This is a genomic window from Kribbella sp. NPDC006257 (assembly GCF_040613535.1).
GTDB lineage: Bacteria > Actinomycetota > Actinomycetes > Propionibacteriales > Kribbellaceae > Kribbella.
This window is the reverse complement of record NZ_JBEXSJ010000049.1, coordinates 1-56,944: the sequence shown is the minus strand read 5'-3', so window position 1 is coordinate 56,944 and position 56,944 is coordinate 1. Positions and strand designations below refer to the sequence as shown.

Annotated in this window: 52 protein-coding genes (1 of these 52 cut by a window edge); 25 read left to right on the top strand and 27 right to left on the bottom strand. The window is 67.6% G+C overall.

Annotation, left to right across the window (positions count from 1 at the left end; all coding sequences use genetic code 11):
• The 3 genes from ABZ004_RS37125 to ABZ004_RS37115 all read left to right on the top strand — a co-directional run.
• On the top strand, positions 1-845 hold the 3' portion of the coding sequence (locus tag ABZ004_RS37125; protein WP_355686475.1) for an ATP-binding protein. The gene continues 376 nt to the left of window position 1, outside the view; the window shows 845 of its 1,221 coding nt (coding positions 377-1,221); its start codon lies off the left edge, out of view; the stop codon is at positions 843-845.
• Complete coding sequence (locus ABZ004_RS37120) at positions 842-1,519, top strand: response regulator transcription factor (RefSeq protein WP_355686473.1); 678 nt, start codon at positions 842-844, stop codon at positions 1,517-1,519. Before ABZ004_RS37125 ends, ABZ004_RS37120 begins: the two co-directional genes overlap by 4 nt.
• Before the next feature lie 69 nt (positions 1,520-1,588).
• Positions 1,589-2,743, top strand: coding sequence for a lanthionine synthetase LanC family protein (locus ABZ004_RS37115; protein ID WP_355686472.1), 1,155 nt, complete (start codon positions 1,589-1,591; stop codon positions 2,741-2,743).
• A gap of 24 nt (positions 2,744-2,767) precedes the next feature.
• Here ABZ004_RS37115 and ABZ004_RS37110 read toward each other — a convergent pair whose 3' ends face one another.
• Positions 2,768-3,307 (bottom strand): hypothetical protein, encoded by a 540-nt coding sequence (locus tag ABZ004_RS37110; RefSeq protein WP_355686471.1) that lies wholly within the window; start codon positions 3,305-3,307, stop codon positions 2,768-2,770.
• A 253-nt stretch (positions 3,308-3,560) separates the two neighbouring features.
• Here ABZ004_RS37110 and ABZ004_RS37105 point away from each other — a divergent pair, with 253 nt between their 5' ends.
• The 3 genes from ABZ004_RS37105 to ispF are packed head-to-tail and all read left to right on the top strand — an operon-like array spanning position 3,561 to position 5,254.
• Entirely contained in the window at positions 3,561-4,046 is a 486-nt protein-coding gene (locus ABZ004_RS37105) for a CarD family transcriptional regulator (protein WP_112244668.1), read from the top strand.
• Between the two features lie 45 nt (positions 4,047-4,091).
• Positions 4,092-4,787, top strand: coding sequence for a 2-C-methyl-D-erythritol 4-phosphate cytidylyltransferase (gene ispD, locus ABZ004_RS37100; RefSeq protein ID WP_355686468.1), 696 nt, complete (start codon positions 4,092-4,094; stop codon positions 4,785-4,787).
• Positions 4,784-5,254 carry a 2-C-methyl-D-erythritol 2,4-cyclodiphosphate synthase gene (gene ispF / locus ABZ004_RS37095; protein ID WP_355686467.1) on the top strand — a complete coding sequence of 157 codons (471 nt, stop codon included), beginning with the start codon at positions 4,784-4,786 and terminating at the stop codon, positions 5,252-5,254. The genes ispD and ispF overlap by 4 nt, the downstream gene beginning before the upstream one ends.
• Positions 5,255-5,279: 25 nt before the next feature.
• Here ispF and ABZ004_RS37090 read toward each other — a convergent pair whose 3' ends face one another.
• The 4 genes from ABZ004_RS37090 to ABZ004_RS37075 form a co-directional block, all read right to left on the bottom strand.
• Positions 5,280-5,879, bottom strand: a complete 600-nt coding sequence (locus ABZ004_RS37090) for a DinB family protein (protein ID WP_355686466.1) — start codon at positions 5,877-5,879, stop codon at positions 5,280-5,282.
• A 40-nt stretch (positions 5,880-5,919) separates the two neighbouring features.
• Positions 5,920-7,290, bottom strand: coding sequence for a M1 family metallopeptidase (locus tag ABZ004_RS37085; protein WP_355686465.1), 1,371 nt, complete (start codon positions 7,288-7,290; stop codon positions 5,920-5,922).
• Positions 7,290-11,210 carry a Pls/PosA family non-ribosomal peptide synthetase gene (locus tag ABZ004_RS37080; RefSeq protein ID WP_355686463.1) on the bottom strand — a complete coding sequence of 1,307 codons (3,921 nt, stop codon included), beginning with the start codon at positions 11,208-11,210 and terminating at the stop codon, positions 7,290-7,292. Before ABZ004_RS37080 ends, ABZ004_RS37085 begins: the two co-directional genes overlap by 1 nt.
• Before the next feature lie 61 nt (positions 11,211-11,271).
• Positions 11,272-12,417, bottom strand: coding sequence for a neutral zinc metallopeptidase (locus ABZ004_RS37075; protein WP_355686461.1), 1,146 nt, complete (start codon positions 12,415-12,417; stop codon positions 11,272-11,274).
• Between the two features lie 75 nt (positions 12,418-12,492).
• Between ABZ004_RS37075 and ABZ004_RS37070 the strand changes: the two genes are divergently transcribed.
• Positions 12,493-14,178 carry a DUF2207 domain-containing protein gene (locus tag ABZ004_RS37070; RefSeq protein ID WP_355686459.1) on the top strand — a complete coding sequence of 562 codons (1,686 nt, stop codon included), beginning with the start codon at positions 12,493-12,495 and terminating at the stop codon, positions 14,176-14,178.
• Between the two features lie 49 nt (positions 14,179-14,227).
• On the opposite strand, the gene ABZ004_RS37065 is transcribed toward ABZ004_RS37070, so the two are convergent.
• The 3 genes from ABZ004_RS37065 to ABZ004_RS37055 all read right to left on the bottom strand — a co-directional run bounded on the left by ABZ004_RS37065 (position 14,228) and on the right by ABZ004_RS37055 (position 18,462).
• Complete coding sequence (locus tag ABZ004_RS37065) at positions 14,228-15,142, bottom strand: neutral zinc metallopeptidase (protein WP_355686458.1); 915 nt, start codon at positions 15,140-15,142, stop codon at positions 14,228-14,230.
• Between the two features lie 774 nt (positions 15,143-15,916).
• Entirely contained in the window at positions 15,917-17,047 is a 1,131-nt protein-coding gene (locus tag ABZ004_RS37060; protein ID WP_355686456.1) for a neutral zinc metallopeptidase, read from the bottom strand.
• A 110-nt stretch (positions 17,048-17,157) separates the two neighbouring features.
• Entirely contained in the window at positions 17,158-18,462 is a 1,305-nt protein-coding gene (locus tag ABZ004_RS37055) for a neutral zinc metallopeptidase (protein WP_355686455.1), read from the bottom strand.
• A 239-nt stretch (positions 18,463-18,701) separates the two neighbouring features.
• Between ABZ004_RS37055 and ABZ004_RS37050 the strand changes: the two genes are divergently transcribed.
• Positions 18,702-20,381, top strand: a complete 1,680-nt coding sequence (locus ABZ004_RS37050; RefSeq protein ID WP_355686453.1) for a DUF2207 domain-containing protein — start codon at positions 18,702-18,704, stop codon at positions 20,379-20,381.
• Positions 20,382-20,850: 469 nt separating this feature from the next.
• The gene (locus ABZ004_RS37045) at positions 20,851-21,498 is read left to right on the top strand and encodes a hypothetical protein (RefSeq protein ID WP_355686452.1); all 648 of its coding nucleotides are present in this window, start codon (positions 20,851-20,853) and stop codon (positions 21,496-21,498) included.
• 50 nt (positions 21,499-21,548) lie between these two features.
• Here ABZ004_RS37045 and ABZ004_RS37040 read toward each other — a convergent pair whose 3' ends face one another.
• The 5 genes from ABZ004_RS37040 to ABZ004_RS37020 form a co-directional block, all read right to left on the bottom strand.
• Positions 21,549-22,829 carry a peptidase C39 family protein gene (locus ABZ004_RS37040; protein WP_355686451.1) on the bottom strand — a complete coding sequence of 427 codons (1,281 nt, stop codon included), beginning with the start codon at positions 22,827-22,829 and terminating at the stop codon, positions 21,549-21,551.
• A 68-nt stretch (positions 22,830-22,897) separates the two neighbouring features.
• The gene (locus ABZ004_RS37035; protein ID WP_355686449.1) at positions 22,898-23,464 is read right to left on the bottom strand and encodes a GNAT family N-acetyltransferase; all 567 of its coding nucleotides are present in this window, start codon (positions 23,462-23,464) and stop codon (positions 22,898-22,900) included.
• A 45-nt stretch (positions 23,465-23,509) separates the two neighbouring features.
• The gene (locus ABZ004_RS37030) at positions 23,510-24,358 is read right to left on the bottom strand and encodes a lysozyme (RefSeq protein ID WP_355686447.1); all 849 of its coding nucleotides are present in this window, start codon (positions 24,356-24,358) and stop codon (positions 23,510-23,512) included.
• A 104-nt stretch (positions 24,359-24,462) separates the two neighbouring features.
• Positions 24,463-25,656, bottom strand: coding sequence for a neutral zinc metallopeptidase (locus tag ABZ004_RS37025; RefSeq protein WP_355686446.1), 1,194 nt, complete (start codon positions 25,654-25,656; stop codon positions 24,463-24,465).
• 36 nt (positions 25,657-25,692) lie between these two features.
• Positions 25,693-26,889 (bottom strand): neutral zinc metallopeptidase, encoded by a 1,197-nt coding sequence (locus ABZ004_RS37020; protein ID WP_355686445.1) that lies wholly within the window; start codon positions 26,887-26,889, stop codon positions 25,693-25,695.
• Positions 26,890-26,997: 108 nt separating this feature from the next.
• Here ABZ004_RS37020 and cysS point away from each other — a divergent pair, with 108 nt between their 5' ends.
• On the top strand, positions 26,998-28,431 hold the full coding sequence (cysS, locus tag ABZ004_RS37015) for a cysteine--tRNA ligase (RefSeq protein WP_355686443.1): 1,434 nt from the start codon (positions 26,998-27,000) through the stop codon (positions 28,429-28,431).
• A gap of 1 nt (position 28,432) precedes the next feature.
• The gene (rlmB, locus tag ABZ004_RS37010; protein WP_355686442.1) at positions 28,433-29,392 is read left to right on the top strand and encodes a 23S rRNA (guanosine(2251)-2'-O)-methyltransferase RlmB; all 960 of its coding nucleotides are present in this window, start codon (positions 28,433-28,435) and stop codon (positions 29,390-29,392) included.
• A 58-nt stretch (positions 29,393-29,450) separates the two neighbouring features.
• Here the strand turns inward: rlmB and ABZ004_RS37005 are convergent, their stop codons facing one another.
• From ABZ004_RS37005 to ABZ004_RS36995, 3 genes are all read right to left on the bottom strand, one after another.
• The gene (locus ABZ004_RS37005) at positions 29,451-30,341 is read right to left on the bottom strand and encodes a S1 family peptidase (protein WP_355686440.1); all 891 of its coding nucleotides are present in this window, start codon (positions 30,339-30,341) and stop codon (positions 29,451-29,453) included.
• Between the two features lie 178 nt (positions 30,342-30,519).
• Positions 30,520-32,166, bottom strand: coding sequence for an alkaline phosphatase D family protein (locus ABZ004_RS37000; RefSeq protein ID WP_355686438.1), 1,647 nt, complete (start codon positions 32,164-32,166; stop codon positions 30,520-30,522).
• A gap of 75 nt (positions 32,167-32,241) precedes the next feature.
• Positions 32,242-32,826: a TetR/AcrR family transcriptional regulator gene (locus ABZ004_RS36995; RefSeq protein WP_355686437.1), complete on the bottom strand. Its 585-nt coding sequence runs from the start codon at positions 32,824-32,826 to the stop codon at positions 32,242-32,244.
• Between the two features lie 85 nt (positions 32,827-32,911).
• Between ABZ004_RS36995 and ABZ004_RS36990 the strand changes: the two genes are divergently transcribed.
• From ABZ004_RS36990 to ABZ004_RS36975, 4 genes are all read left to right on the top strand, one after another.
• On the top strand, positions 32,912-34,063 hold the full coding sequence (locus ABZ004_RS36990) for an acyl-CoA dehydrogenase family protein (protein WP_355686436.1): 1,152 nt from the start codon (positions 32,912-32,914) through the stop codon (positions 34,061-34,063).
• Positions 34,060-34,827 carry an SDR family NAD(P)-dependent oxidoreductase gene (locus ABZ004_RS36985; RefSeq protein ID WP_355686434.1) on the top strand — a complete coding sequence of 256 codons (768 nt, stop codon included), beginning with the start codon at positions 34,060-34,062 and terminating at the stop codon, positions 34,825-34,827. Before ABZ004_RS36990 ends, ABZ004_RS36985 begins: the two co-directional genes overlap by 4 nt.
• Before the next feature lie 116 nt (positions 34,828-34,943).
• Positions 34,944-35,216 (top strand): type II toxin-antitoxin system prevent-host-death family antitoxin, encoded by a 273-nt coding sequence (locus ABZ004_RS36980; RefSeq protein ID WP_355686432.1) that lies wholly within the window; start codon positions 34,944-34,946, stop codon positions 35,214-35,216.
• Positions 35,216-35,614 (top strand): type II toxin-antitoxin system VapC family toxin, encoded by a 399-nt coding sequence (locus ABZ004_RS36975; protein WP_355686431.1) that lies wholly within the window; start codon positions 35,216-35,218, stop codon positions 35,612-35,614. Before ABZ004_RS36980 ends, ABZ004_RS36975 begins: the two co-directional genes overlap by 1 nt.
• A gap of 5 nt (positions 35,615-35,619) precedes the next feature.
• Here the strand turns inward: ABZ004_RS36975 and ABZ004_RS36970 are convergent, their stop codons facing one another.
• The 4 genes from ABZ004_RS36970 to ABZ004_RS36955 all read right to left on the bottom strand — a co-directional run bounded on the left by ABZ004_RS36970 (position 35,620) and on the right by ABZ004_RS36955 (position 38,759).
• Complete coding sequence (locus ABZ004_RS36970) at positions 35,620-35,787, bottom strand: hypothetical protein (RefSeq protein ID WP_355686429.1); 168 nt, start codon at positions 35,785-35,787, stop codon at positions 35,620-35,622.
• Positions 35,787-36,206 carry a hypothetical protein gene (locus tag ABZ004_RS36965; protein ID WP_355686428.1) on the bottom strand — a complete coding sequence of 140 codons (420 nt, stop codon included), beginning with the start codon at positions 36,204-36,206 and terminating at the stop codon, positions 35,787-35,789. Before ABZ004_RS36965 ends, ABZ004_RS36970 begins: the two co-directional genes overlap by 1 nt.
• A gap of 272 nt (positions 36,207-36,478) precedes the next feature.
• Entirely contained in the window at positions 36,479-37,462 is a 984-nt protein-coding gene (locus ABZ004_RS36960; protein ID WP_355686427.1) for a hypothetical protein, read from the bottom strand.
• Between the two features lie 52 nt (positions 37,463-37,514).
• Complete coding sequence (locus tag ABZ004_RS36955; RefSeq protein ID WP_355686426.1) at positions 37,515-38,759, bottom strand: DUF4032 domain-containing protein; 1,245 nt, start codon at positions 38,757-38,759, stop codon at positions 37,515-37,517.
• 108 nt (positions 38,760-38,867) lie between these two features.
• Here ABZ004_RS36955 and ABZ004_RS36950 point away from each other — a divergent pair, with 108 nt between their 5' ends.
• The 5 genes from ABZ004_RS36950 to ABZ004_RS36930 all read left to right on the top strand — a co-directional run bounded on the left by ABZ004_RS36950 (position 38,868) and on the right by ABZ004_RS36930 (position 44,997).
• Positions 38,868-39,875 carry a LacI family DNA-binding transcriptional regulator gene (locus tag ABZ004_RS36950; protein ID WP_355686424.1) on the top strand — a complete coding sequence of 336 codons (1,008 nt, stop codon included), beginning with the start codon at positions 38,868-38,870 and terminating at the stop codon, positions 39,873-39,875.
• A 273-nt stretch (positions 39,876-40,148) separates the two neighbouring features.
• Positions 40,149-41,522, top strand: a complete 1,374-nt coding sequence (locus ABZ004_RS36945) for an extracellular solute-binding protein (protein WP_355686422.1) — start codon at positions 40,149-40,151, stop codon at positions 41,520-41,522.
• Positions 41,522-42,445: a sugar ABC transporter permease gene (locus ABZ004_RS36940; RefSeq protein WP_355686420.1), complete on the top strand. Its 924-nt coding sequence runs from the start codon at positions 41,522-41,524 to the stop codon at positions 42,443-42,445. The genes ABZ004_RS36945 and ABZ004_RS36940 overlap by 1 nt, the downstream gene beginning before the upstream one ends.
• A gap of 8 nt (positions 42,446-42,453) precedes the next feature.
• Positions 42,454-43,419, top strand: coding sequence for a carbohydrate ABC transporter permease (locus ABZ004_RS36935; protein ID WP_355686419.1), 966 nt, complete (start codon positions 42,454-42,456; stop codon positions 43,417-43,419).
• A gap of 30 nt (positions 43,420-43,449) precedes the next feature.
• Entirely contained in the window at positions 43,450-44,997 is a 1,548-nt protein-coding gene (locus ABZ004_RS36930; RefSeq protein ID WP_355686417.1) for a glycoside hydrolase family 13 protein, read from the top strand.
• Between the two features lie 52 nt (positions 44,998-45,049).
• On the opposite strand, the gene ABZ004_RS36925 is transcribed toward ABZ004_RS36930, so the two are convergent.
• The 5 genes from ABZ004_RS36925 to ABZ004_RS36905 form a co-directional block, all read right to left on the bottom strand.
• Positions 45,050-47,281 carry a heavy metal translocating P-type ATPase gene (locus ABZ004_RS36925; protein ID WP_355686416.1) on the bottom strand — a complete coding sequence of 744 codons (2,232 nt, stop codon included), beginning with the start codon at positions 47,279-47,281 and terminating at the stop codon, positions 45,050-45,052.
• 11 nt (positions 47,282-47,292) lie between these two features.
• A complete protein-coding gene (locus ABZ004_RS36920; RefSeq protein ID WP_355686414.1) occupies positions 47,293-48,309 on the bottom strand; it encodes a hypothetical protein in 1,017 nt (338 codons plus the stop codon).
• The gene (locus ABZ004_RS36915; protein ID WP_355686413.1) at positions 48,306-48,524 is read right to left on the bottom strand and encodes a heavy-metal-associated domain-containing protein; all 219 of its coding nucleotides are present in this window, start codon (positions 48,522-48,524) and stop codon (positions 48,306-48,308) included. The genes ABZ004_RS36920 and ABZ004_RS36915 overlap by 4 nt, the downstream gene beginning before the upstream one ends.
• 74 nt (positions 48,525-48,598) lie before the next feature.
• A complete protein-coding gene (locus ABZ004_RS36910) occupies positions 48,599-48,880 on the bottom strand; it encodes a metal-sensitive transcriptional regulator (protein ID WP_112244735.1) in 282 nt (93 codons plus the stop codon).
• Between the two features lie 142 nt (positions 48,881-49,022).
• Complete coding sequence (locus ABZ004_RS36905) at positions 49,023-49,493, bottom strand: nuclear transport factor 2 family protein (RefSeq protein ID WP_355686412.1); 471 nt, start codon at positions 49,491-49,493, stop codon at positions 49,023-49,025.
• A gap of 114 nt (positions 49,494-49,607) precedes the next feature.
• On the opposite strand from ABZ004_RS36905, the gene ABZ004_RS36900 reads away from it, so the two are divergent.
• The 4 genes from ABZ004_RS36900 (at position 49,608) to ABZ004_RS36885 (ending at position 53,433) form a co-directional block, all read left to right on the top strand.
• Positions 49,608-50,333, top strand: coding sequence for an RNA polymerase sigma factor (locus ABZ004_RS36900; protein ID WP_355686410.1), 726 nt, complete (start codon positions 49,608-49,610; stop codon positions 50,331-50,333).
• Positions 50,326-51,426: a CU044_5270 family protein gene (locus ABZ004_RS36895; RefSeq protein ID WP_355686408.1), complete on the top strand. Its 1,101-nt coding sequence runs from the start codon at positions 50,326-50,328 to the stop codon at positions 51,424-51,426. Before ABZ004_RS36900 ends, ABZ004_RS36895 begins: the two co-directional genes overlap by 8 nt.
• An 88-nt stretch (positions 51,427-51,514) precedes the next feature.
• The gene (locus ABZ004_RS36890; RefSeq protein WP_355686407.1) at positions 51,515-52,447 is read left to right on the top strand and encodes an ATP-binding cassette domain-containing protein; all 933 of its coding nucleotides are present in this window, start codon (positions 51,515-51,517) and stop codon (positions 52,445-52,447) included.
• Positions 52,444-53,433, top strand: coding sequence for an ABC transporter permease subunit (locus tag ABZ004_RS36885; RefSeq protein WP_355686406.1), 990 nt, complete (start codon positions 52,444-52,446; stop codon positions 53,431-53,433). Before ABZ004_RS36890 ends, ABZ004_RS36885 begins: the two co-directional genes overlap by 4 nt.
• A 119-nt stretch (positions 53,434-53,552) precedes the next feature.
• On the opposite strand, the gene ugpC is transcribed toward ABZ004_RS36885, so the two are convergent.
• Positions 53,553-54,632 (bottom strand): sn-glycerol-3-phosphate ABC transporter ATP-binding protein UgpC, encoded by a 1,080-nt coding sequence (ugpC, locus tag ABZ004_RS36880; RefSeq protein WP_355686404.1) that lies wholly within the window; start codon positions 54,630-54,632, stop codon positions 53,553-53,555.
• A 232-nt stretch (positions 54,633-54,864) separates the two neighbouring features.
• On the opposite strand from ugpC, the gene ABZ004_RS36875 reads away from it, so the two are divergent.
• Positions 54,865-55,890, top strand: a complete 1,026-nt coding sequence (locus ABZ004_RS36875; RefSeq protein WP_355686403.1) for a LacI family DNA-binding transcriptional regulator — start codon at positions 54,865-54,867, stop codon at positions 55,888-55,890.
• Positions 55,891-55,904: 14 nt separating this feature from the next.
• On the opposite strand, the gene ABZ004_RS36870 is transcribed toward ABZ004_RS36875, so the two are convergent.
• Entirely contained in the window at positions 55,905-56,846 is a 942-nt protein-coding gene (locus tag ABZ004_RS36870; RefSeq protein ID WP_355686401.1) for a helix-turn-helix domain-containing protein, read from the bottom strand.
• Positions 56,847-56,944 lie beyond the last annotated feature (98 nt).

Sequence of the window (56,944 nt, the reverse complement as noted above, 5' to 3'; positions counted from 1 at the left end):
CCCCGCTCGGCAGCCAGCTGGTGCTGGTGCTGGTCGAGGACCGGACCAGGGAACGCCGCATCGACGCCATCCGGCGCGACTTCACAGTCAACGTCAGCCACGAGCTGAAGACCCCGATCGGCGCGCTGATCCTGCTCGCCGACGCGGTCTCCGAGGCCTCCGACGATCCCGAGGCCGTCCAGCGGTTCTCCGGCCGGATGCGGATCGAGGCATCCAGGCTGAGCCGGCTGGTCAAGGAGATCATCGAGCTGTCCCGGCTGCAGGGTGACGACCCGCTGGAGAATCCCGGCCCGGTCGACATCAGCGCCGTGGTCGAGCAGGCCGTCGACCGCTGCCGGGTGGACGCGGAGGACCGCGAGATCAACCTGGTGGTGAAGACCGATCCCGCGCTCGAGGTGATGGGCAGCGAGGACCAGCTGGCGATCGCGATCGGCAACCTGGTCGAGAACGCGGTCAACTACAGCCCGGACGGCACCCGGGTCGCGGTCGCCGCGCACCCGATCGGCGACCTGGTCGAGATCACCGTCAGCGACCAGGGCGTGGGGATCCCGAGCAGCGAGCTGGAACGCATCTTCGAGCGCTTCTACCGGGTCGACCGGGCCCGCAGCCGGGAGACCGGCGGTACCGGGCTCGGCCTGTCGATCGTCAAGCACATCGCGTCGATCCACGGCGGCGACGTGCGGGTCTGGAGCGTCGAAGGCCAGGGCTCGACCTTCACCGTGAGACTCCCGCTGCGGCTCGATCCCGCGACCGGGCAACCGACCGGCTCCACCATCCAGGAGGAGCCGGCCCTCGATCTGACGCCTACCCCGTCAGAGCACACCGCTAAGGAGGCAGCTTCGTGACCCGAGTGCTGGTCGTCGAAGACGAAGAAAGCTACAGCGACGCCTTGTCGTACGTCCTGCGCAAGGAAGGGTTCGAGGTCGCCGTCGCGGAGACCGGCCCGGACGCCCTGGACGAGTACGACCGGGCCGGCGCGGACATCGTGCTGCTGGACCTGATGTTGCCGGGCTTGTCCGGGACCGAGGTGTGCCGGGCACTGCGCAGCCGGGGCAACGTCCCGGTGATCATCGTCAGCGCCAAGGACACCGAGGTGGACAAGGTGGTCGGGCTCGAACTGGGCGCCGACGACTACGTCACCAAGCCGTACAGTCCGCGCGAGCTGCTGGCCCGGATCCGGGCGGTCCTGCGCCGCGGCCAGGACGTCGAGCTGCTGCCGGACACGCTGGAGGCCGGTCCGGTCCGGATGGACGTCGAACGCCACGTGGTCACGGTCGGCGGCACCGAGATCCGGCTGCCGCTGAAGGAGTTCGAGCTGCTCGAGATGCTGCTCCGCAACACCGGGCGGGTGCTCACCCGGGGACAGCTGATCGACCGCATCTGGGGCGCCGACTATGTCGGGGACACCAAGACCCTCGACGTCCACGTCAAGCGCCTCCGCTCCAAGCTGGAGAAGGACCCGTCGAGCCCGTCCCACCTGGTGACGGTCCGCGGCCTGGGCTACAAGTTCGAAGCCTGACCGGTACTACGCTCCGCCGGGTAACCGTTGGAGCGTAGTACCGGACCTCCCGCTGGCTAACCTGGCGCGATGACTGCAACCGATCTCGTCCGAGGTGCTGCTGACTGGCTGCTTCCCCACGTGGAAAGCAGTGAGTACCGGTCGCTGTACATGGGCCGAGCGGGAATGTTGCTGGCGCTGAACGAAGCAGCCCAGCACTTCGGCGACGAGCGGTATGCCGATGCAGTCGACGCCGGCGTCGCAGTACTGAGCACTGAGCTCGACAGTGTCGAGGACGCCTCCCTGTACGGCGGGCTGGCGGGCGTCGCCGTTGCGCTGCATGCTCTCGGTCGTCCTGATGCCGCGAAGCAGGCGCTGGACATGGTCCGGGACCGGTTCGACGGGCAGCGCTGGGGCGAGATGTTCGAGCTCCTCTTCGGCAACGCCGGCATCGGGCTCGGCGCGCTCTCCGCCGGCGACCTGGAGCTGGCCGTCCTGGCGGTGACGCCGTACGTCTCCACCGCGGATCAGACTCCAGGTGGGGTGAACTGGGCGGTGCGGCCGAGTCCGCCCCGGTCTCATCACGTCGCGCACGGGACGCTCGGCATCGTCTATGCGCTGGCTGCTGTCGGACAGACTGCGGGGCGGCAGGACCTCATCGACCTCGCGCTCGCCGGTGCAGCTGATGTCGTGAGCCGTAATGAGGCCGGTCCGGACGGCTTTCTCGTGCCGCACTCCGACCCGCAACACCGGCCGGAGCTCATCGAGCGCTACAGCCTCGGCTGGTGCAACGGCTCAGCCGGCGATGCACAGGTCTTTCGCCTGCTCGCTCAGGTCACCGGAGACACGATGTGGACCTCGCTCGGCGATGCCTGCTGGCACACGGTCACCCAGTCGGGCCTGCCGCGCCGGATCAGGCCGGGCTTCTGGGACAACCACGGGCGGTGCTGCGGGACCGCCGGCGTACTGGCCCTGGCTTGCGACCGGATCGTGGAACGTGGCGACGACTTCGCCTTCGCGGACCTTCTCGTCGAGGATCTCGCGAAGCACGCGATCGTCGACGAGACCGGTGTGCGCTGGTCGAACTACGAGTACCGCGACGACCCACCGGACCTCGAACCACAGCCCGGCTGGGCGATGGGCAACGCAGGCATCCTGCGCGAGTTACTCCGCTACACCCGACTGAAGTCCGGTGTCCCCGCTGGTTACGCGATCGACTGGCCGGATCATCCCGCGACTAGTTAGCTTAGGCCGCCGAGTCGGCCTGCCTCAGCCCTCGGCGCGCGGGGACGGGCTGTAGTGGTCCAGGGTGAGGACCGGGATGGAGGTGGTGATCGGGGCTGCCTTGCCGAAGGTGATGGTCACCTTGATCATGTCGCCGGGCTTACCGCCGGTGACCGTGACCGGGGACCCGGTGGACGGCGGCAGGGTGAGCGACTGGCCGACCTTCAGCGTCAGGGTGCGGACGTTGCCGAAGGTGACCTTGTCCGGGGCGTCCTGCGGCACGGAACCGTTCTGCACCGGGGCGTCGGCGGGGGCGCTCTCGATCGAGACCAGGGTGTCGTCACTGCCGCTGTTGTTGACGATCGCGGAGTGCAGTTCGCCCTTGCCGTCCTCGGAGGCGAGTACCAGCATGTTGCGGACGTCGATCCCGCCGGAGGCGGCGTTGGTGCCCTCGGCCGCCTGGTACGGCTGGTAGGTCTGGGCGGAGAAGCCCGCGCTGCAGGCGGTCACCGTGATGCTCAGCGTGACGGCGGCCGCGGTCAGGGCGGTCCGCCGGAAGGCCTGCGAGGACAACGTGATGGGCACTGGTGTTCCCTCTCCTACAACCCGGTCGATGCCGTCAGGCTTCAGCCTCCGGCGCAGCAAAGCGTAGCGAGCAGGTCGCCCGGACCCGACGGCGACTCCACCTTTCGGCGATGTCCCGGGCAACCATTACGCGCGTACGAGGCACGCGGGACAACGTTTGTCAAGGAGGGATATGGCCTCTGACCAGCGCAAACACCCGGACCGGACCAGCGTGCGCGTGGTAGGATAGGTCTCGGAAAGGGGCACGTGACATATGACTTTTTCAGTCGGCGAGACGGTTGTCTACCCGAATCATGGGGCAGCCGTTATCGAGGACATCGAGACCCGTCAGATCAAAGGTGAGGACAAGACCTATCTGGTCTTGAGGATCGTCGCTCAGAACGACCTGGTCGTCCGGGTCCCCGCGTGCAACCTCGATCTTGTCGGCGTGCGTGACGTCGTGGATCAGGCCGGTCTGGAGCGCGTCTTCGACGTGCTGCGGGCTCCGCACACGGAGGAGCCGACCAACTGGTCGCGACGCTACAAGGCGAACCTGGAGAAGCTGCACTCCGGTGACGTGATGAAGGTGGCAGAGGTCGTCCGCGACCTGTGGCGCCGAGAGCGTGACCGCGGTCTCTCCGCCGGTGAGAAGCGGATGCTGGCGAAGGCTCGCCAGATTCTGGTCTCCGAGCTGGCCCTGGCCGAACACACCAACGAGGACAAGGCGGAAGCCATCCTCGACGAGGTCCTCGCTTCTTAACCAGCTGGGCGCGGGACGTGATCGATCGTCCGGCATGATGACGTCGTGAGTACTGCGGCGATCATTCCGGCGGCCGGTCTCGGGCTGCGGCTCGGTGGCGAGGCACCAAAAGCATTTCGGGAGGTCGGTGGCGAATCGCTGCTGGTCCACGCCGTCCGTGGACTGAAGGCAGCGACCGCCGCCGACCTCGCGTGCTTTGTGATCGCTGTTCCTCCCGGCACCGAGGATCTCGTCAGCAAAGAACTGATGCCGTACTGCGAGGGCGCGCGGCTGCTGGTTGTTGCCGGCGGCTCCGAGCGCACCGACTCGGTCCGGCTGGCTCTCGACCTGGTCCCGTACGACGGGATCGACTGCATCCTGGTCCACGACGCCGCCCGATCGTTCGTACCCCCCGAGGTCATCGACCGGGTGGTGGCTGCTGTGCGTGCCGGCGCGCCTGTCGCCGTACCGGTCCTCCCGGTCACCGACACGATCAAGCGGGTCGACGAAGCCGGCCGGGTGGTCGACACACCGGATCGCCGGACCCTGGTCGCCGTACAGACTCCGCAAGGCTTCGAGCCTTCCGTACTGCGGCGTGCGCATGCGGGTGATGGCACCGGAGCGACCGATGACGCGATGCTGTGCGAGCGGCTCGGAGTGACCGTGCAGACCGTCGAAGGGTCCGAGGATGCCTTCAAGGTGACCCGGCCGCGGGACCTGTTGCTGGCCGAGTGGTTGCTCACGGAAAGGCGCAAGGCGTGAAGATTCCGCGCGTGGGCACGGGCATCGACGTCCACCCGATCGAGGAAGGCCGGCCGATGTGGCTGGCCGGATTGCTGTGGCCGGAGGAGACCGCCGGGCCGTCCGGGCACTCTGATGGCGATGTGGCAGCACATGCCGCCTGCGACGCCCTGCTGAGCGCAGCCCGCCTCGGCGACCTCGGTTCGAACTTCGGTACGTCGGAACCTCAGTGGGCCGGTGCGTCCGGCGCCACCCTGCTTGCAGAGGCTGCCCGTCGAGTAAGGGCGGCCGGCTTCGAGATCGGCAACATCACCGTCCAGGTGATCTGCAACCGACCCAGGTTCGCCGCCCGCCGCGAGGAGGCCGAGAAGGCCCTCAGCGCGGCCTGCGACGCCGAGGTCTCGGTCAGCGCAACCACCACCGACGGCCTGGGCCTCACCGGCCGAGGCGAAGGAATAGCCGCCCTGGCAACAGCCCTCGTCTACTGAGCCTTGCTGTTGCCGACGGCATCGGTCAGGAAGTCCGCGGTCTCCTGCTGGTTCGCCCATCGGGCCCAGCCACAACCGGGTCCTTGGCGTGCTGGCCCCGGTAGACATCGAGGACTGTGCCGACCTCGGCGCCGTGGTGGATCAGTTCGTCCAGGATGTGCAGGGCGAAGTCGGTGCCGTCGTGTTCGGCGTACGGGCCGGCGATGGGGCCCAGCGGCCGGCCGAGGGCCTCGGGGGTGAGTGCGGCGAGCCGGCCGCGCCAGACGGCGTACGCGTGCTCGAGAGCCGTGATCGCATCGGCGGCGCTTCCTGGTACCGGCGGCTGGCCGTCGGCGGGGTCCAGGTCCAGACCGAACCAGGTCGCGGTCCGGTCCTCCTGCAGGATGTCGACGATGTGCGCGATCCGCCAGGCGACGGTCGTGAACGGTGGCGGCTCGATCGGCACCCGGTCGGCGTCCGGGCCGAACCCGTCGTGCCGGAAGCCGTCAGCGGTCTTGCGGACTGACCAGATGCCGTCGAACGGCTCCCAGAAGTACTCGTCGTCGGTCAGCCCGTCGACCCGGTTCCGGAGGCGCTGCCAGGCGAAGTCGGACAGGTCCAGGAGGTTCTCGGTGAGTGTCTTCATGACCATCACGCTAGAACCTGCTGCGGACAGGATCGGTCCGCTAGGAACGGCGTCGCCGCGAACCTCGGGGCAGGTCGGGCAGCTCGCCGGCATCCAGCCAGACCGCGAACAACGCCAGTGTGGCATCCGGATCGGGCGAGAACGTCTGGGCGAGCGCGATGAACTCTTCGGTCGTCACCGAGCCGTGCCGATGGGTCTTGGTCCAGCTGCGGAGCAGGTCGAAGAACGCGTCGTCGCCGAGTTGCTGGCGCAGTACGTGCAGGGTGATCGCGCCGCGTTTGTAGAGGCGGTCGTCGAACATCAGCTCCGGGCCGGGATCCGAGAGCACCAGATCCTGATCCAGGCCCCGCAGCCGGCTGTGCGCCTTCGAGACCTGCTGGGCCGCCGTCAGACCGCCCGAATCCTCCGACCACAACCACTCGGCGTAGCAGGCGAAACCCTCGTTCAGCCAGATGTCATGCCAGTTGGACGGGGTCAGGCTGTTGCCGAACCACTGGTGGGCCAGCTCGTGCGCGACCAGTCGTTCCGCTCCGCGCTTGCCGTCGACATGGTTGGTGCCGAAGACCGAGATCCCCTGTGCCTCAAGGGGAATCTCCAGCGGGTCATCGGTCACCACGACGGTGTAGCCGCCGAAGGGGTAGGGCCCGAACAGCCGGCTGAAGAGCTTCATCATGTCCTGCTGCCGGCCGAAGTCGGAGCGGAACTCCCGGACCTGGGAGGCGGGCAGCACGGCGCGGGTCGTGACCGGCGACGTGGCCAGCTCGAGTACGTCGTACCGGCCGATCTGGACGGTGGCGAGGTAGGTCGCCATCGGCGCGGCCTGGTCGAAGACCCAGCTGGTCCGGCTGGCCTTCGTCCGGCGGGAGACGAGTCGCCCGTTCGCGACCACCTGGTACGGCGAATCGGTGGTGATCGTGATCCGGTAGTGCGCCTTGTCGCCGGGATGGTCGTTGCAGGGGAACCAGGTCGCGGCCCCGCACGGCTGGCTCGCGACGATCACGCCTTCGGTGAGCTCCTCCCAGCCGAGTTCGCCCCAGGCGCTGTCCACCGGCGCGGGATTCCCGGCGTACTGGACGTCGACGGTGAACTCCGCGCCGTCGGCGATGTCGGTGGCGGGCCAGATGTAAAGCTTGCCGTTGCGGTGTGCGTACCGGCCGGGGCGACGGCCGTTGACCGCGACCTTGGCGACCCGCAGGCCGGTCAGGTCGAAGCTCAGCCGGGACAGTGCGTGGGTGGCGACGGCCGTGATCGTCGCCTTGCCGGTCAGCCGGTTGCTGTTGACCCGGTAGTCGATGTCCAGTTCGTACGACTCGACCTTGTAGCCGCCGTTGCCGTGCCCGGGGACATACGGATCGCCGCTGTCAGCACCAGGCTGGCCCTTGATTTCCGGTTTCGGTTCACGCGAGACCATCAACCCTGCCAGGGCGCGATCGGGTTGCCGGCCCAACGGGACCCGGCCGGCACGGTCTCGCCGCGCATCACCAACGACACCGGGCCGACGGTCGCGCCCTCGCCGATCGAGGCCGCCGGCAAGATGATGCCGTGCGGCCCGAGAGTGGACCCGGGACCGAAGGTGACGGTACTCATGGACATCACCCTGTCATGGAACAGGTGCGTCTGAAGAACGCAGCCGCGATTCACCGTGACACCGTCGCCGAGCGTGATCAGATCGGCCTCGGGCAGCCAGTAGGTCTCACACCAGACCCCCTTGCCGATCTTCGCGCCGAGGGTGCGCAGCCAGAGCGTCAGCACCGGCGTACCGGCGGCGGCGTTGGCGAACCAGGGCGCGGCGACCATCTCGACGAAGGTGTCCACTACCTCGTTCCGCCAGACGAACGAGCTCCACAGGGGATACTCGATCGCCTTGGTCCGGCCGACGATGACCCACTTCGAGATCGTCGCCATCGCGCCGGCGACGGCTCCCGCGGCGAGGATCACGGCGCCGGAGAGCAGGAACGTCGGCCACGGTCCGAGCCAGAGATCGAGCCCCTGCAGGGCGAACAGCACGCCGAGCGCGATCAGCACCGTGCACATCATCGGGACGAACCGGCACAGCTCGACCGCGGCCCGCGCGAATTTCAGCCGCAACGGCGGGTTGAATGTTCGGCTCTGGTCGGCACCGACGGCCTGGCGACGCAGCTTCACCGGCGGACTGCCCAGCCAGGACGTGCCCGCCTTCGACTTCTTCGGAGCGGCAGACAGTACTGCGACCAGCCCGTTCTTCGGCACCGAGCGACCGGGCGCGGTCATCCCCGAGTTGCCGAGGAAGGCCCGCTTGCCGACCTTCGCCCCGGCCACGTGCAACCAGCCACCGCCCAGCTCGTACGACGCGATCATCGTGTCGTCGGCGAGGAACGCGCCATCGCCGACCGTCGTCATCTTCGGCAGCAACAGCACGGTCGAGGCCTCGACGTCGCGGCCGATCTTCGCGCCGAGCGCCCGCAACCACCACGGGGTGAGCAGGCTGGCATAGAGCGGGAAGAGCAGTGTCCGAGCCGAGTCCAGCAGCCGTTCGGTCGCCCAGACCTGCCACCCGATCCGGCTGCGCACGGGATAGTGGCCGGGCTTGATCCCGATACCGAGCAGTCGTACGCCGATCAGTGTCAGCACCGCCAGCATCGCGAATCCGACCAGCGTCATCAGGGGGATCGCCCACAACGCCTGGACTGCGGCGTTGCCGAGGGAGGTGGTGCCGCGGACGGCGTGGCCGAGGATCAGGACAGCAAGGATTCCTGCCGCCAGTGGAAGAAGGGACATCAAGGCCGAAGCAGCGCCGTACGCGAGAACCCACCACGGGGCGCGAGCCGGGCGTTCCTCCGGCCACGGGTGCCGAGCCCGGCCGACCCTGCTCGCCGGTGATCCGGACCAGCGCTCGGCCGGCGGGACCTTGCCGGACACTGCCGACCCAGCGGCGATCTCGGCGTTGCGGCCGATCTCTGCGCCCGGAAGCAGCGTGCTGCGCGATCCGACCACGGCCTCGGCGCCGACGGTGACGGTGCCGATGTGCAGACGGTCGCCGTCGATCCAATAGCCGGACAGGTCGACCTCTGGCTCGATCGATGCGCCGCGGCCCATCGTGAGGAAGCCCGTCACCGGTGGCAGGGTGTGCAGGTCGACCCCGCGACCGACCTTCGCGCCGAGAGCCCTTGCGTAGTAGGCGATCCAGGGTGCTCCGGCCAGGTTGGCGGCACCTGCGGCGTCGGCAAGGTTCTCTGCTGCCCACAGTCGCACGTGGACGCTACCGCCGCGTGGATAGATGCCGGGCTTCAAGCCACGCAGCAGGAGTCGCGCACCGACGACAGAGATGCCCATGCGGCCTGCTGGCGTGATCAGGATCAGCCAGCCGGCCAGGATCCACCACCAGGACACAGTGCGCATCCATGGGTGCGGTCCGTCCGACCAGGCGAGCAGGTTGTTCAGAGTGAAAAGCCAGACGAGCCAGCGAACACCGACAACGGTCTGGAGCAACAAGGTCAAAGCAGTCTGCAGCAGTTGCGTCCCGGGTGGTGTCGGCCGGACCTCGCGGATCTCGATCGGCTGTAGGGAGGTGCCGAACGAGTCCAGCCGATCAGCGAGTGCGCCTAGTCGCGGGTACTCGTAGATGTCACCGACCGTCGCGTCCGGGTAGCGCTCTCGCAGCAGAGAGACCAGCTGGGCGGCGCCGAGACTGCCACCGCCATGCAGGAAGAAGTCGTTGTCCGCACCGGTCACCGTGGCACCGAGCACCTTGGTCCAGCGCTCTGCAAGCCATCCCGCTGTCCCGTCCAGCTCAGCCGGCGGCCCGTCGGTGTCCATCCCAGGCAGTGGCCAAGGCAGTGCGTTGCGGTCGACCTTGCCGGACGTCCTGGTCGGCAGAGTGTCGGTGACAGCCAGCAGCGGAACCAGAGCAGCAGGCAGCTCTTCGCGAAGCCGTGCTGTCGCAGCGGTGGTGTCGAACGCTTCAGGATCCTCCGGTACTACGTAGCCCACCAGCAGCTGATTCCCCGCGGCACTAGCCCGTACTGCGGCCGCAGCGCCCGTGACACCAGGTAGTGATTGCAGGGCCGCGTCCACTTCGCCCAGCTCGATCCGGCGGCCGCCCAGTTTGATCTGCTCGTCCGCGCGCCCCTGGAACACCAGGCCCTCGGCCTCGTTGCGCACCAGGTCGCCACTGCGATACGCCCGCTCCCACCCCAGCGACGGCATCGGCGCGAACTTCTCCGCGTCCTTGGCGGGATCGAGGTACCGGGCCAGCCCGACGCCGCCGATGATCAGCTCACCGGTCCCGCCCTCCGGCACTTCGTTGCCTTCGGCATCCACTACCGCAAGGTCCCAGCCGTCCAGCGGCAGCCCGATCCGGACCGGCCCTTCGCCGGTCAGCTGGGCACCGCAGGCGACGACGGTCGCCTCCGTCGGGCCGTAGGTGTTCCAGACCTCGCGACCGTCGACCGCGAGCCGCTCGGCCAGCTCGGGCGGGCAGGCCTCGCCGCCGAAGATCAGCAGCCGGACCTGGTCGAGCGCGTCGGCCGGCCACAACGCGGCCAGCGTCGGCACGGTCGACACGATCGTGATGCCCTGCGCGACCAGCCATGGGCCGAGATCCATCCCGCTGCGGACCAGCGACCGTGGCGCGGGCACCAGGCAGGCGCCGTACCGCCAGGCCAGCCACATCTCTTCGCAGGAGGCGTCGAAGGCGACCGACAGGCCGGCCAGCACCCGATCCTCCGGGCCGATCGGTTCGTCCGGCAGGAACATCCGGGCCTCGGCGTCGACGAAGGCGGCCGCCGAGCGATGCGTGACGGCGACGCCCTTCGGGACGCCGGTCGAGCCCGAGGTGAAGATGATCCAGGCGTCGTCGTCCGGCGCCGGACCGTCGGACGCCGATCGTCGCGGCGCCGCCGGGTCACCGGGGCCGTCCATCCGGGCGGAGTACGGGAAGTCGTAGTACCCGTCCTCGTCCGGTTCCGGGATCGGCCGGCTGCTGGTGATCTCCAGGTCGTCGGTGACGATCGCGGCGACGCCGGCCTCACCGAAGACCAGTTCGGCCCGCTCCTCGGGGTCGTCCGCGTCGACCGGGACGTAGGCCGCGCCGGCTTGCAGGGTGCCGAGGATCGCGACGTACAGGTCGTTGTGGCCGGATGAGATCCGGACGCCGACCCGGTCGCCCGGGCCGACGCCGAGGTCGGTCAGCCGGCGGGAGAACTTGGCGATCTGGCGGAGCAGTTCGCTGTAGCTGAGGGCCACGCTGCCGTCGTCGAGCGCCGGCTCGTCCGGGTGGCTCACCGCAGTCGCCTGCAGGATGTCCACCAAGGTTCGCTCGGGCGGAGCGCTGTCCCCCCGTCGCAAAGTCACGGGCCGGATGATACGCCGCTCAGCTGTCCGGTTCTGAAACTCTGCGCAGCGTGGACACCAACTAGTTCACCAGTTTGACCGGTGCGGCGAACGTGTTGCAGGCCTTCGTCTCGCCGATGTTGAAACCGTTCTCGATCCAGAAGCCCTGGCTGGTGGCCAGACCGTGCGTCCGCTCGTCCTCGGGCGTGTCCTCGGTCTCGCCGAAGCTGTTGCTGGCCTGGTACTCGAACTCCTTCAGCCGGTTCGTCAGCGGATAGGACTTCTCCACCGCCTTACTGAAGACGCCACCCAGACAGGAGGCCTGCAGTTCGTTGCGGCGTGAACTCTCCAGCTTCTGGGCCGGGTGGTCCTGTAGGTAGACGGCCCGCGCATAGAACAGCCCACTGACGCCCTGGACGTGGTGGCCGTACTCGTGCGCGATCGTCATCAGGTACGCCAGGTCCTCCTTCGGACCGAACGCCTTGTTCATCTGCAGCACGTCCGTGTACATCACGTGGTTGCCGTAGCAGTAGAACGCGAGCACCCGGCCGGACAGCGGCTTGAAGGCGCCGCACGGAGTACTGACCGGCTTGTCGAACACGACCAGGCCCGGGTCCGGCTGGCTCTCGCCCAGCTTCTGGAAGACCGGCCGCCAAGCGTCGTTGAGGCAGCTGAACAGCTTGGTGTAGTAGCGCTTCTGGGCCGCCAGGCTGCCGTCACCGAGCTTCTCGGCCGGGCAGTTCATCTCCTGCAGCGCACCGGCTTGGTAGAGCGGGCTGTTCAGCAGGTAATCCTCGGCCGAACCCTTCTCCGGGTTCGTGGTGGCCGTCGGCACGATCGAGGGACCACTGACGCCCGGGTCGGCGGTCGTGTCCGTGCTGCCGCCCAGCATGACGCCGAGCACGGCCAGCGTGATGCCGAGGAAGGAGACCACGACGAAGCCGAGCAGCACGAGCCGGAGTGCACCCGACTTGCGGCGCTGGGGCTGGAAGCCGTTGAACTGCCCGGGACCGCCGTAGTACGGCTGCGCCCACTGGCCCTGCTGCTGCGGGTACTGACCCGGCTGCTGGTACTGCGGGTAGCCGCCGGGCTGTTGCTGCGGCGGATAGGGGTACTGCTGTGGCGGCCCCTGCTGCTGCCAAGGGGCTGCCTGCGGCGGGGGCAGTACGCCGGGCGGGGGAGCCGGCCGGTCCTGGGGACGGCCGCCATACCCGTACGGGTTGCTCACGTGTCGTTGCCCCTTCTCCACAGCCGGCTTCTGGCGAGTTCGCAGAGCGAACCGGCACGAGACTACTCTCGTGCCATGTCACTGAAGCGCCGCCTCTTGCCGGCCGCCCTGTTCGTGTCTTTCGCGACCGCGTTCGTTGCCCTCGGCACAGTCCCCGCGCAGGCGGCGGACGACCAGATCACCGGGTACAGCGCCGAGGCCACCTTGACGCGTGACGGCGTCCTGCAGGTCAAGGAGACCGTCGACCTGACCGCGGGCGGCGACACGTTCACCCGGACCCTGACCGACCGGGTCCGCTCCGATGCCGAGCGGGACCGCACCTACGACATCAGCGATGTGTCGGCCACGGTGAACGGTCAGCCCGCGCAGGGCTTCGAGAACAAGAGTGTCGACAACGGCCGGCAGCTCAGTCTCCAGGCGTCCGGCAAGGCCAAGATCGTCTACAGCTACACCGTGCACAACGTGGTGGCCGACTCGACCGAGGGCCGCGAGGTGAGCTGGCCGATCGTGCAGGGCTTCCGGACCTCGATCCCGAAGGCCACCGTGGTCGTCAACGTCCCGTTCGCCACCTGGGTGACCTGCTTCGCCGGCCGGACCGGTTCGAGCATGCCCTGTACGTCGTCGCAGCTGGCCGAGTCCGCCGCTCTGCAGATCGAGCAGAACGGTGTGCCGGCCGGCGGCCGGCTGACCTTCCTGACCGGCCTGAGTGACCAGGCCACGGTCAAGCCGAACGCGAAGTTCGCGACCCGCTGGACCCTCGGCCACGCCTTCACCGTCGACTCCTCGACGCTCGGGTTGAGCGCCTTGCTGCTGGGCCTCGGCCTGCTCGGGGCACTCGCGCTGTGGCTCCTCCGCGGTCGTGACGCGGGCAAGACGGCGGCCGGCGTCCCGGAGCGTCCGGTGCTCGACGGTGCCGACGGGCCGCAGTTCGCCGCGCCGGACGGGATCCGGCCGGGGCAGGTCGGCACCGTGGTCGACGAGACCGCCGACGTGGTGGACATCACCGCGACTCTGCTGGACCTTGCCGTGCGCAACTACCTGACGATCGAGGAGCTGCCGCGCGAGACGCAGTTCGGCAAGCTGGACTGGCAGCTGCGTCGTCTGAACGCGGGCGGTCCGGAACTCCTGCCGTACGAGAAGGCCTTGCTGGACGCGGTTTTCGCGGACGGGGAGACGGTCGTGGTCTCCGCCCTCGGCACCTCGCTGCGGCCTCGGCTCAACCTGGTTCGCGAGCAGCTGTACGCCGATGTCGTCACGCAGGGGTGGTTCGCGAGCCGGCCGGACGCAGTACGGAACCGCTGGACGACGGCGGGACTCGTGCTGCTCGGTGCTGGGGTGTTGCTGACGATCGTGCTGGCCATCGTGACGAAGTTCGGCCTGGTGGGCTTCGCAGTCATGCTCGCTGGTGCTGCCTTGACGCTGGTCGGCCAGGTTGCTCCTGCGCGAACGGCTCGTGGCGCCGCCGTACTGGGTCGTGTGGCTGGGCTGCAGGCGTACTTGAGCAATGAGTCGTCGGCCGATCTGCCGCAGAGTCACCGGCTGGAGTTCGCATCACGGTGCCTGCCGTACGCCGCCGTACTGGGCCTGACGGAGAAGTGGGCGCTGGAGATCGCCGCGACGGACGACGACGCCGACCCGGACGCGGGCATCGGCTGGTACTCCGGCCCGGAGAACTGGCACCTGTCCGACATCGGCGAGTCGCTGTCGAACTTCGTCACCGCTTTCGGCGGCACCTTGTCGCACGCCCGTCGCTTGTTCTGATTCCTCTTGTAAATAAGGGCCCCCTGGTTCTCCAGGGGGCCCTTATTGCTTAGTAGGTGTACTGCGGTGGTGACTGGAAGGTGTTGCAGAAGCGCGGGTCGCGGAAGCCGATCCCGCGGGTGGACCAGAAGTTGTGGTTCACCTTCGCGCCGTGGTCGCGCACCTTCGGCTTGGAGAACTCGTCACCGGCGTTGGCGACGGCGAACTTCCAGCTGGCCAGCAGTTCGCCCTTGAGCGGGATGAACTGCGCGTCCGCGCCGAGGTACGCCGAGCCCAGGCAGGACGCCTGCAGTTCGCGCTTGCGGCTCTCCAGCAGCCGCATGTTGGGATCGGCCATCGTCGCCTGCCGGGCGAACGAGGCGCCGAAGATGCCGGTCAACTGCTGGACATGGTGGCCGTACTCGTGCGCGAACGTGTTCAGCATCCACGCGCGGGTGTACATCGGGTTCACCTTGTAGTTGTTGTAGTCCACGTTGAACGGCATGTAGATCGCCTCGTTGGCGCCGCAGTAGAAGCCGCGGGTGCCACGCTCGACGCCACACGGCGTCTTGACCGTGTTGGCGTAGACGATCACGTGCGGCGCCCGGAACGGCAGCCCGGCCTTCTTCATCGCCAGCCACCAGGTGCGGTTCAGACACGGCAGCATCCGGTTGTAGTAGGCCTTCACCGCGGCGAAGTTGGTCGGCCGGTACGGCGGTTCGGGGCAACGGGATGCCTGCAGAGCGCCGACCGCGTAGAGCTTGTTCTTCGCGACCAGCTCGTACGGCGTGGGTTGGCGCGGCTTCTTCGTCGGCTTCGCCGTGGGCGTCGGGCTCGGAGTTTCGCTCGGCGTCTCGGACGGGGTGGCGCTCGGTGACTCGGACTGGACGACCGACGGGGTGTCGGTCGCGGTCGTCTTGTTGTCGTCGTTGCCGCTGCGGAGCGCGTAGGTCACCCCGGAGCCGACGACCAGCACGGCAAGCACGACCAGACCGATCAGCAGACCCTTCGGCGTACGCCGCGGCTTCCTCCTTCGGCCCGCACCCGGCGGCTGCGGAATCGGAATCGGCGGATACTGCCAACTCGGCTGCCCACCCTGCTCCGCCCCCTGGTACGGAGCCGCGCCAGCCCAAGAACTCCCCTGAGGCGAAGCGGACCAACCGCTCTGAGGCGGAACAGACCCAGAACCGGTTGGCGCTTGGTGTCGGGGTGTGACAGGCCGGCCAGAGCTACCTGGTACGCCCGGAACTGGTCCACCAGCCGCAGGTCCACCAGGTGCGCTGCCGCCGGGTGCCCGGTTGGGTGGGGCGGCGTGTTGGCCTCGGGGTGGTTGCTGGGCGCCGTACGGCGGTCGGTCCGGCGTCTGCCATCCGCTGCTCGGCGCAGGCCGCTTCGGCTGCTGCCAGCCACCCTGCCCGGGCTGTTCCGGCGTCGGCCGTCCACCCTGAGCGGCAGGCTGCTCCGCGGCGGGTGGCCTTGGCTGGTGCCAGCCACCCTGACTTCCGGGCTGCTCAGCGGCGGGTGGTCTCGGCTGCTGCCAGCCACCTTGACCGGGCTGCTCGGGTGTTGGGCCGGCCGGCTGGTCCGGGGTGGTGGGGGGTGCGGGGCGTAGGTATTCCGGTTGCTTCTCGGTGGACTCGGTCCACCAGAGGGGCGACTGGCCATCCCGGCGGGCCGGCGGCTCGGTGGGCTGTTCGCCCTCCGGCTCCGGCTCGTCCCGCCCCGGGGGTGGTTTCCAGTTGTCCGACATCGATACTCCTCACGAGACCTTGCTGGCCGAAGCCGTGAACGTGTTGCAGTTGGCGCTGTTGAGCGTGTTGAAGCCGCGCGCGGTCCAGTACTGATGGCTGGCTCGCGCGCCATGGTCCCGCGGTCCACCGCGGCTGTTCTCGTCACCGGTCTGCGCTTCGACGTACCGGCGGTAGATCGTCAGGTCGAGTCCAGTGATGCCATATGGAACCTTGTTGGCTCCCATGAAAGCAGTGCCGAGACAGGACGCCTGCAGTTCCACCCGGCGGCTCAGCTCGAGCTGTGTCTCGCGGTCCGGCGCGTCGTACTGCAGTTGCCGCACGGCCGCGCTGATGCCGGTCAGCCGCTGCAGGTGGTGCCCGAACTCCCGAGCGGCCGAGTAAGTCACATACATCCGCGCAAAAGCCCGGTTGCTCGGGTCGGCGGCGCGGGTCCACAGCTTGATGTCGTCGTCGAACTTCAAGTACAGCGTCTGACTCGCGTCGCAGTAGAACGCCCCCGACGAGCCACCTGCGCAGGGCGCCTGCACCTTGCCGGACCAGAACAGCACCCGGGGAGCCGTGTAGGTGTCACCGGCCGCCTTGACCTTGCCGGCCCAGGTGCGGTTCAGGCAGCCGACCAGGTTGGCGTAGTACGCCTTGACGGCCTGGCGGGTGCTCAGGGCAACCTGTGGCTCCCGGCAGCCGACCGTGGTCAGGGCTCCGGTGGCGTAGAGCGGGTCACTCGTGACGGTTTTCATACTGTCCTGCGACGCCCCGCCGTCGTCCGGGGTTCCTGGCGCATCGTCCTGCGGCGTCTGGCTCGCTGTCGGGCCTACTAGTCCGACCCCGGGCACCGGCGCCAGAGTGGTGAAGGTATCGTCACGCAGAGCGACCGCAGCGATCACGACGGCCACCGCGACGCCACCGAGCAGGAACAAACTGACCACGAGGCCGGTACGACGGCGCTTCGGCTGCGGGCCGCCGTGCTGGATCTGGCGCTTTCCGCCGAAGTCCGGTCCCCAGCCGACCGGCGGTGGTGCTGGCTCGCCCCCCGGCGTCCCCGGCAGCGGCTGGCTGCCGTAAAGCGGTATTGAGCCGTCGGGCAATGGTCCCGGCGGCTGATGCGGCCCTGGTGGCTCGCCCCGTTCTTGGTTGGGCACGGTTGTTCCTCATCCCCCCGGGACACACAAGGCGTGATCCGGGGGACCAGGCTAACCACCCGGACCACTGTTCGTCTGCACCGCCGGTGCGGCGTACGCCGGCCGCAGGGCTAGTACACCCTGTTCGAGGGCGCCGTGAACGTGTTGCACGCGGCCGGATTGCGGGTCTGGTAGCCGCGCAGCGCCCAGTACTTGTGGTTCACCGCGTCGCCGTGGTCGTTGTTGTAGTCGGTCACGTTGCCGATCAGGAACGCCCACTGCGTGTAGGACTGGCCGGTGATCGGGTAGGTCCGCCGGTTCGCGCCGATGAAGATGTCGCTGAAGCAGGACGCCTGGAGCTCGAGCCGCCGGGTCATCTCCAGCTCGGCCGACTGTGTCGACGCCTCGTAGCGCATGTTCGCGTTGGCCTGCAGGATGCCCGTCATGCTCTGGATGTGGTGGCCGAACTCGTGCGCGAACTGGTGCAGCATCCACATCCGCGCCCAGACCTTGTTGTAGTTCTGCGGCCACTTGTTGTAGAAGCCGACGTCCTGGCTGAGGTTCATGTAGATGGTGTCGTTGCTTCCGCAGAAGAACGGCGGCCCGGTGTCACTCATGGAGCCGCACGGGGACTGCACCGTGCCGGTGAAGGGCTGCAGGTTCGGCACGCGCATGGTGGCGCCGGCCCGCCTGACGTAGGGCGTCCAGGCGCGGACAAGGCAGGCCCGGAGGTTGATGTAGTTGGCCGTGGCGCCGGCTGCGGTCGACTGCCGCGCACGGGACTCCCGGCAACCGACCGAGGCCATCACGCCGCTCGAGTACAGCTTGTTCCGGCTGACCATCTCGTAGTCGGTCGGTCCTCGCTTGACCGGCGGCCTGACCGACGTTCGCGGCGCAGTCGGCTTTGTCACAGTCGGCTTGGTGGTGGTCGGCTGCTGCGTCGGAGGCGCCGTCGACGGCCCGATCGTCGGCGACTCGTCCGGAGTCGGGTCGTACGTCGGGCTGTAGCTGGGGTCTGAGGTCGGGGTGTAGTACGGCGAATCGGCCGAGCTGCTGTTGTGCTTCAGGAAGCCGCTGATCAGCGACAGCAGGACGACCGCGCCGACCAGGCCGCCGACGACGAGCAGGATCGCGAGCGCGGGGCCCTTCTTCTTCGGGCGCTGCGGTCCACCGGGAGGCGCACCCCAACCGAGCCCGTGCGGCAATTGCGGGCCGGGCGGCCTACCCCCGGCGTACAGGGGCTGTTGTGGTGGTTGCCAAGGTTGCGGGGCGAACGGGCCGGGCGGCGGGACCTGACCAGGAGGCGGCGGGTAGCCACCCTGAGGCTGTGGATAGCCGCCCTGTGGGTACTGACCGGGCTGGTACGGACCCTGGCCACCGGGCGGGGGCTGCTGCGGCGGGTACTGCCCGGGTGGGCCCCACTGGTTGTCGGACACGCGCGCTCCACTGCCCGCAAGTGGACGTCAAGCACGACCCGGGGCGCAGCCGCGCAGAGGCCGACGCTATCGGAGTCCCGGCTCAACCGAACCGTCCGGCCCCAGCTGCTCCCGCCTCTCACCTTTCTCTTCCACCCCCGCTGCCGCAGAACGTTGCGGTGGGCATGAGTCGCGGTATGGTGCCCGTGGCCCGACGGGCCGATTTCATCCTGACCCTCTCGATACGGTGTGATTGGGCGATGCGTCTACGTCTGCTCGGGCTATCCCTGTGTGCCCTCGGTTTCCTGGCCCTGACCGGCGTCCAGGCCGGTGCGACCGCGAACCGCGGCTCGGCCGACCCGGTGGTGACCAACTTCGACAGTGAGATCAGGGTCGAACGCGACGGCCTGCTCAAGGTGTCCGAGTCGTGGAAGCTGAGCAACGTGACCGGGACGTTCACCCGGTTCGTCGTCACCCGTGACCACCTGCCCGACGCCGTCGACCACGTGCAGAAGGTCGAGGGCCTCGAGGTCAAGTCCGGCGGCCAGGCGAAGAAGTTCGAGCAGTCGGTCAAGGGTGACGTCACCTCGATCGCGGTCGCCGACGTCTCCGGCGACACCCAGCTGGATTTCACCTACACGGTCCGCGGCGCGGTCGCCAAGGTGCTGAACGGCACCGAGGTCCGGTTCACCCCGCTGACCGGCGTGAACCTGACGATCCAGGACGCGAACATCGTCTACAGCACCCCGCAGGTGTCGCACGTCTCCTGCACCGCGGGCGCGCTGGACAGCAACACCCCGTGCACGCTCGCCCAGATCGGCGAGACGGCCGGCCCGACCTTCCGCCAGCAGGGCCTGCCGCCCGGCAACGCGGTCCGGATGACGGTCGGCTTCCCCGACGGCGAGATCGCGGCGAACACCATCGTCGAGTACCGCAAGACCTTCAAGCGGGCCTTCTCCACCGACACCGCCCAGCTGATCACCGCGCTGCTGGTGCTGCTCCTCGGCGCCGGTGCGCTGCTCGCCCTCTACCGCCTGCGCGGCCGCGACCAGGTCGACCCGCTCCGCGTCGTACCGGCTTCGCTGTTCAGCCTCGGCCAGGACACCCGGATCGACTTCACGCCGCCGGCCGACCTGCGGCCCGGTGAGGTCGGCACGCTGATCGACGAGCGGATCGACCCGGTCGACGTCACCGCCACGATCATCGACCTGGCCGTCCGCGGGCACCTCACGATCACCGAACTGGAGCACGAGTCGGAGTACTCGCGTCCTGACTGGGAGCTCAAGCGGGTCCCCGGTGCACCGGCCGAAGAGCTCCAGCGCTACGAGAACGTCCTGGTCCGCGCGATCTTCGGCGACTCCGACTCGGTGCTCGTCTCCGAGCTCGGCAAGCAGGTCCGGGCCGGCCTCGGCCAGGTCCAGGACGCCTTGTACGACGGGGTTGTCAAGCGCGGCTGGTTCACCGAGCGCCCGGACCGCACCCGGTCGCTCTGGGCCACGATCGGGATCGTGGTCACCGTCGTCGGCGTCGTCGCCACCTTCTTGCTGGCCCTGTTCAGCAGCTGGGGCCTGCTCGGTCTCGCGATCACCGCGGTCGGCGTCGGCCTGCTCGTCATCGGACGCCACATGCCCGCCAAGGCACCGGCCGCCGGTCGCGTCCTCGGCCAGGTCGCGGCGATCCGCGGCGAGCTGCTCGAGATGGACGTCAGCGAGCTCCCGTCCGACCAGCACGCCGAGCTCTGCTCCCGCGCCCTCCCGTACGCCGTGGTCCTCGGCGGCTCCGAGCGCTGGATCGACGCCCTGGTCGCCACCGACGTCGACGACGACGAGGACGAAGGCTTCCACTGGTACCGCGGCCCCCGCGGCTGGCACCTCCAATACCTCCCCGACTCCCTCCGCAACCTCACCACCAACCTCACCGGCGCCCTCTTCACCCGCTAGTCACCGAGATGGTGAAGTAGAAACCGCCCGTACTACGGGGAACGGCTCATCCTGCGCCACGGTCCTACCCGACCCTTGCCACCGTGCTCGCCCCCGTCTCTCGTCGGACGACTTGCTAGCAGGGAGCGGTACCTACCCGATTCGGGCAGCAGCGCTCCCCGAATCGCACCGACGGCTCCTGCCCCTGTGCGCATCGAGGGTGGAGACGACCGTTTGGGGAGCCCTGCCCTTCCCAGAGCCGGCAGCAGAATTCCCCAGAAGGTGGTCGCCGCAGGCGAGGTGGCGAGGGTGGGTTGTGGAGGTGGCTTAGCTCCTGTGGTTGGGGTTCGCCTCCTGCTGTAGGAAGGGGCTGAGCACCAGAGGAGGAGCGAACCCCACAGCGGGGGAGAGGGCAGCTGGGAGGAGGGCGGCTGATTGTGCGGGAGGTGGACTGGGAGGTGGTTAGGGTCGGGTGCGAGGAGGAGGTTCGATGAGTGGTTCGGGGCGTGAGTTGCTTGATCGGGTGCGGCGGGGGTTGGCGTCCGGGGAGGGCGAGAACCGGCTGGTGGAGTTGATCGCCGCCGGCGAGGCGCCGCGCGAGGTCTTCAGGTTGTTCGCTGCCGAGGAGAGCCGGATCGTTCCCAGCGATCAGCGGAGTTTTCTCTACCTGGCGGCCAGGGCATCCGAACCCGGCGCGCGGGAGTTCTTCGCCGGTCTTGCCGCAGGGGAAGGGATCGCGCTGGGCAAATTGGCGGCGCTGGCCGACGCGACGGGGCTTGATGAGCAGACGTTGAAGGATTATCAGCCCCTGTCGGGATGCCAGACCTATCCGTCGTTCATGGCCTGGATGGCACTTAACGGCAAGCCCGCCGACATTGTTGTCGCGCTCAACGCGAACTTCGCGGCGTTCGGTCAGTACTGCGCGACGATCGCGCAGGCGATGCGGGAGCACTACGGGTTCAGCGACGAAGCCTGTGGTTTCTTCGACTTCTTCGGTACGCCGGTGCCGGGTGCCGATGAGCAGGCAGCAGCTATTGCCGACAGCAACGAGACGACCGGCGAAGCGGCGACGTATGCCCGGCTCTTCCAGGATTATGAGTTGCAGTTCTGGAACACCATCGCGGATGCGGTGAGGTAGGAACCGTCCGTACGCCGCCCCCGGCATACGGACGGCTCCAGTCCGGGGGACTACCAGTTCGCCTGGGTGGGGTGCGGGGGGAGTGGCAGCGACGTGGGGTGGATGACGTAGACGATGCCGCCCGAGTGGGGGATCCAGGCGTTTTCGAAGGCTTGGCGGTTGTAGATGGTGCGGACCTCGTCGTTGCTCTTGATCAGGTGCGAGGCGGGGTCGTTGACGACGACGTCACCGTCGATGGTGAAGCCGACGATCACCATCAGGTGGCCGTTGGTGCCGTAGCCGGCGCCGGGGAGTTCGCCGGCCTTGAACGAAAGCGACGCCACCAAAGGGATTCCGGCCTTGATGAACTGCTCGGCCTCGGTGAGGGAGCGCAGCCGGGTCACGAAAGCGTCCAGGCCGCGCGTACCGGCGTACGCGGTGTTGAACGGCCAGTTGCCGGCTCCGTCGTAGGCGTAGTCGAAGACCGAGCGGGCCGAGTGGTCGACCTGTGGATCCGCGTACGACGGGTCTACCCAAGCGGTCTCGGCAGGAGTCGGCCCAGCACCGTAGTAGTCGAGCACCATCGCAGTAGAGGTCGCTGAGCACCAGGCCTCACCACCGCCGTCCCACTGCGGGTACTGGCCGATGTGTGTCTCCTGCGAGTACGTCGGTACTGCGAGCACTCGTCCCCAAGCGCCTCCGCGGGGACTGACCGGCACTGTCGAGGTGGAGGGCAAGCGGGACGCCATAGCGCCTACAGAACGGAGTACGGGCGCAGCTGTTGTGCCAGCGAGGCGGTAGAGGGTCACCTTGAGGCGCCAGCTGTCCAGCGAATGGCCGGAGCGAGCTACGAAGGTGTCGACGGAGACGTTGCCGATCGTGTCGCGCTGACCGGGCACCGAGGTGCGGTGGATGTCACCGGAGGCGGTGTCGTCGCCGCTGTTCCAGCGACCGAGCACGTACCACTTGGTGGTGCTGCCTTGGTCGGAGTGACCTGACATGGCCACCTCGAGCCAGGTCCCGGCCGGCGTGGTGGCGTTCCAGGACGCGACCAGCTCGGTGAGCCCGAAGCCCGGATGCACTTCGGGTGAGACCCAGCTGGCCTGGTCGTAGGTCTTGGCGGTGCCGTCACCGAAGGGATCGACGTACGCCGTACTGCCGGTCGCGGACCCGAAGGTCAGGGCGTCGTCGGCGACCTCGGTGCCGGTGCTGGTGCCGGCCAGGAAGTCGGCCGACGACGTCCAGGTGTGGAAGTCGATCTCGCGTTCCGGCGACTTTGCGGTGCTCGGGGTGGCGCCGAGGGCGAGGACGACGAGACCGGCGATCAGGGTGCTGAAGGGGCGGGCGATCATCTTTCGACGGTAGACCCGCCGCCGCACCCTGTCGCGGTGAACGCGTGCCGCGAATCAATAATTCTTCGTCAATGACTTTCCGTCGTCGCCGAGCGGGCTTGCCACTCCTCGGCGAGCATCGCGAAGATCATGCCGTCGGCCCACTCGCCCTCGTGCAGTTCGGCCTTGACGAAGTGGGCTTCCAGGCGGAGGCCGAGGCGTTCCAGGAGATTCGCCGAGGCGGTGTTGGCGGCCCAGAGCTGGCCGATGATGCGGTGCATGCCGAGCTCTTCGAAGCCGAGCCGGAGCAGCTCGACCGCGGCCTCGGCGGCATACCCGTGGCCGTGCGACTCGGGATGGAACACGAATCCGATCTCGCCGGTCTTGTGCTCGATGCTGTTCACGAAAAGGGTGACCTCGCCGAGGTGCTGCCCGGTCTCGCGCAGGATCACGGCAAGCGTCAGCGCCTGACCGTCGGCGTTCATCGCTACGGCGGTCAGGCGCTTGGCGAGTGACTCGCGGACCTCTTCCGGCGTCTTCGAGTCGTAGAGCAGGAACCTGGTGACGTCGTCGTTGGACTGCAACTTCAACAGGTCGTCATAGTCGGATTCAAGGTAGTGGCGAAGAGTTAGACGGTCGGTCTCGATCGGCAGCACATCTCAAAGCCTAGGAGAGGTGTGCAAGCCAATAAAACAAGGTGGTTAGCCGTTGGCTAGGGCAACCAAGCGGGTCTGGTCGCCGTTGAAGCGGTCCTGGTCGATCGGGGTCGAGCTGTACTGCCAGATGGTGTGGTACGGCCAGCCACCCGGCAGGGTGCCCGGGGACGAGGCGTACTTCGCCACCCACAGCGGGTTGGTGCTGCTGAAGGCGGTGCTGTTGCCGGTGCAGCGCGTCCACCAGTCGAGGTTGGTGTAGATCGGGGCGTCGCGGCCGGTGCGCGACTTGTAGGTGTTCAGCCAGTCCCGGATCCAGCTGACCATCGATGCCTGGGACAGTCCGTAACATGTTGCACCGTAGGGGTTGTACTCGATGTCGAGGGCCCCCGGCAACGTCCGGCCGTCCCGGGACCAGGCGCCGCCGCGGTCGACGAAGTAGTTCGCCTGGTTGGCGCCGCTGGAGTCGTTCGGGGTGGCGAAGTGGTAGGCGCCACGGATCATGCCGACGTTGTAGGACCCGTTGTACTGCTGGGCGAAGTACGGGTTGGAGTAGTAGTTGCCTTCGGTCGCCTTCGAGTACGCGAACCGCTTGCCGGCGTTCCACTGCGCGGCCCAGTCGACGTTGCCCTGGTGACTGGAGACGTCGATGCCTTCGACGCTGGCGGCGGGTGCCATCACGGCCGGCTGGGCCGCGACGGCGGTGTCCTGACGCCAGCCCATGAAGGCGTCGCCGGCTTTGCTGATGCCGTGCTGCCGGGCCTCGGGGGTCGGCTGGTGCGCGGCCGGGGTGGGGGCGGAGCCTTCCGGTACCGGGGCAGCGTTGGCAAAGGTGGCGCCGGCCAAGGGGGTCAGGAACAGACCCAGGCAGGCGGCACCCGTGACGAGAGATCTCACGAGGAACCTCCAGAGAGCGATGAGGGGCGGACAGAGCGCTCAGCCGAAGTGTGACCCAGAGATCAGTAAGAAACAACCAGTAAATCGAAATTGGATGTGAGTATCTACCGAACTTTGTCCGAGGTCGCGGTGAAGGTGTTGCAGAGGGCGACGTTGCGGCTGTTGAAGCCACGGTTCATCCAGTAGGGCTGGACGTACTTGCTGCCGTGCGTCCGCTGGGTGTCCCACTCGTCGCCGGAGTTGTGCGAGATGAAGTTCCAGGCGTCCTTGTAGGCCCGCGAGACCGGCAGGGTCCCCTTGTTCGCGCCCTGGAAGACCGAGGAGAAGCAGGTCGCCTGGATCTCCATCCGGCGGTTGATCTCCAGCCGCGAGGCCTGGGTCGGGGCGTCGTACCAGAGCTCGTCGAACGCGTCCGAGATCCCGGTCAGGTTCTGCAGGTGATGGCCGTACTCGTGCGCCATCGTGTCGGCCATGTGGACCCGCACCCACATCCTGTTGACCCGGGGATTGTTGAAGTCCTGCACGTCGCTGCGGCCGTCGATGTAGATGGTCATGTTGGAGTCGCAGTAGTGCGAGCGGCCCGCGCTGCCACCACAGGGCGTCTGGCCGCCGCCGTTCATGGTGACGATGTTCGGCGGCCGGAAGACGTCCCGCCCGATCCGCACCTGCCGTGCCCAGGCCCGGTCCAGGCAGCCTTTCATCGCACGGTTGAAGGCGGTCTCACCGGCGATGCTCGAGGCGTTGGCGCCCGGCAGCCGGCAGCCGCTGGCCGGCTGGACCCCGGTCCGGTAGAAGGCGTCGCGGGTGACGATCTCGTAGTTCGTGGGCCGCCTGGGCGGTGGCGGGGTGGTCTTGGTGGGCTGCGGCGCTGTCGGCTGAGTAGTGGTGGGCGCCGTAGTCGGCTCAGTGGTCGGGAAGTAGGTGGGGTCGTCCGACGGGTCGCTGGTGGGCGTGTAGGTCCAGGACGGCTCGGGCTCGCTGTAGTCGTTCAGCTCGTGCTGCTTGTTGATGACGCCGAGGATGTACGCGCCGACCACGGCTACGCCGATGATGCCGAGCGGGAGAAGGATCAGCCACACCTTGCTCTTCTTCTTGGGCTGCTGAGGCCCACCAGGTCCACCCGGTCCCCAGCCGAAGCCGGGTCCGGGCGGAGGTCCGCCGAACTGAGGGCCTGCGTACGGCGTACCGGTGTACTGCTGTGGTGCGCCGTAGCCCTGTTGCGGGTACTGCGGCGCGCCCCACTGCTGTGGTGGGCCCTGGTAAGGCGGCTGACCGCCGTACGGCTGCTGGTTCGACAAGGTTCCTCCTCCGGCAGAACCGTATCTGCCAGAGGGTCAGGAAACCTGTGAGTTGGGTGCGAGGAAGGTATTGCACGCGGCGATGTTGCGGGTGTTGTAGCCGCGGTGGAACCAGTAGCCGTGGTTCCTCATCGTGCCGTGGATCCGCTCGCCGGTCGGGTCGTTCTCGTCGCCGGAGTGGTTCGTCCAGTAGTCCAGGCCGGACTTCATCAGCCCGGTGAACGGGTAGGTTGACTTGTTCGCGGCCAGGAAGATCCCGGCCAGACAGCTCGCCTGCAGCTCCAGCCGGCGGCTCTGCTCCCACTCGCCGGCAGTCGTCCCGGTCTCGTAGCCCAGCGACTGGGAGGCGTCCAGGATGCCGGTCAGCTTCTGCACGTGGTGGGCGTACTCGTGCGCCACGGTGAAGGCCATACCCGCCCGGAGCAGCGCTTGGTTCTGCGCGCCGCGGTACTGCGGGTAGCGCTGGGTGTCCGCGAAGCCGGCCATGTAGATGGTGCGGTTCGCTCCGCAGTAGAAGGACGTCGGCGCGTTCCCGGAGCACGGTGACGACACATGGGCGCTCATCACGATCGTCGTCGGCACCTGGAATGCCCACCCGCCGGCCCGGACCTGCCGCGGCCAGCCCCGGTCGGAGCAGCCCTTCACCACCAGGTAGTACTTGTTGGCGTTGGCGATGCTGGTCGCCCGGGCCTTCGACTCCCGGCAACCGATCCCCGGCTGCAGACCGGTCCGGTAGAACTTGTTCCGGCTGACGATCTCGTACGGCGTGGCCCGGCGCGGCGGAGGCGGTGACGTCTTGGTGGGCTTCGGCTGGGTCGACTGGCCCGTGGTCGGTTCCTCGGTCGGCTCGGTGGTCGCAGAGTCGGTCGGCTCGGTCGTGGCCGAGTACGTCGGCTGCGGATCGGCGTAGTTGCTGTGCCGGTGCTGCTTGGCGACCACGCCGGCGATCCAGAGGCCGGCAACGCCGACGAGCAGCACCAGCGGGAGGACGATCAGCCAGGCCTTGCTCTTCTTCTTCGGGGGCTGCTGCGGACCACCAGGGCCCCAGCCGAAGGCGTGCTGCTGAGGGGGATACGGCTGGCCGCCGTACTGCGGGGGTGGGTACTGCTGCTGGTACTGCGGCTGCTGTGAGTACTGCGGTTGTTGCGGCGGGTACTGCGGGGTGCCCCACTGCTGGGGTGGGCCCTGGTATGGCGGTTGCTGCGGGCCGCCGTACGGCTGCTGGTTCGACAAGGCGTCCTCCTCGGGCAGCACCGTACCTGTAGGCGGGGTTTGTCCCGCAGGTGACCGATCTGGGGTCAATTGTCAAGAGCACCCCCTTATCACCGTTACCCTTGATCGGTGACACTTCGCTTGTACGACACCGCGACAGCAGCAGTGAGGGATTTCGTACCGGTCCATCCGGGCAAGGTCGGGATCTACCACTGTGGGCTGACGGTGCAGGGTGCCCCGCACGTCGGGCACATCTACAAGGAGATCGTGTTCGACGTCCTCCGGCGCTGGTTCGAGCGCTCCGGGTACGAGGTCACCGTGATCGCGAACGTCACCGACATCGACGACAAGATCCTGGCCAAGTCCGCCGAGCGGAACGTGCCGTGGTGGGCGCACGCCTACGAGTTCGAGCGCGAACTGCACTGGGCGTACGACGTACTGGGCTGCCGCCCGCCGACCTACGAGCCGCGGGCGACCGGGCACATCCCCGAGATGATCGTGATGATCGGCGAGCTGATCGAGCGCGGGCACGCGTACGCCGCGACCGACGGCTCGGGGGACGTCTACTTCGACGTGAAGTCCTGGCCGGCGTACGGCGAGTTGTCGCACCAGCGGATCGACGACATGGAGGCGGCCGAGGACGCGGACCCGCGCGGCAAACGCGACCCGCGGGACTTCGCGCTCTGGAAGGGCTACACCGAGGGCACCCCGAAGACGGCCTCCTGGCCGACCCCGTGGGGTGACGGCCGACCGGGCTGGCACCTGGAGTGCTCGGCGATGGCCGGGAAGTACCTCGGGACCGAGTTCGACATCCACGGTGGCGGCCTCGACCTGCGCTTCCCGCACCACGAGAACGAGCTGGCGCAGTCCACCGCGGTCGGGCAGAAGTTCGCCCGGTTCTGGATGCACAGTGCGCTGGTCACCGCGGCCGGCGAGAAGATGTCGAAGTCCCTCGGCAACGGCGCCGTCGTACGGCAGGTCGTTGAGCAGGTGCGGCCGATCGAGCTGAGGTACTACCTGGTCAGCTCGCACTACCGGTCGGTGGTCGAGTTCTCGATGGCGGCGCTCGAGGAGTCCGCGACCGGGTTCCAGCGGATCGAGGGCTTCGTCGAGCGGGCGACCGAGGTGACCGGTGGAGTCGAGCCGGCCGCCGATGTGCCGCAGGCGTTCGCCGACGCGATGGACGACGACCTCGGGACGCCGGCCGCTGTCGCCGTACTGCACAACACGGTGCGGGACGGCAACAAGCTGGTCGCCGACGGCGATTCTCCTGCCCTGCAAGAGAATCTGGCGTCCGTGCGGGCGATGCTCGGTGTGCTCGGGCTGGACCCGCTGGCCGAGCCGTGGGCGTCGCGGACCGGCGGCAACGAAGAACTGACCGAAGTGGTCGACGGACTGGTGAAGGCGCTGCTCGACCAGCGTCAGGCCGCCCGCGAGCGCAAGGACTATGCCGCGTCGGACGAGATCCGCGACCGGCTCAAGGCGCTCGGCGTCGTCGTCGAGGACACCCCACAGGGTTCCCGGTGGACGATCGCCGCGCACCAATCAACCGAAGGAAACTGAAGTGCCAGGCAGTAGTCAACGCAAGGGTGCGATCCGCAAGAAGCGCGGCAACCCGACCGCCGGGTCCGGCGGCCGGGTCCGGCAGGGACTCGAAGGCAGGGGCCCGACGCCGAAGGCGGTCGACCGCACCAAGCACCCGGCGCACAAGCGGGCGAAGGCCAAGGAGCGGGCCGAGAAGCGCACCGCCGGCCGGCGCCCGGACCGCAAGGACACCGACGCGACCGTCGAGTGGGTGTACGGCCGGAACCCGGTCGTCGAGGCCTTGCGGGCCGGCGTACCGGTCAGCGCGCTGTATGTTGCCGAGGGCACCGAGCGCGACGCGCGGCTGCGGGAAGCACTGCTGATCGCTGTCGAGCACGGCATCTCGCTGCTCGAGGTGCCGCGGCCCGAGCTCGACCGGCTGACCAGCGGTGGTGCGCACCAGGGTCTCGCCGTGCAGATCCCGCCGTACGAGTACGCACACCCGGACGACCTGCTGCGGATCGCCCACGACAAGGACCAGGTGCCGTTGATCGTGGCGCTCGACGGCGTCACCGATCCGCGCAACCTGGGTGCCATCACCCGGTCCGCGGCGGCCTTCGGCGCCCAGGGCGTGCTGGTGCCGGAGCGTCGTACGGCGTCGATGACCGCGTCGGCCTGGAAGACCTCGGCCGGTGCCGCGGCCCGGATCCCGGTCGCCCGCTGTACCAACCTGAACCGCGCCCTGAAGTCCTACAAGGACGCCGGCCTGTTCATCGTCGGCCTGGACATGGGCGGCGAGGTCGAACTCCCCGACCTGCAGGCAGCCACCGACCCGATCGTCCTGGTCGTCGGCAGCGAAGGCAAAGGCCTGGCCCGGCTGGTCCGCGAGAACTGCGACATCATCGTCTCCATCCCGATGACCAGCGCCACCGAATCCCTCAACGCCGGCATAGCCACCGGCGTAGCCCTCTACGAAATCTCCCGCCGCCGCGGCCAGTAGCCCGACGCAGAACAGAACCCCGGACGAGATCGTCCGGGGTTCTGCTTGTCTGCAGGGGTCAGTAGACGCTGACGCCGTAGACGGAGAGGGGTTCGGTGACGGGCTGGAAGAAGGTGGTGCCGCCGGAGGAGCAGTTGCCGCTGCCGCCGGAGGTGAGGCCCAGGGCCTTCGTGCCGTCGAACAGTGCGCCGCCGGAGTCGCCGCCCTCGGCGCAGACGTTGGTCTTGATCAGACCGGTGACCGTGCCCTCGGCGTAGTTCACCGTGGCGTTGGTGCCGGTGACCGTGCCGCTGTGGACGTGGGTCGTGCTGCCGCTGCGCTTGACCGATTCACCGACGAAGGCGTTGGCCGCCGTGGTGATGTCCTGGGACGACCCGTTGTAGAGGTCGACCGTGCCGGGGTGGTTGGTGAACGACGTCGAGTACTTGACGATCGCGTAGTCGTTCCCGGGGAAGCTGGAACCGGCGGTGGTCCCGAGCAACGTGGTGTGGCCGGAGTTGGAGTACCAGCTGGAGGCGATGTTGCCGCAGTGCCCGGCGGTCAGGAAGTAGTAGACGCCGGCGCTGTTGCGGACGTTGAAGCCGAGCGAGCAGCGGTACTGGCCGCCGTAGATGGCGTCGCCACCGGCGATCCGCTTGCTCAGCTTGCCGGAGATCTTCTCCAGCGTGATCCGGCTGCCGAACTGCTTGGTGACGCCGGTGAGGGAGTTCAGCTTGGAGCCGGTCACGGTGTCGTCGTACGACACGATGATCCGGCCGTCGGGAAGCGTCACCCAGGCGGTGCCGGGGATCGACGCATCTTTGCTCAACGTGGAGGTGATACTGCCCGCCGACACCTTGGACAGGTCGACGGGGGCCGCCGTCGCCTGGGTGGCCATCAGGGCAGTGGTGGCCGCGAGCCCGGCGGTGGCCAGGACGGCAGCGGTACGGCGGATGCGGATGAACTTCACGGTTCAGCCTCCTCACGATGAGGACGCGCTCGGGGCGGGTGCGTCCTTGACTTAACCGTGACAAAACCTACCGAAAACTGTCACAAAGTAAACAGCCAATTCCGCAGGGTAAGGGTTATCCTCCGCCGCGCCGCGCAAATCTCACGTCCTGTGAATCGTGTTCACCAGGTGCAGTCGCTCATCGCGTGACTTCGTACCGGACCGTCGAGGTCAGCTCCTGCCTGCCGCCGGCGACCTTCGCGTGGTCCACGTCGACCGCCACCCGGTCGTCGTCGACCACCACGGTCATCACACCGTTCCCGAACCACGGCCCGTACGCCGTACGCCAGCTGGCCGCGACATCACGCACCCCGGCCGACTTCGCCAGCTTGTGCAGAAGCGCCGTCATCCAGCGGGAGTCGAGCAACTTGTTCGCCAAGGCGATGTGCCGGCCCACCGGGTTGCGGAACGGGGACATGGTGAGCTGGCGGATCGCCGTACCGGGGTGTTCGACGGCCTCCAGGGAAGCTTCGGCCACGTAGCTGCAGTGCACGTCGCCGGACAGCATGAGGATCGAGGCCGGCGGGTTCTCGCCGCGGACCAGGTCGGTCAGCAGATCGGTGACGTCGTCGAACGACTTCCGGAACGATGCCCAGTGCTCCAGATCCATCCCTTGCCGGATGTCCTCGCCGATCCCGGCCGCCCGGCGACCCCAGGCGCCGGACGCGACCGCCTCGTTCCAGCCCTCCAGGTGATGCAGGCCGGGGCTGAGCAGGAACGGCAGCGTCGAGGCGAGCAGCAGATGGTTGATCGGCTCGGTCGCACCGACGGTGTGCCGACGGACCCACTCCCATTCGTGCTGGTCGACCATCGCGCGCCGCTCCGGCTGGAGATCGCGGGAGCACCGCGAGTCGACCGCGACCAGCCGCACGCCTTTCGACCGGGCACCGAAGTCGCGGTAGAAGCTCCACCGGGTGGAGACCGGGTCATCGTCGGCCTCCCAGGCGAACGCGTCCAGGTAGGAGCTGCGTTCGTCCTCGTCGTCGAGCGCACGCATCGCGGCGTACGTCGGGTCCTTCTCGAGCTGCTCCGGCGACAGGTTGCCGAGGTGTTGATAGACCCAGTACGAAGCGTAGGCGCCGACGACCCGGTCGTGCCACCACGGTTGCGCTGTGACCCAGCGACGCCAGCTGAGCGAGGTGTTCCAGTCGTCTCGCAGGTCGTGATCGTCGAGCAGCATGCACAGCGGCACGGTCGAGAAGAGCCAGCGCACCGCCGGGGTCAGCCACGCGTCGTCGTACAGCCAGGTGTACTCCTCGAAATTGCCGATCTCGTCGGCCACCTCGGTGTCCTGCCGCCCGCCATGTGCTTGACGCAGCTTGGCCAGTACTGCGTCCGACGGGTCGTCCGCGTACACCTGGTCGCCGAGCAGCAGGAGCGCGTCGGGCCGGTCCTCGTCACTGCCGGCCATCCGCTCGGCCAGTGCGACGAGGGCATCCGGGCCGAACTCCTTGAAGCCCTGCTCGTCGAAGGGTGCTGACCGACGGCACGACCCGAAGGTCAGCCGGAAGCTTCCGTCTGCCCGCGGGGTGCGGATCACGCTCGGTCCGTACGGGCTGTCGGCCAGGGGCCAGACTTGGTTGCCGTTCAGCTTCACCTCGTACGGCGTCTCGCTCGCCGACTGCAGTCCCTCGATCAGTACCAAGGCGTAGTGATGACCGTGCACCGACCAGGTCGGCGTTTTGTGGCCGAGGATCTCCACCTCGCACGGCTCGTCGGTCTCGACCCAGACAGTCGCCCGCGTCTCGTCGACGTACCGGAGCAACGGTCCTAGCTTGAGCTGCATCCTCCCAACGCTAGCGAGTGCGGCAAGTTCAGTCGTGGCGGAGGGCGAAAGGGAAGGAAGGCGGGGTGAGGAGACTCAGTCGTGCCGGAGTGAGTGGAGGACGAAGGAGGCGAGCTCCCGGTAGGCCTCGGCGTCGCTCAGGCCGGTGCGGCGGGCGATGTCGCCGCGCTGGATCGCCTGCATGGTGTGCGCGATCATCTCGGCGGCGAAACCGATGTCGACCGGCCGGAACGCCTTCGCGGCGATTCCTTCCTCGATCAGCGTCCGGACCCGGTCGGCCGCGATCCGGGTGTTCCGCTCGTACACCGACCGGGCCGGCGCGAACGTCGCCACGTCGTCCAGGAAGGTCCGGCTGGCCGGCCGGAGCGCGTCGGCGACCGCGTTGAGGTACGCCGCGATCCGGCGGTCCGGCCGGGTCTGTTTGGCGACCGCGGACTCGACCTCGGCGGTGGCATTCTTGAAGTAGTGCTTCACCACCTCGACGGCGAGCTGTTCCTTGCTCGGCGCCAGGGCGTACAGGGTCGTTTTGCTGCAGCGCAGCTCGGCCGCCAGGTCGTCCAGGGTGAATCGGCTGAAGCCCTGGGTCAGGAACAGGGACAGGAGCCGGTCGAGCAGCTCGGACTGCCTGCGCGTGCGGCGCCCGGGGACGACTGTTGTCATATCGAGACAGCATAGAACGATACGGAACTTTGGTCTTCAGTATCAATGGGAGTATCATTTCGGCGAGCCTTGAGAGGGGTGCCTGATGGCTGTCGATCGCTTGCTGCCGACCGAGGAATCCACCGACCTGCTGGCGCTGGTGCGTGACCTGTGCGAGCACGAGCTCACGCCGTACGCCGCCAAGGCCGAGGAGACCGAGTCGTTCCCGCGGGACGCCTTCCGGACCATCGGCAAGGCCGGCCTGCTGGGACTGCCCTATCCGGAGCAGTACGGCGGCGCCGACCAGCCGTACGAGGTCTACCTCCAGATGCTCGAGGAGATCGCGGCTGCCTGGATGACCGTCGGCGTCGGAGTCTCCGTGCACACGATGACGAGCTACGCCGTCGCAACCTTCGGTACGCCGGACCAGCGCGAGCTCCTGCTCCCCGACATGGTCGGCGGTAACCTGCTCGGTGCCTACGCGCTCTCGGAGCCGCAGGCCGGTTCGGATATCAGCGGGATGACAACGAAGGCCGTCCGGGACGGCAACGACTACGTGCTGACCGGCACGAAGTCCTGGATCACACACGGCTCGCACGCCGACTTCTACACGACCTTCGCGCGGACCTCGGGCGATCCGAAGCACGGCATTTCCGCCTTCCACGTGCCGGCAGCGACGCCCGGCCTCAGCTTCGGTGCGCCCGAGCGGAAGATGGGCCTGACCGGGTCCACCACGACGACGGTCAACTTCGACAACGTCCGGGTGCCGGTGGCGAACCGGATCGGCGAAGAGGGTTCCGGGATGCGGATTGCCTTGTCCGCGCTCGACTCCGGCCGGCTCGGGATCGCGGCCTGTGCGGTCGGCCTGGCGCAGGCGGCGCTCGACCTCGCCGCGTCGTACGCGCAGGAGCGGCAGCAGTTCGGTCACCCGATCTCCGACTTCCAGGGCCTCCAGTTCCTGCTCGCCGACATGGCCGCGGCGACCGAATCGGCCCGTTCGACGTACCTGCAGGCAGCCCGTCGGCGCGACCTCGGCCGGCCGTTCACCCAGCAGGCGGCGATCGCCAAGCTGGTCTGCACCGACAATGCGATGAAGGTGACCACGGACGCCGTCCAGGTGCTCGGTGGCTACGGTTACACCCGGGAGTTCCCGGCCGAGCGGTACATGCGCGAGGCCAAGGTGACCCAGATCTTCGAAGGCACCAACCAGATCCAACGTCTCGTCATCAGCCGCGACCTTCTCAGGAGTGTTCGATGAAGCTTGGCCCGTCCGATGTCGTTCTCGTCACCGGTGGCGGTTCCGGGCTCGGAGAGGCGACCGTACGCCGGTTCGCCGCGTCCGGCGCCGGTGTGGTGATCTGCGACCTGCCCTCCTCGGCGGGCAAGACGATCGCCGAGGAGCTCGGCTCTCGGGTGCGCTTCGCGCCGACCGATGTGACCGACGAAGCGGCGGTGGCTGCCGCGCTGGATGTGGCCGCCGAGCTGGGTGCTCTGCGCCTGGTCGTCACCTGCGCCGGCATCGCCACCCCCGGCCGGGTCGTCGGCCGCAAGGGTCCGTTGCCGCTGGCAACCTTCCGGCAGGTGATCGAGGTCAACCTGATCGGCACCTTCAACGTGCTCCGGCTGGCCGCCGAGCGGATGGCCGCGCTCGGGCCGGACGAGGACGGTGACCGTGGCGTCGTGGTGATGACCGCCTCGATCGCGGCGTACGATGGCCAGATCGGCCAGGCGGCGTACGCCTCCAGCAAGGGCGCCATCGTCGCCCTCACCCTGACCGCCGCCCGCGACCTCGCCGACAAGGGCATCCGGGTCGTCACCATCGCCCCCGGCACGATGGAAACCCCGATGCTCGCCGGCCTTCCCGAAGACGCCCGCAAGGTCCTCGAGCAACAGGTCCCGCACCCGGCCCGCCTCGGCCGCCCCTCCGAGTACGCCGCCCTCGTCGACCACATCCTCACCAACCAACTCCTCAACGGCGAGGTCATCCGCCTCGACGGCGCCCTCCGCATGCCCCCGCGCTGAAACTCCCCTGTGGACAACCCCGGATCAGGTTCCACCGACGGATAACTTCTCTGCCGAATCGACCAAGCGATTCACCGCAGAGAAGGTGTCTGACAAATATGTACTATCATGTTGCGATGGCTGAGATTCCGGTACGGATGTTGAACCAGGAGACCGCGAGGGTCCTCGCCCGGGTGAAGCAAGGCGAGGAGATCGAGATCACCGAGCGAGGCGCGGTGATCGCACGCCTGGTGCCCGCCAGCCCGTCGCCGGTCACGCGTCTGCTGGAGACCGGCAAACTACGAATGCCGCGTGTGACGGGTCAGATGCCACATCCTCGAGGTCCTCTGCGCACAGGGCCGCGAAGCGATGAGGTGCTGGCAGAGATGCGCGCCGACGAGCGGTACTGATGATCTACTTCGATACCGCGGCACTGGTGAAGCTGATTTGCCACGAGGCAGAGTCGGATGCGCTCGTGGACTGGATCGCGGACCACGCGGACGAGCTGTTGGTTTCCTCGGCGATCGCCGAGGTCGAGGTTCCGCGCGCCGTACGACGAGTTGAACCGGCTCTCCTCGCCAATGTTTCGGGAGTACTCGGCCGGATCGCGGTCTACGAGATCGACGAGGTAGTTCGAACCACCGCAGCCGCCTATGAGGAAACCGGCCTCCGCTCACTCGACGCAATCCACCTGGCCACTGCAGACGCCGTACTGGCTGAAGATCTGACCGCATTCGTCACCTACGATCGCCGCTTGCTCGCCACCGCAGAAAAGCTCGGCCTGCCCGTTGTGAGCCCCGGAGCCTGACCGGCTCAGGTCCACTTCGGGGGTTGAGGGCCGAAGACCAGCTCGTAGACGGGGTGGATGAAGGTCGACTGCTGATGGATACCGGTGAGGAGTGGCTGGGCGATCTGTGCGGTCAGTTGGCGCAGGGTCTCGCCGTCGTCCATGCCGTTGAAGTGGCAGCCGTTGTAGCGCATCAGGACCTCTTGATCGCGCTCGCTGCCGTGGACGGTGAGGACCATGATCTGCGTCCGTAGCTGTCGAGACAGTCCTCGACGTTCGGGCCGCTGCCTTCCGGGGCGGTGGTGATGGCGTTCACCAGAGTCTGCGCGGCTTCGCCGGCAATCGTTGAGCTTGCGATCAAAGGCGCATTCCGGTTGTCGAAGCTCGGATTGGTTCGCACCCGGATGGCGTACCTGGCGATAGAGATCGACTCGACCGATCCGATCGATGCCAGACCTCCGGTGGGGGCCGGTCGGCCCTGCGGTGTGTGGGCGAGCGGATGATCCGGCGTACAGCCGTTGACGTCTCTGCCGTCGATCACCCGGGCCGAAGCGAAGATCCGTCCTCTGAGAGTGTCGTCATCGCTGAGGACGGTGACCAGTACGCCGTCCACGCTGCGCGTCTCCTCGGTCCACCCGTGGTCGGCTGATCGAACGCCGGGTGTCCGGGACCCGCTTGCTATCCCACGGTCTGCGAGCCTGGCCTCCGCGGCCGCACCCCTGCTCCTAGCGCCGAACCACAGGTAAGAGGCCCGGTAGACCAGCTCGGGGTACGGGTCACGACATCCGATGGCCAGGATCGCCCCCGGCCGACCGACGTACGGCGGCCGCAGTTCCCTCACCAGACAAGGCGGTCCACCGCAGCCCTGCGCCGCGCAACAGGCTGTTATCGCCGGCCGGTGACTAGGGGCCGAAGTTTTGTCTGGAGAGCGTCGGAGGTGAAGACGCGGAGCAGCACCGTCTGCTCGTCGTAGTTGATAAACCGGGGACAGCTGTCCTGACCGGAGGACGTCCCGGGGAGAACGAAGGCGGCGACCTTCTGGCCGGTGCGTGCGGTGCGGACCACTGCCTGGTAGGTCGCTTCGCGGATCGGGAGGGTCAGGGGCCTGGGGTTGTAGTCACAAGCCACGCGACCGGCGCTTGCGCCCGGGGTGGCGGTGATGCAGATGATCAGCTGGATGCGCGTCTTGTCGAGCTCACCGTTGTAGCTGCTGGCGGCATCCCACTTCTCCGGCAGAGCGACGTCCGTCGCCTCGGCGTCCGGCGGGAGCGACCGATTGAGGGCGATCGGGTGAAGCCCAGGACCGCTGAACTGCGCGGCGCTCGGGCTGAGCACGTAGCGCTGCGGTTTCTCGCAGGCCAGCCGGAGGGATGGTGCCTCCAACCCGCTCTTCGGTGCAGCCAACGGTGTGGTCGGCCCGCCTGGTACGCCGGTTGGCAAGCTGCAGGGTGAGGTGAAGGTCAGATCCACCTGATCGATGAAGCGGAGGTTCAGCTCGACCGTGAATCCATCCATGCTCCGTCCCGTGACGGTCCGCACGTCGTCAGCCGTCCTTTCGGTGACGCTGAATCCGTTGCTGGTCAGCCAGTTTTTGATCGGGATGAAATGCGGATCCGAGTGCTCTGCACCGACCGCGAGTCCGGCTGCCCAGGTCCTACCGACACCCGGGCAACCGGTAGCCTCCGCCAGGTCGCTCTCCCGTGCCTGCGGGGCCACCTCGTCCTTCACCCGCTCGACGTAGGCCTTCAACCGCGTCACGGAGTCCTCTTGCCGAACCTTCGGCCCGTCGTCACGGCCTTTCCCGTCCGGCGCACAGGACGCCAGTACTACGGCGCTGAGGAGCGCGGCTGCCAACCGGAGACTCTGCACCGGGCCATCTTTGCTGAGCAGAGTTCGAAGACGGCAGGTTGGCCTGAACCGGTCAGTCGAGGTCGGGGTCGACTGTGCTTCCGGGTGGGGGTGCCGGTGGGAGGGTCAGCTTTTCGTCGGGCTTTGCCGCCAGGACGTCGTCTACGTAGGAGCGGGCGGCTTCCATGGTGTCTATTTCGTGGCCGGCTTGTTCGGAGAGGAACCAGCGGTGTTCGAGGACCTCGTGGAAGACCTCGGCCGGTTCGAGTTTGCGGTTGAGGTTGCGGGGGACCGAGCGGACGACTGGTTCGAAGACGTCGGTCAGCCATTGGTGGGCGACGATCTCTTCGTCCTCGTTCTGCTGGTCGGTCGCGGCCGCGAAGGAGTCGAGGTCGTTCAGCAGGCGGCGGGCCTGGTTCTCCTCGACGTCGAGACCGGTGAGCCGCAGCAGGCGGCGGCTGTGGTGGCCGGCGTCGACGACCTTCGGCTGGATCCGGACCTGGCTGCCGTCCCAGTCGGTGATGATGTCGATCTCGGCGACGTCGAAGCCGAGCTCGTTCAGCCGCCGGATCCGCGAGTCGAGCCGGTGCATCTCGTCGGTGTGGAACTCCTCCGGCGCGGTCAGCTCCTTCCAGAGCGCCTCGTACCGCGCGGTGATGGAGTGGATCGTCTCCAGCGGGTCGATGTCCGAGTCGAGCAGACCGCCCTCCTCCAGGTCGGACAGCTCGCCGAACAGGTTGATCTCGGCGGTGTACAGATCATGGGCGCGCTGACCATCGGAGATGTCCTGATGCAGCTCGCCGGTCTCCGCATCGACCAGGTACGCCGCGAAGGCGCCCGCGTCGCGCCGGAACAACGTGTTCGACAGCGAGCAGTCACCCCAGAAGAACCCGAGCAGGTGCAGCCGCACGATCAATGCGACCAGCGCGTCGATCAACCGGTTGACCGTGTCCGGCCGGAGTGTGGACGAGAACAGCGCCCGGTACGGCAAGGAGAACTGCAGGTGCTTGGTCACCAGGATCGAATCGAGCGGCTCCCCGTTGCGGTCGAGCCGGTCGGTGATCACGCCGACGGGTTCGACGGACGGCGAGTCGAGCCGTTCGAGATCCCGCAGCAACCGGTACTCGTGCATGGCGAGGTGTTCCATCACCTCTTTGATCGCGTAGACCGTGCCGCCGACCCGGACGAAGCGGACGACGTGCCGGGAGATACCGCGGGGCAGAGCGACCAGCTGGTCCTCCGGCCAGTCCTCCAGAGGGATGTCCCAGGGGAGCGAGAGCAGGCCGGTGTCCGGGCGAGTGGCGACGAAGCGAGGCACCCGCCCAGTGTGTCAGCTTCGGCCGGGAGAATGTTGAGCATTCAGGAGCTGAACCGGCAAGCGCAAGTGGACGCAAATTCTTGCGGATAATGGCGTACTGTTTGCGTTATGACACGTCGTCTTGCAGAGGTGGCCAAGAAGGTCGGTGTGAGTGAAGCGACGGTGAGTCGCGTGCTGAACGGGAAGCCGGGGGTCTCTGAGGCCACCCGCGAGGCGGTGCTGACCGCGCTCGACGTGCTCGGTTACGAGCGGCCGACCCAGTTGCGCGGCGACCGCGCCCGGCTGGTCGGCCTGGTGCTGCCGGAGTTGCAAAACCCGATCTTCCCGGCGTTCGCCGAGGTGGTCGGCGGGGCGCTCGCCCAGCAAGGTTTCACCTCCTTGCTCTGCACCAGGACGGTCGGCGGTGTCTCCGAGGCCGACTACGTGGATCTGCTCCTCCAGCAGCAGGTCTCGGGGGTCGTGTTCGCCGGTGGCTTCTATGCCCAGGCCGATGCGCCGCACGCGCACTACGAGCTGATCCAGGAGCGCAAGCTGCCGACCGTGCTGGTCAACGCGGCCGTCGACCACCTCGGGTTCCCCCAGGTCTCGTCGGACGACGTGGTCGCGGCCGAGATGGCGATCGGGCACCTGCGCGCGCTCGGGCACCAGAAGATCGGCATGGTGCTCGGCCCGCGTGACCACATCCCGTCCCGGCGGAAGCTGGACGCCTTCCTGAACTCGCCCGAGGCCGACCCCGAGCTGGTCGAGCACACGATGTTCTCGCTCGAGGGCGGGCACGCCGCAGCCACCCGGCTGGTCAAGCAGGGCGTCACCGGCATCGTCTGCGCGAGCGACATCCTGGCGCTCGGGGCGATCCGCGCCGTACGCCGGGCAGGGCTCAATGTGCCGGACGACGTCTCGGTGATCGGGTACGACGACTCGGCGATGATGAACTGCACCGATCCGCCACTGACCACGGTCCGGCAGCCGATCGACGCGATGGGCCGGGCGGCCGTGGACATGCTGGTCGCCCTGATCGAGCGGGCCGCCGTACCGGCCGACGAGCTGCTGTTCGAGCCGGAGCTGGTGGTCCGGGCCTCGACCGCCCGGATGAAGGCCGCCGTGCCGGCGAGCTGACAGACCACCCGGTGAGCTAGGCAGACCGGCGAGCTGACAACGACAGACAGATCAGAACCTGAACAAGTACGTGTGGTAATCACCTGACCACAAAGGGCCAGAGTCGCGCCAACGCGGCTCTGGCCCTTTGCTATACCTGCAAGTTCCGCAAAGGAGTCACGTTTTTGCAACTTGAGGTTGAAGTATTGCGCTGATCCGGTCAGATTGCCTACGGTGTGGCCCACATCAGAGGGGCGGGACGGATGTCGCCCTCGCCAGCAGAAGGGCAGATCGATGAGGACTAGCCAACGCAGGGCGCTGAGCTTGCTGCTCGTGGCAGGGCTTGGCCTGGCGGCCGCGTCCTGTGGATCGGACGACAAGCCGGCGGCGCAGAGCTCGGGGGGAGCCGACGCCAAGGTGACCATCACGGTCGGCTGCGAGCCGCCGAAGAGCAACCCGAAGGAACGGGCCGGCTGGGAGGAGGACGTGAAGACCTTCCAGGGCCTGCACCCGAACATCACCATCGAGAGTAAGGATGCGTTCCCCTGCATCAACCCGGACACCTTCCAGGCGAAGCTGGCGGGCGGCACGCAGGAAGACGTCTTCTACGTCTACTACACGGACGTGCAGAAGATCATCAAGGCCAAGCAGGCCGCCGACATCAGCCAGTACGTCGGCAGCGTGAAGGCGCTCGCGGACGTCCGGCCGGACGTCAAGGGTGTCTTCAACGACGGGGACAAGACGTACGGCGTCCCGCGCAACAACTACAACATGGGCCTGGTCTACAACCGCAAGCTGTTCACCCAGGCCGGGCTGAACCCGGATGCCCCGCCGAAGACGTGGGCCGAGGTGCAGGAGGCGGCGAAGAAGATCTCCGCGCTCGGGCCCGGCTACACCGGCTTCGGTGAGTACTCCGCGGGCAACACCGGCGGCTGGCACTTCGCCGCCTCGCTGTACGCCCGGGGCGGGTCGATGGTGAGTGACGACGGCAAGAGCGCCGCGTTCAACAGCCCCGAGGGCAAGGCCGTGCTGGAGAACCTGAAGCAGATGCGCTGGAACGACAACAGCATGGGCACCAAGCAGCTGCTGCAGTGGGAAGACCTGATGCGGATGATGGGTTCGGGCAAGCTCGGCATGATGATCGGTGCGCCGGACGTCGTGCAGTCGGTGAACAACGACTTCCAGGGCAAGTTCGACGACTACGGCGTCGCCGCCGTGCCGGAGTCGGAGGGCAAGTCGTCGCTGAGCGGTGGCGACGGCTACATGTTCAACCCGAAGGCGAGCCCGGAGAAGATCAAGGCCGGACTGCTCTGGCTGGAGTTCCACGAGCTGACGCCGGGCAAGGGCCAGTTCAACTACGCGCGGGCCAAGGAGCAGGGCCGTCCGGTCGGCCTGCCGATCCCGGATCTGTTCGGCGACTCCGCGCCCGGCAAGGAGATTGTTGCCCTGCGCAAGCAGTACGCTACCGTGCCGGTCGACCACTTCACGCCGTACGTGACTGCTCAGGCGAGCATCACCAACAAGCTCGAGCCGCCGAAGGCGCAGGAGCTGTACGCCGTCCTCGACGTGGCGATGTCCGCGGTCCTCACCCGGAAGGACGCCGACATCGACAAGCTCCTGGCGGACGCCTCTTCGAAGGCGGACAAGATTCTCGCCAAGAACAGCTGATGGCGGTACTGACCGCGAAACCGCCGGTGCGCCGCTCCCTTCCCCAGGGAGCGGCGCGCCGCGCGGTCGGCAGGAACCTCACGGCGTACGGGTTCCTCTGCGGCGCCTTGATCTGTTTCGCCTTCTTCTCCTGGTATCCGATGATCCGCGAGATCATCCTGAGCTTCCAGAGCACCAACTTCGTCGACCCGGCCAAGTGGGTCGGCCTGGACAACTTCAAGACCGTCTTCGCCGACTCTGCCTTCAAGGCCGCCTGGCTGAACACGGCCGCCTTCAGTGGGCTCGCACTGATCGTCGGGTACGCGATCCCGTTCGTGCTCGCCATCATTCTGAACGAGCTGCGGCACGCGAAGGCGTACCTGCGTTTCGTGGTCTACCTGCCGGTGATGCTCCCGCCTGCCGTCGGAGTGCTGCTCTTCAAGTGGTTCTACGATCCGGGCGCCGGCCTGTTCAACCAGATCCTCGACGGCTTCGGCGTCCCTCCGCTGAGCTGGCTGGACTCCACCAGTACGGCGTTGATCTCGCTCGTCATCGTCTCGACCTGGATGAACCTCGGCACCGGCACGCTGATCTACCTGGCCGCGCTGCAAAGCATCCCGGGTGAGCTGTACGAGTCGGCCGAGCTGGACGGCGCCGGACTCTTCCGCCGCGTCTGGCATGTGACGATCCCGCAGACCAAGCTGATCCTGCTGGTGATGCTGCTCCTGCAGGTCGTCGCCACCATGCAGGTGTTCATCGAGCCGTACCTGCTGACCGGCGGTGGGCCGGAGAACGCGACCGTGACGGTGGCATACCTGATGTACCAGTACGCCTTCAACTTCGGCGACTTCGGTGGCGGTGGTGCGCTGGGCCTGATGCTGATGGTCGTACTGATGGTGTTCTCGGCGATCTACCTGCGGATCTCGCGGGACAACCAGAGCTAGGGGCGACGATGACCACCACACTGAATCGACCACCGTTGCTCAAGGCAACCACGCCTGCCCCGGCGCTCCGTAGTACGAGAAGGAAGAAGGACCGCAGCTACGAGACGCGCAGCCTGGTCTCGCCGATGTCGTTGCAGACCTGGCACGGCAAGCTGGTCTACTGGACCGTCCTGGTCGTCGTCGTGATCGGGTTCACCCTCGCCTTCGTGTTCCCGTTGTACTGGATGGTGACCGGCGCGCTGAAGTCGCCGGAGGAGTTGGCGCAGATTCCGCCGAGCTTCTTCCCCAAGCACTTCGACTTCGGCGTCTACGCGGACGCCTGGGACCAACTGCAACTCGGCGTCTTCCTGAAGAACACTGTCCTGTACGCCGGGGGCGCGTGGATCTTCACGCTCGCGGTCGACGTGACTGCGGCGTACGCGCTCTCCAAGCTCCGTCCGTACTTCGGCAAACTGATCCTCGGACTCATGCTGGCCACGTTGATGATCCCGCCGATGGTGCTCCTGTTGCCGACCTACCTGGTGGCGAAGGACGTCCCGCTGTTCCACTTCGATCTGCTCAACACCCCGTGGGCGATCTGGTTGCCGGCGGCCGCGAACGGGTTCTTCATCTTCCTGCTCAAGCGGTTCTTTGACTCGATCCCGCGCGAACTGCTGGAGGCGGCCGAGATCGACGGCGCGTCGCCGATGCGGATCCTCTGGTCGATCGTGCTGCCGGTCTCCCGGCCGATCCTCGGCGTCGTCTCCATCCTGTCGGTGGTGACGGTCTGGAAGGACTTCGTCTGGCCGCTGCTGGTGCTGCCGGAGACCGACAAGATGTCGATCAGCGTCGGCATCGCGTCGCTGTCCGCGCAGATGCCGCAGAACGTGCTGATCGCGTCGCTGGTGATCGCCAGTCTGCCGACCATCCTTGTTTTCTTCGTGTTCCAGCGCAGCATCATGGCGGGTCTCACCGCCGGAAGCCTCAAAGGCTGATCCCCTCACTCACCCCCTAAGGAGAAAGCAATGTCGGATACATGGTGGCGCGGAGCCGCGATCTACCAGGTCTACCTCCGAAGCTTTGCCGACGGCAACGGTGACGGGATCGGCGACCTCGCCGGGCTGCGGGCGAAGCTGCCGTACCTGGCCGAGCTCGGCGTCGACGCGATCTGGCTGAACCCGTGGTACCCGTCGCCGATGGCCGACGGCGGGTACGACGTGGCCGACTACCGCGCGATCGAGCCGAGTTTCGGGAGCCTGGCCGAGGCGGAGGCGTACATCGCCGAGGCGCACGCGCTGGGCATCCGGACCATCATCGACATCGTCCCGAACCACGGCTCGGACCAGCAGGACTGGTTCGTCGCCGCCCTGGCCGCCGGACCCGGATCGCCCGAGCGGGAGCGGTTCATCTTCCGCCAGGGCCGGGAGGGCGGGCTGCCGCCGAACGACTGGCAGTCCATCTTCAACGGGCCCGCCTGGACGCAGGTGCCGGACGGGGAGTGGTACCTGCACCTGTTCGCCCCGGAGCAGCCGGACTTCAACTGGCGCAATCCGGAGGTGGTCGAGGAGTTCCACGCCATCCTGCGGTTCTGGCTGGACCGCGGTGTCGACGGGATCCGGATCGACAGCGCGGCAGTGCTCTTCAAGGATCTGGACAGCGTCGAGGAGTCGTACACCGATCACGACGAGGTGCACGAGGTCTACCGCGGCTGGCGGCAGATCACCGACTCGTACGAGGGCCGCTTCCTGGTCGGCGAGATGTGGATGCCGGACCAGGAACGCTTCGCGCTCTACCTGCGCCCGGACGAGATGCAGACCGCGTTCAACTTCGACTTCCTGTCCCGCCCGTGGGACGCCGCCGAACTGCGCGAGTCGATCGACCTCACATTGACCACGCACGTGCCGATCGGAGCACCGCCGACCTGGGTGCTCTCGAACCACGACGTGACCCGGCCGGTCACGAAGTACGGGCGTCCGGACACCTCCTTCTCCCACCAGGACCGTAAGCACGGGATGGTCACCGACCCGGTCCTCGGTGAGCGCCGGGCGCGCGCGGCTGCCCTGCTCGCGATGGCGCTGCCGGGCGGGCTGTACGTCTACCAGGGTGAGGAGCTCGGCCTGCCCGAGGTCGAGAACCTGCCGGACGAGCTGCTCCAGGACCCGCTCTGGGCGCGCTCGGGCGGCACCGATCGCGGCCGCGACGGCTGCCGCGTCCCGATCCCGTGGTCCGGCAAGGAGCCGCCGTTCGGTTTCGGATCCGGTACGCCGTGGTTGCCGCAACCCGCCGACTGGAAGAACCTCACCGTCGAGTCCCAGCACGACGACCAGAACTCGATGCTGACCCTCTACCGCACCGGCCTGCGCATCCGGCGTACCGAACTCGGCGACGGCACCCTCACCTGGCTCGACTCCGAACCCGGTGTCCTCCTCTTCGCCCGCGACTCCGGCCTCAAATGCCTCGTCAACCTCAGCCCGGCGCCGGTCGCCCTCCCCGAGCACACCGCCCTACTACTCAGCAGCAACCCGCTGGAAGACGGCAAACTCCCCACCGACACAACAGCCTGGTTCCGCTGAAAGCCACCGACGCACGGAGACGCCCACCTGCCGTCTCCGTGCGTCGGTCTGTTCAGTTCAGGGGCTGGAAGCGGCGCAGTCGCAGGCTGTTGGTGACTACGAAGACTGAGCTGAAGGCCATCGCGGCGCCGGCGAGCATGGGGTTGAGGAGGCCAGCCGCAGCCAGGGGGAGGGCGGCGACGTTGTAGGCGAAGGCCCAGAACAGGTTGCCTTTGATGGTTCGCAGCGTACGGCGGGACAGGCGGATCGCGTCGGCTGCCGACCTCAGGTCGCCGCGCACCAAGGTGAGGTCGCTCGCCTCGATCGCCACATCGGTCCCGGTGCCCATGCTCAGCCCGAGATCTGCCTGAGCCAGCGCAGCGGCGTCGTTCACGCCGTCGCCGACCATCGCGACCACCCGGCCTTCGCTCTGCAGCTTCTTCACCGCATCGACCTTGTCGGCCGGCAGCACTTCGGCGATGACCTCGTCGATGCCCACCTCGGCCGCGACCTTCTGCGCCACGGCCTCGTTGTCGCCGGTCAGCAGCACCGGCCGAAGTCCCAACGCCCGCAGCTGTTTGATCGCCTCGGCCGAACTCGGCTTCACCGTGTCGGCGACGACGAGCACGGCGCGCGCCTTCCCATCCCAGCCGACTGCGACCGCAGTACTGCCCTCAGCCTCCGCGTGCTCCTTGGCATGTGCGAGCTCGTCAGGTAGGTACTGACTCCACTCCTCCAGGAGCTTAGTGCGCCCGACAAGCACCGCATGCCCGTCCACAATCCCTTGCACGCCAAGGCCTTCGACGTTTCCGAAGTCCTCGACCTCGGGCAACTTACCAACCTCATCAGCGGCCCCGCGAGCCACCGCTTGAGCGATCGGGTGCTCGCTGGAATGCTCCAGCGCGCCCGCCAACCGTAGTACGGCGGCCCGCTCTTCACCCGGCGCCAAGAGCACGTCGACCAGCGCCATCCGCCCGGTCGTCACCGTGCCGGTCTTGTCCAGTACGACGGTGTCGACGCGCCGGGTCGATTCGAGCACCTCCGGACCCTTGATCAGGATGCCCAGCTGTGCACCTCGCCCGGTGCCGACCATCAATGCGGTCGGCGTCGCCAAGCCGAGTGCACACGGGCAGGCAATGATCAGTACTGCGACGGCTGCGGTGAACGCGACCTCCGTCGGGGAGCCGTTGCCGAGCCAGAAGCCCAACGTGGCAAGGGCAAGCCCGATCACGATCGGCACGAAGATCCCGGAGACCCGGTCGGCCAGCCGTTGAACGGCCGCCTTGCCGTTCTGTGCGTCCTCCACCAGCCGAGCCATCTGCGCGAGCTGCGTGTCGGACCCGACCCGGGTCGCCCTGACGATCAACCGGCCGCCCGCGTTGACGGTCGCGCCGACGACGGCGTCGCCTTGGCCGACCTCGACCGGTACGGATTCGCCGGTCAGCAGCGAGGCGTCGACCGCGCTGCTGCCGGTGACGATCACGCCGTCGGTGGCGATCTTCTCGCCCGGCCGGACGACGAACTCGTTGCCCACAGCAAGCTGGTCGGCGGGGATGCGGACCTCCTCACCGTTTCGTAGTACGGCGACGTCCTTCGCGCCGAGCTCCAGCAGGGCTTTCAGGGCAGCTCCGGAGCGGCGCTTGGCGCGGGCTTCGAAGTACCGGCCGGCCAGGATGAAGGTCGTCACGCCGGCCGCGACCTCGAGGTAGATCTCCTCGGCGCCCCCGCCGCGGGACGGGATCAGCGTGAACGGCATCGTCATCCCGCGTTCGCCGGCCTCGCCGAGGAACAATGCGTAGAGCGACCACAGGTAGGCGCTGACGACGCCCAGCGAGATGAGCGTGTCCATCGTCGCGGCGCCGTGCCGCAGGTTCGTCCAGGTCGCCTTGTGGAACGGCCAGGCCGCCCAGGTGACCACCGGGGTCGCCAGCGTCAGCGAAGCCCATTGCCAGTAGTCGAACTGCAGCGCCGGAATCATGCCCAGGGCAATGACCGGTACGGCGAGGGCGATGCTGGTGTAGAGCCTCTCCCGCAAGGGCCGCAGCTCATCGGGAGCATCTTCTTTATCGCTGGACGGCGGTGCCGGCAGCGCTGCGGTGTAGCCGGTGGCTTCGACGGTCGCTACCAGGTCGTCGGTGCTGATGCCGTCCGCGAAGGTGACCTTCGCCTTCTCGGTGGAGTAGTTCACCGTGGCGGTGACGCCGTCCATCCGGTTCAGCTTCTTCTCGACCCGGGCGGCGCAGGAGGCGCACGTCATGCCACCGATGACGAGTTCGACGGAGTTCTGTGGTGCAGGGTTGGTCATAGCGCCTCCTCTCAGTGGCCGTGAGGTGTTTCTTCGGAGTGCGGTGTTTCGCCGGAGCCGGGTGTCGGTACGCCTGTGGGCACGATCGCCTTGCCGGTGACATCGACCCGGAACTCCGCGGTGTGCACCTTGCCCGCGTGCTGGAAGTCCAGGAACAGGCTGTAGGTACTCGGAGTCGGGAAAGTGGTGCCGAACTTGATCGCCGGGCCGCCCTTGTCACCCGGCTTCGCTTCCTGCGCGGGGTGGTTGTGCAGGTACGCGAGGTCACCGCTGCGCAGCGACACCAGATGTCCGAAGGCGCCCAGGTACGGCTGGAGGTCGGTGACCGGCTTGCCGTTCTTGCTGACGCTGAAGGTCAGCTCCGACTCCTTGCCGGCGACCGGGGTGCCCGCGAGCGTCACGTCGTACCCGTCGGTGCTGGTCACGCTCGATGCCTCGGGCAACGGAACCGGGACGTACAAACCGTCGACGTTGACGTCGCTGCCGAGGGTCAGGGTCTTGCCGTGGCCGGCCGGCTGGAAGTCGGTGAAGATCCGCCAGGTGCCGCCCGCGGTGAAGTCGAACGGGATGCTCCAGGCGCCACTCGCGTCCATGGTCGGGTGCACGTGCCGGAAACCCGAGAGATCCCGCCGTACGACGATCAGGTGCAGATCCTTCTCATGCGTCTTCGTGTACTGCGTGACGGGCTTGCCCTCCGGACCCACGATGGTGAACTTCAGCGGTTGCTTGCCCTTGTGGAAGAACGTGGTCGCCGGAACGAGCGTGTAGCCGTCCTGCGAGACCGCGAGCCCCGGCGGTTGCGCGCCCACGGCGTCCATCTGGTGCCCGGCCATCGCGCCTCCGTCCTTACCGTCCCCAGCGGTTCCTGTGCCGTCGCCCATGCCGGCCATCGGCTGGTCGCCGCTCTTCGGCGCCGGATCGGCTGCCGCGATCGGGTCAACCGCGGAACCGAGTGCGAACGCGGCGCCGAACGCCAGCGCCAACGCACCGGCGTACGCGCCGAGCCTCAACGCGACAGCCCGCTTCACGATGCGACCAGTTCGTATCCCGCCTCGTCGACGGCTTCGCGCACTGCCGTGTCGTCGAGGGCGGTGTCGCTGGTGACGTGCACGGCGGAGGTGCCGCCGGCGTTGAGGTCGATGCTGACCTCCTGAACTCCGACCAGCTTGCTGATTTCCTCGGTGACAGCTGCCGTGCAGTGCCCGCAGGTCATGCCGCTGACGGAGTAGGTGGTGGTGGTCATGGTCTTGTGCTCCTAGCTCGGGTTCGTAGTCCAGCGAAAGGAAGGGGAAAGAAAGGTGCCCGGATTGGCGGTGCTCAGCTGCGGACGAGGCGGGCGATCGCGTCGGAGGCCTCGCGGACCTTCTCCTCCGCCTCAGCGCCACCCTTCTGCGCCGCCTCGACCACGCAATGCGACAGATGCTCGTCGAGCAGCTCCAACGAGAACGACTGGAGCGCCTTCGTCGCCGCGGAGACCTGAGTGAGGATGTCGATGCAGTACTTGTCCTCCTCGACCATCCGCTGCAGCCCGCGAACCTGCCCCTCGATCCGCCGCAGTCGCTTGAGGTGACTGGACTTCTCCGAGGTGTATCCGTGCACGTGTTCTTCGCCGCTCATGGCAGGTCCTCTTTCTCCACAGCTACCCCCTAGGGGTATCCCGACACCCAGAAACTACCCCCTAGGGGTATCAAAAGCAACCCCCGCCCGATACCGGGCGGGGGTATTTTCAAGTTGACCTGGATCAGAGTCCGAGGTCGGTCAGGCCTGGGTGGTCTTCGGGGCGGATGCCTGGGGTGTCCCAGTGGAAGAGGCGGTCGGTGGCGTCGATGGGCTGGTCGTTGATGCTGGCTCGGCGGACCCGCATCAGCCCGTTCTCGTCGAACTCCCAGTTCTCGTTGCCGTGCGAGCGGAACCACTGCCCGCTGCTGTCCCGCGACTCGTACACGAACCGCACCGCGATCCGATCGTCGGTGAACGCCCACAACTCCTTGATCAGCCGGTACTCCAGCTCGCGCGCCCACTTCTGGGTCAGAAACTCGACCACCTCCGCCCGCCCGTTGACGAAGACGTCCCGATTCCGCCAGTAGGTGTCCGGCGTATAGGCCAGCGAGACCGTCTCAGCATCCTGCTTGTTCCATGCATTCTCGGCAGCGCGCACCTTCTGGATCGCGGTCTCCCGCGTGAACGGCGGCAACGGCGGTCGAGCACTCACGACATCTCCTCCGGTCTGCTGGCCTGATCACCAGATGTCCACAGTATCCAATCCACCCGTGGACCAGTCGGCGCCTACCGTGAACGCGGGTGAGGCGGTCGGTCAACAACAGATATGACAGTGACCCGCAACCACACCCCGGAGGCTGACATCGGCATCGAGGACCCACCCAGCGATCCACGCTCGGGCACCGAACGCCGTACCGGCGGTCCCGGATCCGGTGCGGATCGGGGCGGCGGCGTACGCCGTACCGGCGGTCCGGGGTCTGTTGAGGATCGGCCGGATCTTGGGGGAGAGGACTGCGGGCCGGAGTTCGCCCGGTTGTTCGACACCTATGCCGCGTCGTTGCACCGGTATCTGGCGCGTCGGGTCGGAGTCGAACAAGCCCACGACCTGGTCAGCGAGACCTTCCTCGCGGCTTTCCGGCAACGGCATCGCTACGATCCGGCTGAGGCGGCGATCCGCGCCTGGCTCTACGGCATCGCGACCAACCTCGCCCGCCACCACGTACGGCAGGAGATCCGCGGCCTCCGGGCAACAGCCCGCTCCGACGGCCGTACCGGAGCCTGGCAACCGCCGCACGACGGCCAAGTAGCCGACCGCGTCGACGCCCAAGCGATGGCCCAGCAACTCGCCCCGGCGATCGCCGACCTCTCCGACGGAGACCGAGACGTGCTGTTCCTGATCTCTTGGGCACAGCTGACCACCGTCGAAGTCGCGGACGCCCTCGGCATCCCGGTCGGCACGGTCCGCTCCAGATTGCATCGGATCCGCCGCCAACTGCGGACCAGCGCCGCCATCCACAACACCCTCACCACGGAGGCGACTCCCCATGACTGACGACAAGCTGATCGACCTGTGGTCCGACGATGACCTCGACCGCGCCCTCGACGCTCTGCACGACGACGTCCGCACCGACCCGTCGCGCCTGGCCGCCACCCGTACCGCCATCCTCACCACCATCGGTGAACCGACCAGTTCCCCCGACCAGCCCGTACGCCGTGAGCCTGACCAGCCTGTACGCCGTACGCGGCGGTGGGCCTACTCCCTCGTCGTGGCCGCCGCCGTGGTTGCCCTCGTCACCACCGGATTCCTGGTCACCGCCTCCGGACCAGGCGGCACCGCGGAAGCCAAGTCGGTGCTGAACATGTCGGCCGAGCACATCGGCGCCAAGGATCTGGTGGTTCCGCCGGGGAAGTACCTCTATCGCGTCGACCACAGCTGGCAGGAAGCCCGATACGACAACGGTGGCAAGCAATTGCGAGTCCTCCAGGAGTTTCAATCCGAGACCTGGATTCCTGCAAACCGGGCAGAAGAATGGATCCGGCGCAGCACCTACACGGGCCGGCACCAGTGGGTCACCGGCTCAGAGGAGGAAGCAGCCAGTCTCGGCATCAAAGTGGAGCAACCGGACCCGAAGATCGAGAAGGCCAACTGCGGCGACTTCGCCGGCAGCCACCAGAGCTGCGACTTCGAAGGCAGCTGGGGTGACCCGACACCGGCCTGGATCGCCGGACTGCCGACCGATCCGAAGGCGCTGTACGAGCGGCTGCAGCAGGATGCTCCGCACAACTTCCGTAGCGACCACCTAGCCGGCGTGTTCGGCCGGGGCGACAACGAGTTGGTCGTCTACGCCCGGGATGCCCTCCGATCGGGCCTGCTGCCGGCCGCAGTACGGGCGAATCTGTATCGGGCGCTGGGCTACATCGACGACTTGGGCGTCTCCGACCGCGCGGTCAACCTGGACGGAAAGACCGGGGTCGCGCTGAGCACCGACGACGGCAAGACGCGGGAGGAGATCATCATCGACCCAACCACCGGCGATTACATCGGCGGCCGCACCATCGGCACCAGCGGCCCCGACCGCAACCGGGTCAGCGCCTTCAGCTCAGTCACCACAACCGTTGTGGGCGCTCCGTTTGCCACAAAGTGAAATCGGCCCCTCATCCTCCTGGGGTGAACCAACCATCGTGGGAGGGTGAGCGTCTCCTTAGCCGAGGAGTACGTGAGAGAGGGGTGACATGCCGGAGCTGGCGGTCAGTACCAGGGGGTTGCGGAAGACGTACCGCACCCGGCGGGGGAAGAAGGTGGTGGCCGTCCAGGGTCTCGACCTCGACGTACCGATCGGGGGAGTGCACGGCTTCCTCGGTCCGAACGGTTCCGGTAAGACCACCTCGATCCGGATGCTGCTCGGTCTTGTGCGGGCGGATGCGGGAACGATGACGGTCTTCGACCAGGTCGTGCCGCGGCATCTGCCGGACGTGGTCGGCCGGGTCGGCGCGATCGTCGAGTCACCCAAGTTCTTCCCGGCCTTCACCGGCCGCAAGAACCTGGAGCTGCTCGCCGACGCGATCGGTGCCCCGCGCACCCGGGTCGGTGAGGTGCTCGAGGAGACCTCGCTCGGGGAACGCGGCAAGGACCGGTTCAAGAGCTACTCGCTCGGCATGAAGCAGCGGTTGGCGATCGCCGCGACGCTCCTCAAGGAACCGGATCTGCTGATCTTCGACGAGCCGACCAACGGCCTCGACCCGGCCGGTATCCGGGAGATCCGCGAGACCATGCGTGGCCTGGGCGACCAGGGCCGGACCGTGCTGGTCAGCAGCCACATCCTGGCCGAGGTCGAGCAGGTCGCGGACACCGTATCGATCATCGGGCACGGCCGGTTGCTCGCCTCCGGAACTGTCGCCGAAGTGATCGGCAGCAGCGTCGCCGGCACCGTGAAGGTTGCCGTCGACAACCATGAGTCGGCGACCCGGATCCTGACCGCGGCCGGCCTAACAGTCCGGGCCGACGGCAACTATCTGCTGATCGATGGCGCCGAGCATTCCGCCGATGTGACCAGAAGGCTTGCCCAGCAGGAGTTGTACGTCTCCGAGCTGATCCCGGTCCGTGCCGATCTTGAATCGGTGTTCCTCGAACTCACCGCTGACGAAGGCCTGGGAGGCACCCGATGATCCGCCTCACCGGGGTCGAACTCCGCCGCCTCGTCTCCCGCCGGCTCACCATGATCGGCGTCGCCGCAGTGCTGCTGATCACCGGCATCTTGCTGGTCGCCGTCTGGAACGACGCCAAACCGCTGTCGGCAGCGGACCAGCGCAATGCCCAGGTCAACTTCGAGCAGGCGCAGAAGGACTGGGAGCTGAACGGCGCGCAGTACAAGAAGGACTGTGAAGAGAGTTGGAAGACCCAGCCGGATCCGAAGCCGCCGTTCGAGGAGGCTTGCAAGATCACTGAGCCGACCCTTGACCAATTCGGCAAGCCGCAGACCAAGTTCGTCGAGCTCATGCCGGAGCTGCTCCGCGGATCGTCCTACTTGCTGGCGTTCGCGGCCTTCCTGATCGGCGCCAGTTTTGTCGGCGCCGAGTTCAGTAGCGGGTCGATCAGCAACTGGCTCACCTTCGAACCGCGCCGGCTGCGGGTCTATGGCAGCAAACTGCTGGCAGCGGCGACCGGCATGCTCCCGGTCGCGGTGGTGATTCTCGGGGTCCTGATGGCCGGCGCCTACGCGATCGTCGCTTCGATGGGCATCACCGCGGGTACGACGGGCAAGGTCTGGGGCGATCTGGCCGGTACGGCGGGGCGCACGGTGCTGATGACTGCGGTCGCGGGCGCCCTCGGTGGCGTCTTCGCGTTGCTGCTGCGGCACACCGCGGCGGCGGTCGGAGTCGCGATGGGCTATCTCGTGCTGGTCGAGGGCGTGTTCGGCAGCTTCCTGGTGAAGGCTCAGCCGTGGCTGGTGAAGCTGAACTTCGACGCCTGGATCAAGCACGACACCACGTACTACGTGGAGAACTGCAAATCGACTCCCGACGGCGGATACTTCTGCGACAGCATCGAGAAGACGCTGAGCTTCGAGCACGGCGTCTGGTACCTCGGGATCGCGGTCGTGCTCCTGGTCGCCCTCGGCGCGACCGTCTTCCACCGACGAGACATCAGCTGATGCTCGAGCGTCCGTAGTACCGGATGAACGAACGCCGGCCCCGGGTGGAAGAACCACCCGGGGCCGGCGTCACGTCGTACCTTCGCTCCTCCGCTTTCCTTCCCTTTGTTTCAGGAAGTTCAGGCGGTGAGGCGCTCCTCGGTCGAGGACGAGAACAGGTGCAGCTTGTCGTTCTGCGCCTCCAGGTGGATCAGCGAGCCCTTCTCGACGTTCATGCGAGCGCCGATCTTGGCCACGATCTGCTGGTGGTTGCCGTCGTGCTCGGCGGTCCCGTAGAGGAACGCGTCAGCGCCGAGCTCCTCGATCACGGCGACCTTCACCGGCAGGCCGACGTCGGAGACCTTGAAGGCCTCCGGACGGACGCCGATCGACACGGTCTTGTCGTTGCCGGCCTTGGCCAGGATGTCGCGCGACACCGGGATCGTGTAGTCGCCGACCTTGACGCCGCTCTCGACCAGGTCGCCGGTCAGCAGGTTCATCGCGGGCGAGCCGATGAAGCCGGCCACGAACAGGTTCTTCGGGTTGTCGTACAGGTTCAGCGGGGTGTCGACCTGCTGGAGCAGACCGTCCTTGAGTACCGCGACCCGGTCGCCCATCGTCATGGCCTCGACCTGGTCGTGGGTGACGTAGACGGTCGTGACGCCGAGGCGCTGCTGCAGCTCGGCGATCTGGGTGCGGGTCTGGACACGCAGCTTGGCGTCGAGGTTCGACAGCGGCTCGTCCATCAGGAAGACCTGCGGGTTACGCACGATGGCGCGACCCATCGCGACGCGCTGACGCTGACCACCGGACAGCGCCTTCGGCTTGCGGTCCAGGTACTCCTCGAGGCCGAGCAGCTTGGCGGCCTCCTGGACCCGCTTGGCGCGGTCCTCCTTGGAGACACCCTGCATCTTCAGCGCGAAGCCCATGTTGTCCGCGACCGACATGTGCGGGTACAGCGCGTAGTTCTGGAACACCATGGCGATGTCCCGGTCTTTCGGCGGCTTGTGCGTGACGTCACGCTCGCCGATGTAGATCGAACCCTCGTTGACCTCTTCGAGGCCGGCCAGCATCCGCAGCGAGGTGGACTTTCCACACCCCGACGGACCGACCAGAACCATGAACTCGCCGTCCTCGATCTCGAGGTTCAGCTTGTCGACGGCGGGCTTGTCAGAACCGGGGTAGACCCGGGTCGCCGCCTTGAACGAGACAGTAGCCATGACGCTTCCTTCCTTCACCGGCAGGAACGTGCCGGACGATCCGAGTAAAGGCCCCCAGGCGGGGGTCCGCCCATCCTCGCTTGGGCATCAGCTCCTGACAAGGTGTACGGCGTGTGAGATGTCCGCAGTGTTCACGGACTGGACAACTTCGAGCAGGTTGGCCAGGCGTTGAGTCTGCAATTTCTTGCATGATCTTGCTGCAAATTCACAGGTCGCTGGGTAAGGTGCGGCCGTGAGCAGTAGAGCGCGGCTGGCGGACATCGCGGCCAAGGCGGGGGTCAGCGAGGCGACGGTCTCTCGGGTGCTGAACGGCAAACCCGGGGTCGCCGAGGAGACGAAGCAGGCGGTCCTGACCGCGTTGGACGTGCTCGGCTTCGAGCGCCCGACGCGGTTGCGGCGCCGGTCGGCCGGGCTGATCGGGCTGGTGATGCCGGAGCTGATCAACCCGATCTTCCCGGCGTTCGCCCAAGTGATCGAGTCCGCCTTGTCGCAGCGCGGGTTCACGCCGGTGCTCTGTACCCAGTCGCCGTCGGGTGCGACGGAGGAGGAGTACGTCGAGATGCTGCTCGAGCGCGGCGTCTCGGGGATCATCTTCGTCTCGGGTCTGCACGCCGACACCGGCGCCGACCACGCGCGGTACCAGTCGCTGGTGGACCGGCATCTCCCGGTCGTCTTCGTGAACGGCTGGCTGCCTGGGGTCGAGGCTCCTTTCATCTCTTCCGATGAATACGCCGCGATGGAGCTGGCGGTCACGCATCTGGTGTCTTTGGGGCATCGCCGGATCGGCTTCGCCTCCGGGCCGGAACGCTTCATCGTCGTCCAGCGCAAACTGGCCGGCTACCGCACCGCGATGAAGGCCCAACTCGGGCTGTCCGACGAAGAGGTCGACAACCTCGTCTCCCTCAGCATGTTCGGAGTAGAAGGCGGAGCTGCCGCAGCCCAACGCCTCCTGGACCTCGACGTCTCCGCAGTCGTCTGCGGCTCCGACATGATGGCCCTAGGCGTCATCCGAGCCGCCCGCCAACGCGGCCTCTCCGTCCCCGGCGACATCTCGGTAGTCGGCTACGACGACGCCCCCATGATGGAATTCACCGACCCCCCGATGACCACCGTCCGCCAGCCCGTCCAGGCGATGGGCCTAGCCGCCGTCCAGTCGTTGCTCGAAGAGGTCCGAGGCCACGCCACCCCCCGCACCGAATTCCTCTTCCGCCCAGAACTGGTAGTCCGCAACACCACCGGCCCCCACCGCACCACCTGAACCATGAGTCGCGGTTACAGGCGTCTGCCCAGGACGGCCGCGCCCAGCAGCGTCAGGCGATGGAAGCCGTTGGCGCCGTGACGCTGGGTGCTCAGCATTCCGGCCTTCCGGAGTACGCCGACGTGGTGGCTGATGTTGGCGGCCGACACCCCCAGCTCGTGGGCCAGCTCGGTCGTGGTGCGGCCGGCCGCGACCGCGCCCAGCACCGCGGCGCGGGTGTTCCCGACCATGGCGGCCAGTGAAGAGTCCGCGACCGGCCCGGGGCGGGTGGCCGGGTAGACCAGCACAGGTGGGAGTGCGGGGTCCTTCAAAGTGATCGGGACGTCCTCACAGAAGTAGGACGGGATCAGCTCCAGGCCCCGCCCGCCCAGGCGCAGGTTCTGGTCGACGGGGTACTCGATCTCCAGGACCGGGCGGCGCCAGACCGCGGCCGGGTGGAGGGTGGCGAGCAGCCGGTCGACGCCGTCCGCCTCGAGGATCCGCCGGCGCATCTCGGCGTCTTCGGCGACGAGCCGTAGTACGGCCGGCCAGATCGGCCCCAGGGCGGAGTGGTGGTACGCGCGGACGGCCGTGCCGAGCCAGCGGAGCGCCCGCGCGTCGCCGTCCGCGACGGCGAGGTTGGCCGCGCCGAGGCGACGGATGGCGCCGAGCTCGCGCAGATCGGCGGCGATTCGCTCACCCGGGGTGTGCAGGAGTGCGGCGACGGCTTCTTCGATCCCCGAGCCGGGGAGGTCGGGGGTGAGGAAGTCCGGCGAGTATCCCCAGGGCCAGGCGAGTTCGAGCAGCGGTTCGGCGCCGTAGATCCGGCGCGCGGCATCCTGGCGCCAGTCCGCGAAGTGGCGGCCGCCATCGCTCTGCAGCACATGGAGGCTCAGCAGCGCCTCCCACAGCGGGTGTGGGGTGTCGCGGATCTGGAGCCGGGCGAGGTCGGTGGCGGAGAAATGGATCCTGAGCATAGGTACCTCCGGCGATGTGGTCCGGCTGTCGTGGGGGGGGGGGCGGCGGGTTGGGCTTGCCTTTCGTCTTTTTTGCCGGCGGGGTGGTTGGTGGGGTT

What these genes read in the sequence shown, in the direction of transcription:
- ABZ004_RS37115 (WP_355686472.1), top strand. Translation starts at nt 1,589, where the DNA reads ATGACTGCAACCGATCTCGTCCGAGGTGCTGCTGACTGGCTGCTTCCC.
- ABZ004_RS37105 (WP_112244668.1), top strand. Translation starts at nt 3,561, where the DNA reads ATGACTTTTTCAGTCGGCGAGACGGTTGTCTACCCGAATCATGGGGCA.
- ABZ004_RS37090 (WP_355686466.1), bottom strand. Translation starts at nt 5,879, where the DNA reads ATGAAGACACTCACCGAGAACCTCCTGGACCTGTCCGACTTCGCCTGG.
- ABZ004_RS37085 (WP_355686465.1), bottom strand. Translation starts at nt 7,290, where the DNA reads ATGGTCTCGCGTGAACCGAAACCGGAAATCAAGGGCCAGCCTGGTGCT.
- ABZ004_RS37070 (WP_355686459.1), top strand. Translation starts at nt 12,493, where the DNA reads ATGTCACTGAAGCGCCGCCTCTTGCCGGCCGCCCTGTTCGTGTCTTTC.
- ABZ004_RS37050 (WP_355686453.1), top strand. Translation starts at nt 18,702, where the DNA reads ATGCGTCTACGTCTGCTCGGGCTATCCCTGTGTGCCCTCGGTTTCCTG.
- ABZ004_RS37045 (WP_355686452.1), top strand. Translation starts at nt 20,851, where the DNA reads ATGAGTGGTTCGGGGCGTGAGTTGCTTGATCGGGTGCGGCGGGGGTTG.
- ABZ004_RS37040 (WP_355686451.1), bottom strand. Translation starts at nt 22,829, where the DNA reads ATGATCGCCCGCCCCTTCAGCACCCTGATCGCCGGTCTCGTCGTCCTC.
- ABZ004_RS37000 (WP_355686438.1), bottom strand. Translation starts at nt 32,166, where the DNA reads ATGCAGCTCAAGCTAGGACCGTTGCTCCGGTACGTCGACGAGACGCGG.
- ABZ004_RS36995 (WP_355686437.1), bottom strand. Translation starts at nt 32,826, where the DNA reads ATGACAACAGTCGTCCCCGGGCGCCGCACGCGCAGGCAGTCCGAGCTG.
- ABZ004_RS36990 (WP_355686436.1), top strand. Translation starts at nt 32,912, where the DNA reads ATGGCTGTCGATCGCTTGCTGCCGACCGAGGAATCCACCGACCTGCTG.
- ABZ004_RS36985 (WP_355686434.1), top strand. Translation starts at nt 34,060, where the DNA reads ATGAAGCTTGGCCCGTCCGATGTCGTTCTCGTCACCGGTGGCGGTTCC.
- ABZ004_RS36980 (WP_355686432.1), top strand. Translation starts at nt 34,944, where the DNA reads ATGGCTGAGATTCCGGTACGGATGTTGAACCAGGAGACCGCGAGGGTC.
- ABZ004_RS36975 (WP_355686431.1), top strand. Translation starts at nt 35,216, where the DNA reads ATGATCTACTTCGATACCGCGGCACTGGTGAAGCTGATTTGCCACGAG.
- ABZ004_RS36970 (WP_355686429.1), bottom strand. Translation starts at nt 35,787, where the DNA reads ATGCGCTACAACGGCTGCCACTTCAACGGCATGGACGACGGCGAGACC.
- ABZ004_RS36950 (WP_355686424.1), top strand. Translation starts at nt 38,868, where the DNA reads ATGACACGTCGTCTTGCAGAGGTGGCCAAGAAGGTCGGTGTGAGTGAA.
- ABZ004_RS36945 (WP_355686422.1), top strand. Translation starts at nt 40,149, where the DNA reads ATGAGGACTAGCCAACGCAGGGCGCTGAGCTTGCTGCTCGTGGCAGGG.
- ABZ004_RS36940 (WP_355686420.1), top strand. Translation starts at nt 41,522, where the DNA reads ATGGCGGTACTGACCGCGAAACCGCCGGTGCGCCGCTCCCTTCCCCAG.
- ABZ004_RS36935 (WP_355686419.1), top strand. Translation starts at nt 42,454, where the DNA reads ATGACCACCACACTGAATCGACCACCGTTGCTCAAGGCAACCACGCCT.
- ABZ004_RS36930 (WP_355686417.1), top strand. Translation starts at nt 43,450, where the DNA reads ATGTCGGATACATGGTGGCGCGGAGCCGCGATCTACCAGGTCTACCTC.
- ABZ004_RS36925 (WP_355686416.1), bottom strand. Translation starts at nt 47,281, where the DNA reads ATGACCAACCCTGCACCACAGAACTCCGTCGAACTCGTCATCGGTGGC.
- ABZ004_RS36915 (WP_355686413.1), bottom strand. Translation starts at nt 48,524, where the DNA reads ATGACCACCACCACCTACTCCGTCAGCGGCATGACCTGCGGGCACTGC.
- ABZ004_RS36900 (WP_355686410.1), top strand. Translation starts at nt 49,608, where the DNA reads ATGACAGTGACCCGCAACCACACCCCGGAGGCTGACATCGGCATCGAG.
- ABZ004_RS36895 (WP_355686408.1), top strand. Translation starts at nt 50,326, where the DNA reads ATGACTGACGACAAGCTGATCGACCTGTGGTCCGACGATGACCTCGAC.
- ABZ004_RS36890 (WP_355686407.1), top strand. Translation starts at nt 51,515, where the DNA reads ATGCCGGAGCTGGCGGTCAGTACCAGGGGGTTGCGGAAGACGTACCGC.
- ABZ004_RS36885 (WP_355686406.1), top strand. Translation starts at nt 52,444, where the DNA reads ATGATCCGCCTCACCGGGGTCGAACTCCGCCGCCTCGTCTCCCGCCGG.
- ugpC (WP_355686404.1), bottom strand. Translation starts at nt 54,632, where the DNA reads ATGGCTACTGTCTCGTTCAAGGCGGCGACCCGGGTCTACCCCGGTTCT.
- ABZ004_RS36870 (WP_355686401.1), bottom strand. Translation starts at nt 56,846, where the DNA reads ATGCTCAGGATCCATTTCTCCGCCACCGACCTCGCCCGGCTCCAGATC.